General features: G+C 52.3%; 37 protein-coding genes and 5 pseudogenes (1 of these 42 running past the window's edge). 17 read left to right on the plus strand and 25 right to left on the minus strand.

All coding sequences use genetic code 11. From position 1 onward, the window contains the following. Nucleotides 1-77: 77 nt before the first annotated feature. Nucleotides 78-688, plus strand: a pseudogene (locus tag AC07U6_RS19215) (tyrosine-type recombinase/integrase); the annotation flags it as partial. 199 nt (nucleotides 689-887) lie between these two features. On the opposite strand, the gene AC07U6_RS19220 reads toward AC07U6_RS19215, so the two are convergent. From AC07U6_RS19220 to AC07U6_RS19285, 14 genes are all read right to left on the minus strand, one after another. Beyond that, nucleotides 888-2,357 (minus strand): protein kinase domain-containing protein, encoded by a 1,470-nt coding sequence (locus AC07U6_RS19220; protein ID WP_494761430.1) that lies wholly within the window; start codon nucleotides 2,355-2,357, stop codon nucleotides 888-890. Further along, nucleotides 2,354-2,896 (minus strand): hypothetical protein, encoded by a 543-nt coding sequence (locus tag AC07U6_RS19225; protein WP_494761431.1) that lies wholly within the window; start codon nucleotides 2,894-2,896, stop codon nucleotides 2,354-2,356. Before AC07U6_RS19225 ends, AC07U6_RS19220 begins: the two co-directional genes overlap by 4 nt. 7 nt (nucleotides 2,897-2,903) lie before the next feature. Further along, nucleotides 2,904-4,589, minus strand: a complete 1,686-nt coding sequence (locus tag AC07U6_RS19230; RefSeq protein ID WP_019106735.1) for a helicase HerA domain-containing protein — start codon at nucleotides 4,587-4,589, stop codon at nucleotides 2,904-2,906. Then, nucleotides 4,579-5,736: a hypothetical protein gene (locus tag AC07U6_RS19235; RefSeq protein ID WP_494761432.1), complete on the minus strand. Its 1,158-nt coding sequence runs from the start codon at nucleotides 5,734-5,736 to the stop codon at nucleotides 4,579-4,581. Before AC07U6_RS19235 ends, AC07U6_RS19230 begins: the two co-directional genes overlap by 11 nt. Before the next feature lie 2 nt (nucleotides 5,737-5,738). Then, entirely contained in the window at nucleotides 5,739-6,587 is an 849-nt protein-coding gene (locus AC07U6_RS19240) for a hypothetical protein (protein ID WP_494761433.1), read from the minus strand. Nucleotides 6,588-6,597: 10 nt separating this feature from the next. Next, a complete protein-coding gene (locus AC07U6_RS19245) occupies nucleotides 6,598-10,884 on the minus strand; it encodes a hypothetical protein (RefSeq protein ID WP_494761434.1) in 4,287 nt (1,428 codons plus the stop codon). Beyond that, nucleotides 10,881-12,167 (minus strand): hypothetical protein, encoded by a 1,287-nt coding sequence (locus AC07U6_RS19250; protein WP_494761435.1) that lies wholly within the window; start codon nucleotides 12,165-12,167, stop codon nucleotides 10,881-10,883. The genes AC07U6_RS19245 and AC07U6_RS19250 overlap by 4 nt, the downstream gene beginning before the upstream one ends. A gap of 17 nt (nucleotides 12,168-12,184) precedes the next feature. Continuing rightward, nucleotides 12,185-13,735 (minus strand): restriction endonuclease subunit S, encoded by a 1,551-nt coding sequence (locus tag AC07U6_RS19255; RefSeq protein ID WP_494761436.1) that lies wholly within the window; start codon nucleotides 13,733-13,735, stop codon nucleotides 12,185-12,187. After that, nucleotides 13,735-15,888 carry an HsdM family class I SAM-dependent methyltransferase gene (locus tag AC07U6_RS19260; protein ID WP_494761437.1) on the minus strand — a complete coding sequence of 718 codons (2,154 nt, stop codon included), beginning with the start codon at nucleotides 15,886-15,888 and terminating at the stop codon, nucleotides 13,735-13,737. Before AC07U6_RS19260 ends, AC07U6_RS19255 begins: the two co-directional genes overlap by 1 nt. A gap of 50 nt (nucleotides 15,889-15,938) precedes the next feature. Next, a complete protein-coding gene (locus tag AC07U6_RS19265; RefSeq protein ID WP_494761438.1) occupies nucleotides 15,939-16,325 on the minus strand; it encodes a hypothetical protein in 387 nt (128 codons plus the stop codon). After that, entirely contained in the window at nucleotides 16,322-17,665 is a 1,344-nt protein-coding gene (locus AC07U6_RS19270) for an McrC family protein (RefSeq protein WP_494761439.1), read from the minus strand. Before AC07U6_RS19270 ends, AC07U6_RS19265 begins: the two co-directional genes overlap by 4 nt. Continuing rightward, on the minus strand, nucleotides 17,658-19,733 hold the full coding sequence (locus tag AC07U6_RS19275) for an McrB family protein (RefSeq protein ID WP_494761440.1): 2,076 nt from the start codon (nucleotides 19,731-19,733) through the stop codon (nucleotides 17,658-17,660). The genes AC07U6_RS19270 and AC07U6_RS19275 overlap by 8 nt, the downstream gene beginning before the upstream one ends. 28 nt (nucleotides 19,734-19,761) lie before the next feature. Beyond that, nucleotides 19,762-19,905 carry a hypothetical protein gene (locus AC07U6_RS19280; RefSeq protein ID WP_494761441.1) on the minus strand — a complete coding sequence of 48 codons (144 nt, stop codon included), beginning with the start codon at nucleotides 19,903-19,905 and terminating at the stop codon, nucleotides 19,762-19,764. 216 nt (nucleotides 19,906-20,121) lie between these two features. Then, on the minus strand, nucleotides 20,122-20,475 hold the full coding sequence (locus AC07U6_RS19285; RefSeq protein ID WP_494764428.1) for a DUF1294 domain-containing protein: 354 nt from the start codon (nucleotides 20,473-20,475) through the stop codon (nucleotides 20,122-20,124). A 344-nt stretch (nucleotides 20,476-20,819) separates the two neighbouring features. On the opposite strand from AC07U6_RS19285, the pseudogene AC07U6_RS19290 reads away from it, so the two are divergent. From AC07U6_RS19290 to ampC, 8 genes and pseudogenes are all read left to right on the plus strand, one after another. Next, nucleotides 20,820-21,296, plus strand: a pseudogene (locus tag AC07U6_RS19290) (DUF4942 domain-containing protein); the annotation flags it as partial. 96 nt (nucleotides 21,297-21,392) lie between these two features. Continuing rightward, on the plus strand, nucleotides 21,393-21,641 hold the full coding sequence (locus AC07U6_RS19295; RefSeq protein ID WP_494761442.1) for a CopG family ribbon-helix-helix protein: 249 nt from the start codon (nucleotides 21,393-21,395) through the stop codon (nucleotides 21,639-21,641). A 3-nt stretch (nucleotides 21,642-21,644) separates the two neighbouring features. Beyond that, nucleotides 21,645-21,920: a type II toxin-antitoxin system RelE/ParE family toxin gene (locus AC07U6_RS19300; RefSeq protein WP_494761443.1), complete on the plus strand. Its 276-nt coding sequence runs from the start codon at nucleotides 21,645-21,647 to the stop codon at nucleotides 21,918-21,920. Nucleotides 21,921-22,473: 553 nt separating this feature from the next. Further along, nucleotides 22,474-24,834, plus strand: coding sequence for a type I restriction-modification system subunit M (locus tag AC07U6_RS19305; protein WP_494761444.1), 2,361 nt, complete (start codon nucleotides 22,474-22,476; stop codon nucleotides 24,832-24,834). Further along, entirely contained in the window at nucleotides 24,834-26,219 is a 1,386-nt protein-coding gene (locus tag AC07U6_RS19310) for a restriction endonuclease subunit S (RefSeq protein WP_494761445.1), read from the plus strand. Before AC07U6_RS19305 ends, AC07U6_RS19310 begins: the two co-directional genes overlap by 1 nt. Then, a complete protein-coding gene (locus AC07U6_RS19315) occupies nucleotides 26,216-29,464 on the plus strand; it encodes a type I restriction endonuclease subunit R (protein ID WP_494761446.1) in 3,249 nt (1,082 codons plus the stop codon). Before AC07U6_RS19310 ends, AC07U6_RS19315 begins: the two co-directional genes overlap by 4 nt. A gap of 106 nt (nucleotides 29,465-29,570) precedes the next feature. Further along, nucleotides 29,571-29,873: pseudogene (gene tssD, locus AC07U6_RS19320) on the plus strand (type VI secretion system tube protein TssD); the annotation flags it as partial. Nucleotides 29,874-30,229: 356 nt separating this feature from the next. Further along, nucleotides 30,230-31,375: a CMY2/MIR/ACT/EC family class C beta-lactamase gene (gene ampC / locus AC07U6_RS19325; protein ID WP_494761447.1), complete on the plus strand. Its 1,146-nt coding sequence runs from the start codon at nucleotides 30,230-30,232 to the stop codon at nucleotides 31,373-31,375. Nucleotides 31,376-31,609: 234 nt separating this feature from the next. Here the strand turns inward: ampC and AC07U6_RS19330 are convergent. From AC07U6_RS19330 to AC07U6_RS19365, 8 genes and pseudogenes are all read right to left on the minus strand, one after another. Then, nucleotides 31,610-31,705, minus strand: a pseudogene (locus AC07U6_RS19330) (hypothetical protein); the annotation flags it as partial. A 249-nt stretch (nucleotides 31,706-31,954) separates the two neighbouring features. Then, complete coding sequence (gene sorE / locus AC07U6_RS19335) at nucleotides 31,955-33,184, minus strand: L-sorbose 1-phosphate reductase (protein WP_494761448.1); 1,230 nt, start codon at nucleotides 33,182-33,184, stop codon at nucleotides 31,955-31,957. A 49-nt stretch (nucleotides 33,185-33,233) separates the two neighbouring features. After that, nucleotides 33,234-34,058, minus strand: coding sequence for a PTS system mannose/fructose/sorbose family transporter subunit IID (locus AC07U6_RS19340; protein WP_494761449.1), 825 nt, complete (start codon nucleotides 34,056-34,058; stop codon nucleotides 33,234-33,236). An 11-nt stretch (nucleotides 34,059-34,069) separates the two neighbouring features. Continuing rightward, nucleotides 34,070-34,867 (minus strand): PTS mannose/fructose/sorbose transporter subunit IIC, encoded by a 798-nt coding sequence (locus AC07U6_RS19345; protein ID WP_494761450.1) that lies wholly within the window; start codon nucleotides 34,865-34,867, stop codon nucleotides 34,070-34,072. A 65-nt stretch (nucleotides 34,868-34,932) separates the two neighbouring features. Continuing rightward, nucleotides 34,933-35,427, minus strand: a complete 495-nt coding sequence (locus tag AC07U6_RS19350; RefSeq protein ID WP_105593031.1) for a PTS sugar transporter subunit IIB — start codon at nucleotides 35,425-35,427, stop codon at nucleotides 34,933-34,935. Next, nucleotides 35,427-35,834 carry a mannose/fructose/sorbose PTS transporter subunit IIA gene (locus tag AC07U6_RS19355; protein WP_494761451.1) on the minus strand — a complete coding sequence of 136 codons (408 nt, stop codon included), beginning with the start codon at nucleotides 35,832-35,834 and terminating at the stop codon, nucleotides 35,427-35,429. Before AC07U6_RS19355 ends, AC07U6_RS19350 begins: the two co-directional genes overlap by 1 nt. Before the next feature lie 10 nt (nucleotides 35,835-35,844). Further along, nucleotides 35,845-36,648, minus strand: coding sequence for an SDR family oxidoreductase (locus AC07U6_RS19360; RefSeq protein WP_494761452.1), 804 nt, complete (start codon nucleotides 36,646-36,648; stop codon nucleotides 35,845-35,847). A 70-nt stretch (nucleotides 36,649-36,718) separates the two neighbouring features. Beyond that, complete coding sequence (locus AC07U6_RS19365) at nucleotides 36,719-37,666, minus strand: sugar-binding transcriptional regulator (protein ID WP_494764429.1); 948 nt, start codon at nucleotides 37,664-37,666, stop codon at nucleotides 36,719-36,721. A gap of 636 nt (nucleotides 37,667-38,302) precedes the next feature. On the opposite strand from AC07U6_RS19365, the gene AC07U6_RS19370 reads away from it, so the two are divergent. Beyond that, complete coding sequence (locus AC07U6_RS19370; RefSeq protein WP_494761453.1) at nucleotides 38,303-38,890, plus strand: LOG family protein; 588 nt, start codon at nucleotides 38,303-38,305, stop codon at nucleotides 38,888-38,890. Beyond that, a complete protein-coding gene (locus AC07U6_RS19375) occupies nucleotides 38,883-39,119 on the plus strand; it encodes an NUDIX hydrolase (protein ID WP_494761454.1) in 237 nt (78 codons plus the stop codon). The genes AC07U6_RS19370 and AC07U6_RS19375 overlap by 8 nt, the downstream gene beginning before the upstream one ends. 218 nt (nucleotides 39,120-39,337) lie before the next feature. Here the strand turns inward: AC07U6_RS19375 and AC07U6_RS19380 are convergent. Then, nucleotides 39,338-39,580 (minus strand): annotated as a pseudogene (locus AC07U6_RS19380) (sugar phosphate isomerase/epimerase); the annotation flags it as partial. Nucleotides 39,581-39,850: 270 nt separating this feature from the next. Here AC07U6_RS19380 and AC07U6_RS19385 point away from each other — a divergent pair. The 4 genes from AC07U6_RS19385 to AC07U6_RS19400 all read left to right on the plus strand — a co-directional run bounded on the left by AC07U6_RS19385 (nucleotide 39,851) and on the right by AC07U6_RS19400 (nucleotide 53,155). Then, nucleotides 39,851-40,135: a helix-turn-helix domain-containing protein gene (locus tag AC07U6_RS19385; RefSeq protein ID WP_494761455.1), complete on the plus strand. Its 285-nt coding sequence runs from the start codon at nucleotides 39,851-39,853 to the stop codon at nucleotides 40,133-40,135. 332 nt (nucleotides 40,136-40,467) lie between these two features. Further along, complete coding sequence (locus AC07U6_RS19390) at nucleotides 40,468-42,183, plus strand: ShlB/FhaC/HecB family hemolysin secretion/activation protein (RefSeq protein WP_494761456.1); 1,716 nt, start codon at nucleotides 40,468-40,470, stop codon at nucleotides 42,181-42,183. Between the two features lie 79 nt (nucleotides 42,184-42,262). Beyond that, on the plus strand, nucleotides 42,263-52,912 hold the full coding sequence (locus tag AC07U6_RS19395; protein WP_494764829.1) for a hemagglutinin repeat-containing protein: 10,650 nt from the start codon (nucleotides 42,263-42,265) through the stop codon (nucleotides 52,910-52,912). 3 nt (nucleotides 52,913-52,915) lie between these two features. Continuing rightward, nucleotides 52,916-53,155: a hypothetical protein gene (locus AC07U6_RS19400; protein ID WP_494764769.1), complete on the plus strand. Its 240-nt coding sequence runs from the start codon at nucleotides 52,916-52,918 to the stop codon at nucleotides 53,153-53,155. Between the two features lie 38 nt (nucleotides 53,156-53,193). On the opposite strand, the gene AC07U6_RS19405 is transcribed toward AC07U6_RS19400, so the two are convergent. Next, nucleotides 53,194-53,556 carry a SymE family type I addiction module toxin gene (locus AC07U6_RS19405; RefSeq protein WP_494764770.1) on the minus strand — a complete coding sequence of 121 codons (363 nt, stop codon included), beginning with the start codon at nucleotides 53,554-53,556 and terminating at the stop codon, nucleotides 53,194-53,196. A gap of 71 nt (nucleotides 53,557-53,627) precedes the next feature. Then, on the minus strand, nucleotides 53,628-53,990 hold the full coding sequence (locus AC07U6_RS19410) for a helix-turn-helix domain-containing protein (RefSeq protein WP_494764771.1): 363 nt from the start codon (nucleotides 53,988-53,990) through the stop codon (nucleotides 53,628-53,630). A gap of 137 nt (nucleotides 53,991-54,127) precedes the next feature. Between AC07U6_RS19410 and AC07U6_RS19415 the strand changes: the two genes are divergently transcribed. Both AC07U6_RS19415 and xerC read left to right on the plus strand, forming a co-directional pair. Further along, nucleotides 54,128-57,208: a CHC2 zinc finger domain-containing protein gene (locus tag AC07U6_RS19415; RefSeq protein WP_494764772.1), complete on the plus strand. Its 3,081-nt coding sequence runs from the start codon at nucleotides 54,128-54,130 to the stop codon at nucleotides 57,206-57,208. Nucleotides 57,209-57,252: 44 nt separating this feature from the next. Further along, nucleotides 57,253-57,671, plus strand: partial view of a site-specific tyrosine recombinase XerC gene (xerC, locus tag AC07U6_RS19420; RefSeq protein ID WP_494764773.1) — the 5' end (the start) only. It continues 637 nt past the right edge of the window; the window shows 419 of its 1,056 coding nt (coding positions 1-419); the start codon lies at nucleotides 57,253-57,255; its stop codon lies off the right edge, out of view.

A 57,671-nucleotide genomic window follows, 5' to 3' on the forward strand; every position in this document is an offset into this window, starting at 1 on the left:
ATCTCCTCAGGGGACATAGTCAGTATGTCGGAAGATCTCTAAAAGTGAATGGGCCGTTTTAGCGGGATACTTACAATACCGGCAGGCCGCTAACCCGCAGGGCAACGGAACTCACTCTGCTTATCTTTATTCGATCCAGTGAGCTGCGTTTTGCTCGTTGGTCAGAGATTGATTTTGAAACGTCAATGTGGACCATCCCGCCTGAGTGAGAGCCTATTCCTGATGTGAAACATTCTCAGCGAGGATCAAAGATGCATACACCGCATCTGGTGCCGCTTTCTAAACAAGCGCTTGCGATCCTTAAACAGATAAAACAGTTTTCTGGGGAGCACGAGCTGATTTTCATTGGCGATCACGATCCGCGTAAGCCGATGAGTGATAACACGGTGAATAGTGCGCTGCGGGTCATGGGTTATGACACTAAAGTCGAGGTGAGGTTTGCGGGCATGGTTTTCGCACGATGGCCTGTAGCTCGTTAATTGAATCTGGGTTGTGGTCAAAGGATGCGGTAGAGCGGCAGATGAGCCATATGGAACGCAATTCGGTACGGGCGGCGTATATCCATAAAGCGGAGCATCTGGATGAGCGCAAACTGATGCTGCAGTGGTGGGCTGATTTTTTGGATGCGAATACAATGGCTGCCATGAGCCCATTTGACTATGCAAAGATTAATAACCCTTCTCGATAAAATAGCTAACATTCCTGAATGTTAATTATTTACTAATTAAATACTTATAACTGAGAAGCCTCCGCCCTAATGGGGAGAGGCTTTTGTCTTAACTCAAGCAAGAAGGAAATCGTTATGTAAAACTTTATTTTTGTCTGGTATTTGAACGGAAGTGTTAATTATCCAAGATATCTTGTTCGCCTAATGGTCATCTTTTCAATCAAATAACCCCAAGCTTTGCATACAATTCTTTTTTCTCTTTCATGCTGTTATCCAATGGTGCAACTCGTAATGCTGCTTTCAAATAAGCTGCAGCACCAGAGTAATCACGCATTTGCTCGCAAACTAAAATGAGTTGGCTTAACACATGGAACTTCATTGGAGTTGTTTGGTTTACTTTCTCCAATAGTGCTCTTGCTTCAGGATATTTTGCTTCAAGGCCAAGGATAGATGATTCTAAATACATGGTAGTCGCGTTTTCTGCTTCAACTTGCTTTCGTTGCAACAGCCAGGATTTTGCTTGACTGATATTGCGCAACTGTAGGTTTGTCTTAACTATCAGCTCGAACAAAGCCGCAGGTTGAGTCAATTTACCCTCGAGCAAGATTGTTTTATTATCTTCTACGACTTTTTCAAAGTCGAATAAGCGATTGGCGCGGTACAAGGCAATAAGTTGCTGATGTAAAGCTTGTAGATCTTTACTGCGGCCATACTCCTGCGACGCTAACTGAGCAGCCTTTTGGTAAGATTGATTGGACATTGCTTCAAGTACCGCACTTGACCAGTCCTGATCAAGTTTAGTCTGAAAAACTGGAGCAATAGTACCAACTTTTAGTTGCTTAGTGGTAGCTGCATCAAATGCATGAATTAAGTCGGAAATAGTTGAAAAGCGATCCTCCGCTCGTTTTTGTAAGCAGGTAAGAACCACTTGCTCCAGGTCCGTATGAATAGAGCTATTAATCTCTGTTGGAAGCTTGAAAGGTGCGTGGCGCTGAACTTGTGCTGGCGTATCATGGGGCAGCTTTCCTGTCAGCAGCTGGTATAGCAAAACACCTAAGCTATAGATGTCGCCCAATAGTAGCTCTTCCAGACTACCTCTACGGCTATCGACGTTGGAGAACTCTGGGGCCGAATACAACACAGTCCCGCCATTTTCTCGGGTACGAACGTAAATTTCTTCTGGTAAAGCTGAGCTGCCAAAGTCCGTCAACTTCACCAGGTCCCGTTCGCCAACCAAAATGTTATGTGGCTTAATATCTCCATGGGATATTGGCATTGGTAGTTTGGACAAATAATGTACAGCACAGAGCACTTGACGATATATTCTAAATAAACGTTCATAGGTCTGGCCAAAATTACGCTGCCTGTCATCGAGCTTTTGCGCCAGGGTTTGGCTTGGGAAATATTCCATTTCAATATAGAACCATTCATTATCTATACGGCCCATATCAAAAATTTGCACAATATTTTCGTGCGGCTCGACGTCTAAAAGCTCTTTACCTTCGGCAAGCTGGCGGTCTTCCCGAGTAATATCCTTAGGGATTTTTACTGCGACAATTTTTCCATCTTGCAGGCGTTCCGCCCGCCATACCCAACCATGGCTGCCATCACCAAGGCATTCAAGTAACAGGTATTTGTCACCAAGGCGTTTATTCGTCCCTGGCAAAAAATGTGCTGATTTTATATTCACATCAACACCTCATAGTGAATTCTGTCCAAAACAATCATGCTCAGATTTTTGATAAATAAAAAGCGACTAAACACCACCTCAACATCAGGAGCGGCGCTTACTTGGGTACCAGTGGACGAAGTAAAACCCATGCGGCAAATGTCTTTCAGTTTTTGGGTATCAGGTGTACCTACTAAGCCTTGGCTCCAGGTACTGAGGACCAGGGTTTTGGGGCAATGATTCCAGCGCTGCGCTGCTTCCAGTAAGTTTTTTAATTTTTCTTCTAGCTTTTGCTGTCCCTTCGCTGAACCATCAAAGCGTTCAAATTCGATTAAACACACAGGCGATGCAGAAGATTTATGAAACCAGCCCGAGTCAGAGCGAATATCAGCACCAAATGTACCCGGAGCCGGGCATTCCACTACCGCCATAAATGACTGTTCATGTCCGAATGTATTCCAAACGCTACAGCCTAAGCTATGGACCAATACATCCTGGTCCAATAGCTTACCGCTTGCTAAAAGTGGAAACGTCTCATTTACCCAAGCTACTTCAGGCATAGGCACCTTAGCCATTGAAAGAGCCCCAAACACGCAATACCTCCGGTGATTCACCACCGTGAATTAATGCCTTACTACCAACTTTAACAAGCAGTGGTGCAGGGATTGAACGACCACACACCAGAGCTTCACCGGTTGATAAACTCGGAAGTTCCTCCAGGTCAGCTTTGCTCACCATATCTGATGCTTTAGCTATAAATCGTTGATCGTCTGGGTTCTTTAAGCGCATCGTAATTAGCGTATTGCACTGAGAGGTCACATCTGAATCTAATTTCGATGGACGCTGGCTCACAATGCCAAATCCAACACCAAATTTACGACCTTCACCGGCGATCTTTTTAATAATGCGGTGACTGACTGCATTGCCACCGGCCGGAGCAAAATTATGTCCTTCTTCGTAAATGATAAAGCATGGGCGCAGCGGGTCCGTTTTGCTCGAGGCCGCCTTTAATATTTCACTAGATAACAGTGCACAAATGACTTGCTTAGCGGTATCACTCAAACCTTGTAAGTCAACAACGACTAAACGCCCTTGTTGATTGCTCGGGCGTCCCACCATTTTGTAAATATCAGTTGGCTCAGCCATCGTTGCACTGTAAAAACTTTTGGCTTCATTAAGCACGCGTGAAAGCTTCATCGAGGCGACGGCGGCACTACGGCCTGATAACGCCTTCGCCTCAGCTTCAGAAAGGTCGTCCCACTCTTTTAACTCTTCAATGCCATCACCTAATAAGAAGCGCAGGCGGTTAATATCTCGTGGCTCGGTCTTATCTGCAGAGCGCCAATAACGAATTGCAACATCGAGTACCCGTTGCTGCGGTTCCGTTAAGCCAGGTAATATTTCAGCAATATCGTCCATTTCAAAATGGTCAAACTGAAGCGCTAATGGCGTATTCTTACTAGCGTATTTATGTTTAAAAGATTCGTGCTGCGGCGAGTAAACCTGAATACCTGCACCGGCGGCTTGCAGCTTTTCAAAGGTCTGTTTTATCAGTGGTAGTGCTTCTTGATCACGCTTATCGTCAGTGGCTTCTAAGAAGCTTGAGAATTGCAGATTACCGCCAGCGAGGGCTTTACCATATTCACCATGTGGGTCAAATACTACTACAGTACCGTTATTAACCGCGACTAAACGCTCAATAATGCGGCCAACAGTATAAGACTTACCTGAACCCGTCATTGCCAGAACAGCTAAATGCTCAGTGACCAACTTGTTCACGTCAATAAAAACAGGAACTGTATTCTCGCCTTTGTCGTAGCCTACTAGGTTGCCCAAGTGCAAACTGGAGTGTTCATTAAATTCGTAAAAATCACTCAAAAACTGGAAATCGACGGTTTCAACAGCGGTACCAGGGTTAAGTGGGCGACGTGGAATTTTGATTTGACGAGTAACAGGATCACGGTAACCAACCAGCTCGACCTGAGCAAACATATTCTCACCAGTTACATTCGCGCCGGGCAAAAGCTCAAGCTCAGTCACACCATCGCCAAAGCCGGCGTTGTAGAGCATATTGGTACGACTGATCTTGGTCACTCGCCCCAGTACGGCGACTTGCCCCTCATCTTTGCGTTCCTGGTGCATAATGCGTACAAACTCACCACGGCGTACTGAAAACGAGTCTTGCACAACCATAGTTAACTGGCTGGCATCACCAGTGTTACCGACTAATTTACCTAAAACTTTATAAGCCATTATTCAATCCCTCATCAAGGCCTGCCAACCACCCTGCCTCAATATCATTATTCTTTAGAGCCTGGTGTAAACCCTGGCGATAAAACGTAGCAAATTTAGGTAAAATGCCAAGCTGTTGATAGCCAAGTAATTGTGGCAACGGCATTGCATTACCTTTGTTTTGCATATCCAGCACTATCAGGCGAGAGGCAACTAAATCGAGATCAGCACTTTTCCATTCTGGTTCGTCACCCGCTAATTGCACCATTTTTATCTGCCCACCTCGGGCACTACGGAAGTGAAAACCAATTAACCCTTGCTTAGCTTCAATGTTGGGTTCAATGCGGTTTTCTTGCTCAGACAAACGAAATGCGATGGTGCGCGAATAGTTGCCTAAAATGCCATTGATAAATCGCAAATCCCCCACGCCCACCAAACTTTCATCCAGCCCTGCCAGATTTTGCATCAACTCTTTAGAAAACCCATCAGATGCTAAAATTTGTTTGCGGCCTTGTTCGGTACGTAAATCTTGTTTGGCGATACTTACAATTGCACTAAAGCGCTCAGCCAAAATGCTCGCAAGCACTACACCATTTTGATTCCAGGGAAAAATTTTAGAGCGATGGTTTTGCCAAAAAGTTTCTATCACTTGCCTGGTTTTTTCGTACTCTTGTTTATGACGGACATTGCGCTCCAGCGGAGCCATATCCCGTGCTAAAAACAACGGCGTATCCAGCAAAATTAAATCGCCAGGCTCATAACTTAAAAGTTTTTTCTCAACTAACTGATAAGAATGACGAATTTCAATTAAATCAAGTCGTTTACGCTGAGCTTCAAAATCAATATCATCCAGTTCTGATACCGAGTCGCTACCCACCGTGCTGACTTTATTTTCATCTATTAGCAAATCTGTGCGCACTGCCGCACTGGCATAAATAAAACCACCCAATACCTTGTCTAAGCAGGATTTTGTCGCAATACCAGCTACGCGTAAATTAACGATTGTGGGCTTCGGGACCGCCTTCACTAAACCAGCATCACGGAACAGCGGCGCCACTTGCTCAATATCACGGACCTGTTTAAGCAAGCGTCCTGCACTTCCCGGTAAGCGAAGCTGGCTATCAATGGCGAGAGATTGCGCTAAATTCATCGTTTTGTTCTTATTCATGCTTATAGCGCTCCTGTGTGTAGCTGCTCGCTAAGTAATGGAGCATAAGCCCAATATTGTGAGGCTTGTAGGCATGTTTTACCGGTGGCTGTTATGCCCGCGTTGTCGATGAAATCGTGCTGCCGCAACATCTCACCCCGCTTGACAATATCAAGACTGTTAACATCAAACATCAGCTTAACCGCATTATGCTCAGACAACGCTTGTAAGCTCATGCCACCTCCAGTGTAGAGTAATAGCAATACAACCAGATCGTGCTTATCTGGTGTGTAGTCGGCTGATGGCGCTTTAGGTTCGATTATTCGTTCAGCAATGCCTGCATGGTCCACAAACCAATTCAACCAGCTCACCAGGATCTCACTATGATCGAGTAAAGTCAGCGACCACAAAGGTAACGTGGTAAAGGCTAATAGCCCACTGTTGCTGTGTTTTCGTATGTAACGAGTATGTACCACATCACCGGCCTGGTGCTGGTGGCGATCTGCACTGCCAGTAAAGCCAGCAATAGCCTGGTCTGTTTCACTGGCTAGCAAAGCGGTTAGCCCAGGTTCCTGCACCCTCAAGACCGCTGGTACTAACTGCCAATCTAGTGGGGAGGACAAGTGCGCTAATAAGGTAAATTGTTCAGCTTTCAGGTTTATTACCAAAGCGGCACAACCTGCCTGCATAGCCCAGTGATACAGGCGTTGCATAGTATTAGCGTCAGTCAACTCTTGTGCTTGTACTAACAACAAACCGCTGGCTGGCGGCGAGCTAATCCAATCCTTCGTTAAGGGGATTGCCCCCGCAACAGTTTGCAAAAACCGACCTTTACGATTACTGGCCAGTGCCGAAGATAAATAAAGACTCATCGCGTCACCTCTATAAGCCAGTGGCAAAGGTAAGGCGCATTTTTACAATGCCTTTGTCTACAAGTCCTTTCTGTTGCTCAGGTGTTAACGCGGGTTCTTGATTTTGGCTCAAAGCCTGATAAATCGGTTGCCAATCCGCCAGTGTTAAGCCTGTATCTTTTAATATTTGCTCACCTTGACTCTGCCATTTGGCCCGGGTGCTTTCACACATCAGTTGAAGTTCACTGACACTCAAATTGCTCACGTCCCCCGGAGTCAACGCTGCTGGTTTCGCTTGCTTTTGAGAAGCCAATAGCGGTTTTAATAACGGTAGCCAGCTGTTTACCTGCTCGATGGAGTTGCGTCTTACTTGGTTTAGATGCTCTTCAGTTTTAAGTAGCTGGCCTTGAATCGGTGTAAGTTGACCGCGTGCCGGTTTTAAAAGCTCTTCTGGTAAATCATGTAACGATGAAAACTGCCCATTGCGCAAACTGTTTTGCATACTTTGACGCTTGCTCTCGGCATCGTTGGGGAGATCGGCAATAGCGTCTTCAATGAGCTGTAATTTCATTACCAGTTTTGGTAGCTCTGCAATGTCATCAGCGTACTCATACTCAGCCGTGGCGCTACTAAGCCATTTTTGCAGCTGTTGGGCGCGTTGGTTTTGCTCTGCGAGGTTATTAACCAGCTTCCCAAATCGTTCTTTGCAGTTGCGGTAGCTAGACAAAATATGTCCCTGGATCTCCGCTATCGGCAGCTGTTGATCGCTGTACAGGTTTAAACCCACTTCTTGCGCTAAGGCTGAAAGCTTGTCTTGCGCTTTACCTAAATCGAGTTTACGCAGGTAATGCAGTAAGGTATCGCTGTCTGCTTGCTGCTCTTTTTGGCCAGTGGCACTGCTGGTATCGTCTTTTAACGCGCCGTCTAAAATATGGCCTATGGTGCGCAGCGTGTTGGTGTACAGACGTTTCGGGAAATTCGTCAGTGGGGCACACTCTGTTTCAACATCTATGATTAAATCAGCGAGTCGGTTGTTGATACGCTCAGCGCTGCGCTCAACAAATTCGGCAAATAAACAGGCCTGTTCAATCCGTTGATAAAGCGAGGTCGTTTTGTCTTCTAAGCTAAGAATATGGGCATCTTTTAGCAAGGACTTGGAACTATTAAGCGGTTTAACCTTTGCTACTAGCTCCAGCACTTCAGCACGCTTGTGGATAAGCCCTGCCAGTACTTGCGTGTCATTGGCCTCGGCAATATCAGCCAGTTGTTCTTCTTGCTGTTTGAGCACGTTAAATAGTGATTGTGCTTTTTCCAACTGCTCTTTAGCTTCTACGGTGACAAAACCCAGCTTATTTGTACCCAGAGGCGCGAACATTTCATTAATGCGTGCATAACCATACACGCGGCTCATGACTTCCACATTGGCTGCGTAACTGCCCATATCGTTACCGCTGAACCAGTTTTGTGCTTCGCTAATGGCATTTTCTAAGCGGGAGCGCGGGTAGTGCTCCCAAATTGCCTGTTTTTCGGTTGGATTGGTTAAAGTGAGTAAGTTCAGCTCTCCACACCACCACATCCAGTCATTAAACACGCCTTTTGCGGTAATGCTCGTTTCAGCCACATAGGCGAAATAAAACTGCTGCTTAAAGCCTTCGAATTGCCACTTGTGCTTTTTATTAGGGTGAGCAATACGGGCTAAAAATAATGGGATCTGCGCCTGGCTTCGCTGCACATTATTAAGTTCAGTAAATAGTCCGGCATGTTCATCGGCCGTGTAGCCTTTGGCAATATAGCTGCCCGGCACTTTAAGTTTATCCAACAAGCTGCTCAGCTCATTCACTGGCACGCTGTGTTGCTGCTGTAAATCGAGAATGCCGTTTAACTCAGGGTGAGCAATGGCCAACTGATACCAGCCTTTAAACAAAAGGTCGCGGTCATTCGGTGATAACTTACCATCTACCTTTAACGGCCAGGCGATTAAACCGCGCTTCTGCAAGCGCTGGCGCCACTTGTGAATGGCATCCGTGGCAAAGGCAGTCAGGGCATGCAGCTTGTTTTTGAATTTCGCAGTAAAGCTGTCGGCAGTTAAATTCACGCCGTGCAACTGGCATGCTGACAGACTTAAGCCAATACGCTCTAACTGGTCTGCTTCGATTGGATTGACATAATGCAGCAGTATCGCATCACGTAACTCATTTCTTTCATCCAGTCGGCTGTATTGCTCCATGAGATGTGCAGATGCGGTTAACGCTAATACTGGCGTGCGACCATTTTGGTGGCTGTGGTTTGCCGCAAAGGTGTGAAGATTGTTCAGCTCAATGAGGTTACTGACCCAGGCAAACAAGGCTTTACCTTCTGGGTGAAGCTTAAATCCATCCAGGGTAAGTAAACCACCCTGGCGGCCACGTGGCTCGGTTAAAATGGCCAGAGGCGCATCGTCGCTGCCCGCTTTATTACTCAGCAAGCTTTCATCATAGCGCCAGTTGTTATCCAGCAAACGCACAAAGCCCGTTACACGGGCTAATGCCTTGATGAGCGGCTTCTGGCTACTTTGTTTGCTAAGTTCACTCATAGCCTGTTCATGAGCATCGCCCATGGCGGGATCTTTAAAAATCAGTGAGTTTTGCTGGGCGCTGCGATAGCGCAAATCCAGGCGCAGTAACATCGCCACACTGGGGCCAATATGTGTTGCTTCGCTGGCGTCCAGCTCGGTAGTTTCACCCACTAACTTGTGCCATAAGGCATCGGCAGCAAATTCAATCGCTGGGTGGTCATACAGCAAGCTGAGTAAGTATTTAAACTCACCTTTTGACAGAGGCAGTAATACCGCGCCTTTATCGCCGCTTGCGGCTTGCTCTTTAATCGAAAAAGTACGCAGGTTATCCAGCAAAGTATCTAAGTTCAGCGCTTGATCTACTGCAGGGTAGTACCATTCATCTTTATCGCGGCGGAATTTGGCTTGCTCCAAGGCTTGTCGGCACTGTAGGCGGTCAATGCTCAGCTTGCGGTAATGAGCAGCTATGGGTTCCAGATCTTCGTTTTTCAGCGCCAGCAATTCAGTGGCATGGTTCACTTCAGCTAAGCGCACGGGTAATTGGCCGTAGAGCAAACTACGGCATTCGGTCAATAGTGCCTGGTCGCGAGTTTGAATGCCTTCTATCGCACCTTTATCCAGCACATGCCTGGCCACGCGGCCAGAACCTGCCAGCACAGCTTCAAATAAATCGCCCACATCCTTGATACTGCGGCCTGCTTGTTGGTATTGACTCAGCACTGCATCCACATTAGCCATGACCACGTTAAACCAACCGAAGTTGGCACCACTCATGGTGTATGCAGCTTCCACTAAACCAGCAGGGTAATTAAAACCCAGCTTGCCGTCTTTTAAGAGGCTTGCCACATAGTCTGATACATCGGCAAAGGCATTATGCTCAAGTTCCACTAACTCAAAGCGGCGTGCGACCGATTGAATTTCGCGCAATTGCTGACCAAGCAGTGGTGAGCACAGTGCAACATAGCGCAACCATGGAAGTTTACGGCGAGGGTCTTCCTCTTTAATTGCTTTACCAATCAGGCGAATGGCCTGGCCATCGAGGCGTTTATCTTGTTCATCTTCCAGGCCAAAAGTGGCGGCTTCTGCAACGGTTTCCAGCTCATCCAGCACCACCAACATATACTGCACGTCAAAGCTCTTTAATACTTTATAGGCGGCTTGAACCAAACTTACTACCAGAGTTTGGTCAGTATAGAGGTCTTCTTCGCTGTGGTTGGCGTTCAGCTGTAAGGCATCTGCTAACAGTTCAGATTTAAAGCCAAATGGCATTAAGCGTTCATAGGCTTGTTTGGCAATTTCACTTTGAATCGATCCATCAAAGGTTTGAGTGGCCAATGGCAATAGCGCCTGATATAAACCAAAAGCAAACCAGTTATCCGAGTTTTGATAATCTGATGCCACTTGTGAATAGCGAATATAGAGCGCCAGGTATTTGTCTTGCGTGTCGCGATTAAACAGCTGCTTATCGTGTAATTGGCCTTGTTCGTCGCGGACAAACCAGCCTCTGGAGCAGTCGTTAATTTGTGCGACCAATTCATGACCTAAACGTGATTTACCCCGACCCCATTCGGCTTCGACGGCAAACACATGGGCAAAGCGATCATCGTCGTGATCCACCGTATGCAAAAAGGTTTGAAAGCGTTTAAAAAAGCGGCTCTGGCCCACTAACGGGTCGCGAGGTGGATAATCTGATACGCCCGTCGCCGCCCAGCGATGTTGTTTTGCCAGGCTATCAACCATCTGTTCGTTTAATTCAAAACTCATAACGACGATCCTTGAAGGTTTATTCTATTGGCGGCGCGTTTTTTATTGGCATAGCAGTTTTGCGCCAGTTGCTTAATGGCCCGTTGTAACGATTGGCTTTTGTAGCCAAATAGCGGTGCTAACGGCAGGCTATAACAGGCATCGCTGAAGCTTGTGTGAATTCGATATTGGCCAGACTCGCCACGACTCGCCTCGGTAAATTGCCAGATTTTTTGTGCTAACAGTTCGGCAATGAATGAGCTCAGGACGCGGTTTAGGCGGTTGATGCTTTCCGTGTTCGCATTGAGTGCCGGGTAGAGGGTGATATTGAGCTCACCGAGCAGAAGCACAAGAAACTCAGCCAAACTGCCCAGGCTCACCTCATCACCTTCAATGCCCTGTACTGCCATATTTATTTGACCGGGGGCAAAGGCATTTTGCCCGGCAGGTAAGGTGAGCAACAAGCCGCCACGCTGCTCGGCAGCCCAGGCATCTTGCACAAAGATAATAAGACTGAGTAAAAATAACCAGGGCTGTTGGGCGAATAGCTCGGTAAACGGCACGTTGTCATGACTTGAGCGGGACACCAATAACCATTCGGCATTGGGTTTAAGGTCATGTTCATCAAGCAAGGCATTAGGGAGTGCTAACAACCGCCCACTACACCAGTTATTTGTCAGTTGTTTTTCGGTGATATTCACCGCTTGTATAGGTGCCGGTGGTTCATTTTGTTCGCTCACGGTAAACAAGGTATGGCTGGTGCGCAAAATTCGACATAGAGCGGGAATGGCTGCGTTGTCGTTTAGGCTATGGCCGAGTAAATCGCGTTCGGTTTGCGCCAATGGGCCGGCAATGATTTGCGGCGTGGTGGCAGTGCTTTCCAGTTGGGCTAAGACCCATTCACTGGCATTGCCCAGTTGCTGAATGAGTTTAACCAATACCATTGTGTCATTCATCGCGCCTGCTTCCTGGCAGCGAGCGGCGGCTAAATTTATCCAGTGTTGGCGAACATCTGGGTTTAAGCCCAACAATGCTAATTGCCATTCACCTGACTGGCTTAAATCGTTGAAGGCATCAAGCAATGGTGCAGTGAGGCTATAGGCATTAACGATATCAGTTTCAGCATCGTTCTTTTTCGGCTGTAAGATTGGTTGTAGCAGTGACCTAAGGGCAGGCGCAGCCGCCAGTAACAATGCTGCTTTGTTGGCGTTCAAACCACCTTGTTGCCAAAGCTGCAGGCAGAGGTTAAGTGCCGCTTCGCTATTTACAGGGTCGTTATTTTGCCTGGTTGTACTGCTGTCCATGCCCCTTGTCACCATTTTTACTCTTCAGCCTCCGCTTGTGTCGCCTCTTCCAGCAAACTGTATAACTCATCCACATCGCTAAATAGCGGTGTGGCGCCTTCAATGGCATACCCCCCAGCGCTCATTTTACTTAAAATCGCCTGATCTAAGCTGTTGTCGCCATCTTCCAGGGCTTGTTGGGCTTGGATTAGTTGTTGCTCGGTCAATTGGCCTTCGATGAGGGCTTCGGCCAAGATTTTAGCAGTGTTTGCTAGTAATTTAGATAGATTTACAGCACTTATCTGCTCGAATAGTAGTTGCTGTATCTCGTTCTGAAATTCCTGTGATGCTTTCCAAATAGCAATTGAACTCAACTCTTCAATGTTTATATTCAACTGCACAGCACCATTTTCTAGCCTTCGAAATTGTTGTTGGCCTACCCAAGAATTCAAGTACCAACTCACATAGGCTGGTAAATATAACTTATTTGAGAGTGTGCATTTTATAATGAAAGAACCATACCAATATTTCGCATATTCGGAGGTTACGTGAGCTGCTAATCCTACAGAACCACTTCGGGTTATTAGGATGTCACCTTCTTCGATGCGATGATTATTATTCTCATTTTCTAGTGATCTATTTAGATAAACTACGTCGTCTTTATTAATTCTGTTAGGTGACAAAGCGTTTCCTCGAATGAAAGGTAATCCATCAGAGTTTACGTAATTTGCAGCAATAGATGCTCCATATTTAAATTTCGAGCAAATTTTACCAAAATTTTCAAAGCTATTGGTAAGTTGAGCATAAAGATCGAGGTGTTTGTTAGCATAGTAACGAGCATCTAATCTATTTTCTGTTAGGTATGATAGGGGCGCCTTTGAGTGTTTGGCTTCTCTGGTAACGGGCTTTGAGATAGGTATTTGGTTTTCGAGTAATGCTAATTTCACTTCCAGCTGCTTCGCCCAAGCACGTAATTTCTCGGCTTGGCGAACTTTATCGCCGATGTATTTTTGCACTTTATCATCAGGTCTAAACAACGGAATAGACTTAATGTGTTCATTAGAAAGATTTAATTGACCAGTAGATCCGGAAACCCCTGCTTCCAATAAGCGTTGACCATGGAAGCTATTTAAAAATGAGCAAATGTAGTGACTATCAGCCTTGTCAGGGCGAACAACAAAAAGATGGTCATTCGTATACACTTCTTCGCTATAGCAATAAATCGATGCCCGACCAATTGTTCCTGAGCCTGAACGTGTAATGACAATATCACCATATCCGAGCTTCTGTTTTTGAATTTGATCTTTTGTTGACGAGTTAATCCAAGCAATGTCATCAATCGAAACTAATATGTCATTAGTGTTTTTAGGTTTAATGCACTTTAAGCCATTTTCTGCATACTTAGGCGACTTTCCTTGCTGAATTGGTTTTGTGCATACCGCCTGCAGTGAGCAATTTTTCAAGCTAAGAATATGATTTTTTGCTTGCGTAATTTCTGGTCTGTAGGTTTGCGCAGTCAAGAAGTCCTGCAAGTCAGAAGTGCTAATGCGGTTTATATGAAATGTTTCGCGTAAGGTATCTACAGACATTACTCACCCCGCTTATAAGCCGAGACAATCTTATCCAGATCGTTGGTAACACCGGCGTTATAGTCTTCAATATTATTTTTCACCACGTAGCCCAGAGTTTCGGCCACCGCCATAAATACATCGGTTTGTGGCTCGGGTAAAAATTGCTCTGGCTGGTTGGGGTTAGCATGGCGTTTTTGTAAATACAAAATCGAGGTTTTGGCACCTGTACCAGAGAGCTTAAAGCAGTCGCTCGGCAATGAGATGACTGCTTTGACGATGGCTTTACCGCCAACAAACTCGCCGGTTTTTTCGTCTTTTCTACCCATAATGTACTCGCGGACGTAACGGTCGCCGGAGTTACATAAAATACCATCAGGCAGCACGATCATCAGTCTACCACCGGGTTTGAGCAGTTGCAGGCAGCGGTCGATAAACAGCACTGCTGGGTCGATGGTGGCACCAACTGGCTGCCAATTGCCTTTGCTGTCGGGTTTGCTGCCCAGCGCGAGCCCTGCGGTTGTAGGCTGCAGGCTGTAAAACGGCTTTTTATCAGTACCGCCAGTTTTGCGTAAATCGGTACGATAGCCCGCCCATTTAGGCTCGCCGTTGTCATCCAGCTCTAAATCACCAATATCCTGCCACTTCATTTTCACGTGGTCATACCAGGCGTTGTAGCCATCAACGACTTTTTGGGTTGGACGAAAACCACCGAGAACTTGCTCCATATTGGCTTCGTAATTAGCTTTTGAGCTTTGACCATTTTTGCCTTTATCAAATTTAGGCGTACCGAACGGCGGGTTGGTGCAAATGAGGTCAAAGCTATTGGGTTTCAGAGCATTAGTGGTGAGCGAGTTATCGGTATAAAAAATCTGCGCTTTAGGGGCGCCTTGCAATGCCATATTCACGCGAGCCAGCATCACCATACGCGGCGCGGCATCGGCCCCGGTAAAGGCATTGTTGCGCAAATGCTGTTTCAGAGCTCGTTTTTTATCGTCGGCCAGTACCAACTTAAAATCGATCCATTTATCAATCTGGCTTAACGCCACCGAGCCAAAACCAAAGGAGCCACAGGTTGGATCACAGAAACGAAAATCGCCATTGGTTAAGTGCGACCGCATTTCATCGTCATCGTCGATGTCATGCATAGCAATTTCTAGCATGGCCTGTTTTACTGGGTTAGGTGTTAAATAAACGCCAAGGCCACCTTTGGATTCAAAGTTGGCACGCAGGAAGACATCGAACACCCTGCCAAGTAAATCCCCCGACACATCACCCAAGGTACCGTGTTCTTTAACAGTTTTACCATCGTTGGTTTTTAACGGTCCTAAGTTTTGGATGGCTTCAAGTAAGTCCAGATAGTTTTTCGCCACCGACAGGCGCAAGTGAGTATCTTTACCAAAGATGGCATTACGTGAGCCATCATCTGAGATCACAACATAGTCTTCGTGGCTTTTAAATTCCTCAAAGGCGGCTTTGATTTGTTCAACGGCTTTATCGTTATGTTTGGCCACATATTGCCAATCATAGACGTCACGAAAACGCAGGGTATTACCCGCATCGTCTTTGAAGGTAAGATCTTCATCGTGATGTACGCGGAAGCTCTCTAAAAACAGTAGCTTGGCCACTTCTTCGATTATGTCGTTTTTGTCGTTTACCTTATCTTTAGTGACGCGATAAACATTTTCATGGAAGGCATCAAAACGCTGCATTAAGCGGGTATAGACACGCATTGACCAACGGAAGGTTCGGTCGCGCTCAATACGGTAAAAACTACGCAATTCTTCCAGACTTGGCAGGGTATCGACGCCATGGGTACCGTCGGAGCCATCTGTGCCAAACAAAGCTAAAATGCGTTGGTTAGTGCCATCGTCAACTACGGCAAATACCGGCCAGTCGCCTTCGATATCGCTTAACAGCTGATAGGCTAAATCATCAAACTTTGCGGGATCGGCGGCGTATTCCCAATGGCCTTCTTTCAGCGCAACCAGCATGACAGCTGGCGTTAAGTTACCTTCAACCTGGCCTTGAAGGAGTCCTGCTTTGGCGAATTCGTGTTCGGATAGCTCAACTATTGGTTGAGTAAACTCGGTATGCTGTTTGACCAGTTTACTGAACAGGACTTCTAGCTGTTGTTGCGGGTTTTGGTTTTTTGCTTTTGCTTCTTTTGCCATGATCTTTTCTTAATTCCTTTAATACAGCCAATTGTTACTACAAGTGCCGGCTAATTTATCAATACCAGCAAGGGGCCTTTAATCTCTAACTGCGCATGCTTCCGAGCTAGTTTGTGTATCTGCTGTTCACTGGTCGTAATACCTGCTGGGAGCTTTTTCAGTACTTGTGCCAGGGGCATGCGCCCACCAGCTTGTTGTAACAATGATACCAAATGTGCCGCAACATCAGGTGTAACCTGGTACGTTGCCGTTGTGGACTCTTTTAGATGATTACTTTGAGGCAATGAGGCAAGCCATAGCGAAACTTGAGACTGGCTAAAGCCAAGGGTTTGCCAGAGAGTTTGGTTCTCATTAAATACAAAGGCAGCGCTTCCGGGCGCTGCTGTTTGCTGAGTAATTAGTTGTTCCAGGCTTTGTCGCTGGTATTCATGGGTCATCTCATGCCTTCACTATAGGATACTGAAGCAGCCATCCGATCTGGGTTGGGTCTCATTGTACAGGACACATCACTTGCCCACATCATCCTCTCACCGCGCCTTGCCATTATCTGATAAGGCACAACCCATAATTTTAAGGTGTTCGAAAAAGCAAAGTGCTGCTGTATCGGTTGGTTAAAGTCATCGTGCGCAGGGTAGATCAGATACATTTCACCGGTCCCATTAAGATACTTTTGGCCGTAGGCAAACATTTGATAGAAGTCGGATTGCGCTAGTCCATACAGTGATTTTTTTTGATCGTTGCTGTTCACCAGCTTCCATTTTGTATCCATCACCATTTTGGTTTGAACTGGTTGGCGTGATTGAATCAACAAGTCTGGGCGAAGCTTAAAGCAGTCGTGAAGTCCATGCTTCACAAGAGAATAAGTGGAAACCTGTGGCTGAACTTTAAGGTGAGGAGGAAGCTCGTAGGGGAGGGTTTGTGCAACGAAAGACTCAAACACCGCTTCCATAGGGAACAAGAACGATATCGCTTTAGTATTTCCCTGCAAGGCACTCGGGCTCATTCCTCTCAGGATCAATTGCGCCCACGCCATTGGCTCGTTGTAATGAGCCATACCACGCTCGAGGCGTAAGCTGTTTATATCACTTTCAATATCCCGGCTAAGTGGAATACCGCCAAACGCAAAGCGCAGTTCGTAAAGCCAGCGTTGATTCTCTGATGAAAGCTTCAGGCCAGGTAGCTTATCCAGCGCGGAGTGTAAGAGCCGATTGGCTGCACAATCAGGCATATAGTCATCATAATCGACACAAAACTTATGGCGATTCACCGCGTTATGTCGCAGCTGTGCAGAAAGCATCAGCTTGCCTTTCATAAAAGCCAGATTACCTTGCTCGCTCACATAGTCGGAGCGTAAACCTTGTTTAAGCAATTGGCTGACGCTAAGCAAAAACTGACTGATAAAAATCTCAAGCAAAGGCATGCGCTGAGCCTGCAGAGTTGCCTGTTGGGTTTGAATATGTCGAAACCCAGGCAGATGGCTTAGCATCGTGATGAATGTTTCTCGCGCACTCGCAGCCGTGAGGTGTTTACCAACCTTGGGCAGTATCTCAAGTTGGAAACCGTGAGGTGTAGAAAGCATCCCCGCGTAGTTTTGCACCTGAAGCAATTTGAAACCTGAGCGTGAGGTGAGTTTGAGAAACTGGTTTCCTTGAATACTTGCCAGGCTAAGTGTTTCTAAATAATTGAAGACCTGTTGAGGCACCAGCTTTGCTCCAGCCGGGGCTGAATCTTTACTTCCTAACAAGTCATATTCAAAAACAGAGATCACTTCACCCATGGTTTACAGCCTGCTCATCAGGAGCGATCTGTTGGGGTTGATAAATAGCACGGTAAGCCTGTGGCCTGTTCCAGATCTCTTGATCGAATGTTTCGAGCTCGTAAGCTGTCGATTGCTGATCGTGACGTCGTAAAGCATGATTGTTACCAAAAAGCGTATCGAGATCGTCTGTTTTCTCAATTACGAACTGCAGGCTGTCGTCTTGCTTTTGGTTGTCTGCCAGCACCAGCCTGATTTTGTTCCAGTCGTCGAAAAAGTATTCCTGCAACAGCGGAATGATCTTTTTCTGGAATGCGATCTTCAATTGTTTAAACGCAGCTTCTTCATCACCGGCATCGAGTGCATTTTTTACTGGCATAAAGAACGCATGCCCCAGCGTATGTTCACGATCGTAAAGTGCTTCGATGCGGCTGTTGAGATTCTCTAACAACGACTCGAGTTCTATGCCTTTCACCTTACTTCCACTCAGCAAAGAGAGATCAGGCATCATCTCGATAAAGTCAAAGCGACGGCGCAAAGCCGTGTCCATCAGAGCTAAAGAACGGTCCGCTGTATTCATGGCTCCGATGATGTCGACATTGGCGGGTACGCTGAAGTGAGCACCGCTATAAGACAGTTGCAGGCTCATTGCATTGGACATACCCGCACGCTTGTCTACTTCAATGAGTGAGATTAGTTCACCAAAGATCTTGGATATGTTGCCGCGATTGATCTCATCAATGAAAATGGCGTAGCGATGCGCTGGATCGGCATTAGCACGTTGGCAAAGGCGCATAAAGATACCCGGCTCAATGGGATAAGAGATATTGCCACTCTCGTCAGTGCGAGCGCGGATACCTTCAATAAATTCTTCATAACCGTAAGATTGGTGGAAAGTAACCACTGCAAAACGCTGGATGGCTTCGGCAGATTTTGGACCACGTTTAAGTTCGGCGTAGAGCTCTACCAAATCCTCCACTTGCTCGAGCTGTGAATCAACCAGTAACCATTCGCTGTTATCTGTTTTGTTAAATACGGCAGGCACACGCCGATTCTTATAATCAACGGTTAACGATTCGGGAACTGTATAGGATTGCAAAGCCGCCCAGGCAGTATTCGATAGGTTGCCATTACGACCGTTTAATAATGCCTTACGTTGAAACCACGTATGTTCAATAATTTGGCGAACTTTTGCTCGTTTACCAAGATCGAGCAACACCAGAGTTATGACCTGCATCCAGTTCAACGATTCAAGGCGAGAATCCAGCCAGGCATCTCGATCGGCCGGTACAGCATGAGAGGTGTACTCTTTCATTTTTTGCTGCAACGTGAAGGTCTTGCCAGTACCCGGAGGGCCAAAGAAGATCACATTAGTTGGTGAATGTTGTAGGGTATTAATTTCGGTGAGTTCACTACTGGCTGTTGATGTTGTATCGGGCACTTTCTCCTGCTTTTGTTCGTTATCGCGTTGACGGAGCAATTCATAGAGATCCCAGATAGCCATATTTACGTAATATGGATCTGCATTCGGGGATTTAGAGTGGATGGCTTGCTTCAATTCATGGTTTTTCTGCAGCCAACTTCCATTCAGTTCCAGACCGAGGCTGAACTTCTTATTTAAGAAATCTGCCACTTTTGTAAACGCATTCTCATCCACGGCACTGGTGCAGCTCTCTGGTAAAAAAGCAGCAAAAACGCGGTTTCTCAAACTCCAGTACATACGCTTAAGTAGCCCGGTTTCTTTGGCCTTCTGCAGAGCACTGCCTACGTATTGATAGGTTGCTTCATCTGGTTGCTGACGAACGCGTTCGGTTAGTTCTCTAAGCAGTGGCAGACTTTGCTGATATTCCGCCAATGAAGGGACACCCTGACGAATGCTGGCAATGCCGTTATCACGTTCATACCAAAGCCGTTTGATCAAATCTTCCGTTCCAGGTACCGTGAATGTTGGGACTTGCTGTAGCAGCCCCGTGAATTCACGGTATCGCTGATTCCACCGGGAAGGTTCATAATTTTCATCTTCTGCCAGGGTATCAATCAATTCACTGAGCGTGAGCTTGCCTGCTTCGACACTATCTACAAGAGTCATCGTGACCTTTCCTCTGCGGTGACATTGCTTATTTTTTAACGAAGATGATGCGTTCTAATTGCATTGAGTTAAAGAAATCTAGGATAGGTTTTTGTTGCTCTGGCGAAAAGTCATAGGGCTTTTCTTGATCAAGAAGATGAACGCAGACTTTGGACTGCTGCTTACTGTCCATTGACCTCTCCTTTGTGTTTCTTTCTACATCAATGTTTTACCGTATCAGCCATGATTGTTCAAATTTCCCACATTTAAATTATGGGTTACAGATCTGCACGTCGCAGGTCTGTAACTCCGATGGTAAGAGTTACGCACTAGCCCCAGCTTTCTAAACAATGAAGGTAAAGTAATCGAGCCGGGAGTATTCCCAGGGTAACAGCCTGTTCATGGTCCATCAAAGCACTGCTTCGAGCCAGTGGGAATACATCCAATATAGCGCCACCAACACCGAGATATTTAGCATCACACTAATGATGAAGTAAGTTTTAAAAGGCTGTTTTTGCGTTTTATGGCGGAAGGCTTGCTGACCGACAATCGCTCCAAGCCATCCACCAACAAAACCAAATATCAGTAATGTGGACTCAGGTACCCTGCGCCAGACTTTGCGAGCCGCTATTTTATCAGCCCCATAAATCAACAGCGTCAACACGTTGGTGAGCAGGAACCACATGACAAGTGGACGAGGCATAAATACGCTGCCGATGGCCGCTAAGGCCAGGAGCAAGTAACAGAAGCGGTTGAGGTTCATACCAATAGCCACAGCATTTTCAGCGAAATTTGAAGCTGAACTATACCCGAGCTATGGGCTGGGAGAAATCAAATGGCAGCAGTCTGCCAGCCCTGGCTTTTAAGCTGCTCAATAGCCCAGGTCAACCGGAATAAATCTAATTGTGATGCCACGGGGCCTGTGCAAGAACGCAAGAAACAGTCGAGTCGTTCTTGCAATCTCGAAGCAGGCCCTTGCTGGCGGTCAGCTTCAGCAAGCTTTCAATATCAACAGCAACAGTTCGCGGGAAATGCCGTTGTTTCTGAGTCGTGGCAAGCCAGCGCAGAGAAAGGTGTGAGCGATCAGTGGTGATAAACCTAACCATCCTGCTGAGCGGCGACCTCCCTGCAATCAGCGAGGCGAATATCCTCAGTACTTTTGAGCAGTTACATCTCAATAAAATGGACGTTTTCGAACGTGGCATCATTAACGTCTTCAAAGGCCTGTCATGGGATTACAAAACCAATAGCCCTTGCAGCTTCGGTAAGAAGATCATCATTAACAATCGGGTGACGCATAACCGCTGGGGATTCAGTCTTAACTGGGGTTGGCGGCGGGATCAACTGGCGGACCTGGAGCGAATGCTGTTTCTGCTGGATGGCAAACCCATCCCTGACAACCGGGGTGATATCTCCACTCGGTTGATGGAGCATATCCGGGATAATCCGGCTAAGGACGTTTACGAAGATGAGTTCTTCAGCATTCGTTACTATCAAAAAGGCACGGCGCACTTGACCTTCAAGCGCCTGGAGTTGAATGACATCATTGCTAAACACTATCCGGGAATGCTGGCTTCAAGATGATGGGAGGATTGAAGTTGTCTTCGCCGCAGGTAGTTACGCGAACGCAAATATGCTATTTTAATAAGTGTTATTAACTTTTATTAAAAGGTGACGGTCATGAGACAACCCGCGAAACAGACGATCAGTGCTCAGATCCCTGCAGAGCTTGCTGCGGCGGTTGAAAACCTGGCTATTGAGCTGGACAGATCCAAAAGCTGGGTGATTAAGGAAGCGTTAACCGCCATGATTGAAGAGAGAGAGCGGCGGCATCAGCAGATTTTGAAAGGGCTTGCTGATGTCGATGCGGGAAGGGTGGTTAGCCATGCGGATGTGGTTGACTTCGCTAACAAACTGAAAAAATCGTAACCCATGGAAATACGTTGGACCCAAAAGGCCCAGGATGACCTGGAGCGTATTTATAGGTTCGCCTGTCAGTACAGTCGGCACCATGCTGACAACGTATTAGAACGTTTGATCATAGGAACCTCAGGGCTCGCCGACCATCCAGGAATCGGTGTGCCTCAGACAAGATATGAACCACGAGAAGTGAGGAAAATTTTGTTTGATGATTATGACGTTCACTATGAAATTCAGCGCGATACTATTTATATTGTTGACCTTTGGCATACCCGAGAGGATCGCTGAAGTTCGTCATCATCCAGGTAACGCTTGCCCCGATTCGAGTCCCAAAATCAACGATTTAATGTGTTGGTATCGATGTTGGTATATTATCTAAATTTTATTTTTTATTTCTTTTAAATCAAATAATTAATCATCATTTGCGAGTCCGGCCTTCTCATAGATTGAGTATGAAAATTAAAGCTACCCTTGAGGTGGTTTTTTTGTTTTTGGGATGCGGAGTCAGTACCAATTCATTTCTATTATTTTCTCAATATTTCAGCCGTATAGATAGATCTTACTGAACACAGTGTTTCTGCTGGTTTTGAAACAGAGAGGATGCTCGTTTACCCTTTCAGGCTAATTACATTTTCGTGCTGGTATGAATTGAATTCAGAGTTTTCGATAGCGCTGGCCTGCGAAGTCAGTTTTAGTAACCATTCAATCCCACTCTTCATTTCTTTGTCCCATATCGGTTGCGATAGTCCCTGTAGCAGGTATTATTTTGCGCACTGGATTCCAAAACTGAATTTTTGCCCGAGCATTTTGCTCCAGGGCTGCGATCTCTTCCGAGGGTTTCATGACTAACACTAACTTTTCTCAAACGGCTGCGTTTATCTGGTCGGTGGCTGATTTGCTGCGCGGAGATTTTAAACAGTCTCAGTACGGGCGCGTGATCCTGCCCTTTACGCTGCTGCGTCGTCTTGAGTGTGTGTTGGCGGAGACCAAAGACGCGGTGGTGGCGAAATATGATGAATTAAAAACCAGTCCACTGCCGGAAGATGCCAAAGAGAAGTTTCTGCTGCGCGCCAGCGGGCTTTCCTTCTTTAACACCTCGAAGATGGATCTGGGTAAGATGGGGCAGAACGACATCAAAGCCAACCTGGAAAGCTACGTACAGGCGTTCTCTCCGGACGCGCGTGAAATCTTCGAGCACTTCAAATTCAGTGAGTTTGTCGGCCTGCTGGAAGATGCCAACCTGCTGTTTAAAGTGGTGAAGAAATTCGCCACCACCGATTTGAGCCCGAAAGCGATTTCCAACTATGAAATGGGCCTGGTGTTTGAAGAGCTTATCCGTCGTTTTGCGGAAAGTTCTAACGAGACCGCCGGTGAGCACTTCACCCCACGCGATATCGTGCGTCTGACCACCTCACTGGTGTTTATGGAAGATGATGAAGCCCTGACGCAGGACGGTATCATCCGCACCATTTACGACCCGACGGCCGGGACCGGCGGCTTCCTCTCTTCAGGCATGGAATATGTGCACGAGCTGAACCCTAACGCTGTGATGCGTGCCTTTGGCCAGGAGCTGAACCCGGAATCCTACGCTATCTGTAAAGCCGACATGCTGATCAAAGGTCAGGACGTCAGCCGCATTAAGCTGGGTAACACCCTCTCTAACGACCAGCTGCCGCTGGACCAGTTTGACTACATGCTCTCTAACCCGCCGTTTGGTGTGGACTGGAAAAAGATTGAGGGCGAGATTAACGACGAACATACGCAGAAAGGCTTTAACGGTCGCTTTGGTCCGGGCCTGCCGCGTGTTTCCGACGGCTCGCTGCTGTTCCTGATGCATCTGATCAGCAAAATGCGCGACAACCACAATGTGGATGGCACCGTAAGCAACGGCGGGCGGATCGGGATTATCCTTAACGGCTCGCCACTGTTTACCGGGGGTGCGGGCAGCGGTGAGAGCGAAATCCGTCGCTACATTCTGGAAGCCGATTTGCTCGAAGGTATCGTCGCGCTCCCAACGGACATGTTCTACAACACCGGCATTGCCACCTACGTCTGGATCCTCTCCAACAAGAAAGCGCCTGAGCGTAAAGGCAAAGTACAGCTGATTGATGGCACCAACCTGTGCGGCAAAATGCGTAAATCGCTGGGTTCGAAGCGCAACCTGATGGGCGATGACGATATCAAACTGATCACGCAGACCTTCGGTGAGTTTGAGGTGGTGGATGCCACAACCCTGGAAGAACTGGGTCTGGAAAAAGCCACCGAGCAAAAATCCAGCCGTGGCCGTCAGCCTGCCACTGCCAAAACCGAAGCGCCGAAAACCTTCGCCAGCAAAATCTTTAACAGCACCGACTTTGGCTATCGCCGTCTGACCATCGAACGCCCGCTGCGTTTATCCGCTCAGGTCACGGATGAAGCGATTGCGACTCTGCGCTTTGCGCCGAAGCCGTTTAACGCGCCGATGGAACGCCTGTATGAAGAGTTCGCGGCCCAATGGCAGGAGGCCACCTACGGTGATTTCTCCCAGCTGGAAGCAGAAGCGCGCACCATCATCAAAGCCGAATTTGCTGAATTAAAAGAGAAACAAATTAAGGATCTGCTCGACAGCAAGCTGTGGCTGGCGCAGCGCGCCTTGATGGAAAAGGCACAGCAGATTCAGACGGCTCTGGGTACGCAGGCGGGTGGTAAAACGCGGGTGAGCAATGACTTCAATCAGTTCCAGCTGACCCTGAAAGGGGCAATCAAAACGGCTGGCGTGAAGCTGGACGCGAAAGAGAACAAGCAGTTTATCGACGCCATCACCACTAAAAACCCGGATGCCGAACCGGTGGTGAAGAAGGTGCTGAAAGAAGCCGCTCAGCCGCTGTACGGTGCATTTGAATACAAAGGCAAGGTCGTTGAGTTTGAGCAGGATGGTGAGCTGCGCGATAACGAAAACGTGCTGCTGAACCCGGCAGTCTCTACCAGCGATCTGATTGAAAACTACTTCAAAGCGGAAGTACTGCCACATGTGAATGACGCGTGGATCAACGCCGATAAGCGTGATGCCAAAGATAATGAGGTGGGGATTGTCGGCTACGAAATCCCGTTTAACCGCCACTTTTATGTCTATCAGCCACCGCGCCCGCTCGAAGAGATTGATGCCGATCTGGATGCGGTCAGCGCCGAGATTATGAAGCTGCTGCAGGAGGTACATTCCTGATGGCTAAGTATAAGGCGTATCCGGAGTATAAGGATTCTGGGGTTGAGTGGCTGGGGGCGATTCCAGATCATTGGACAACGTTAGCAATAAAACATGTAGTACAACTAAATCCTTCTAAGTCATGCATTAGCATAGAAAAAATGAAAGGGATGTGTAGCTTTATTCCGATGGAAAAGCTCAAATTCAATTCCTTATCTTTAGATGAAGTAAAAGATGTCTCCGATGTATATAATGGATATACATACTTTGAAAATGAAGACATCCTAATCGCAAAGGTTACGCCATGCTTCGAAAATAAAAACATGGTCGTTGCGCATGATTTGCATAATGGCATAGGCTTTGGCTCTTCTGAAATTTATGTTTTACGTTGTAATGATATTATAAACAATGATTTCTTATTTTATCGTCTTCAGGAAGATAACTTCATGTCCATAGCTGAAGGTGCTATGACCGGTGCTGGTGGATTGAAGAGGGTACCTTCAGAAGTCCTAAATAATTTTAAATTTGGGCTTCCAGGTAAAAAAGAGCAATCAATAATAGTAGATTTTCTCAAGCACGAAACCGCAAAAATCGATAAGCTGATCGAGAAGCAACAACAACTGATTGAACTGCTGAAAGAAAAACGTCAGGCAGTGATCAGTCATGCCGTCACCAAAGGGCTAAACCCTGATGTGCCGATGAAAGATTCTGGTGTTGAGTGGTTGGGGAATATCCCGGAGCATTGGGAACAGTCTCGTATTGGATGGGTATGCAATGTAGGTAATGGTTGTACTCCTAGTAGAGAAAATGCCCTGTTTTGGCAAAATGGCTCTTATCCATGGCTAAATAGCTCGAAAGTTAATGATGAAAGAATATTAACTGCAGAACAATTCGTTACTACCAAAGCTCTGTATGAATGTAGTTTGCCTATAGTAAAAAAAGGAAGTGTTATTATGGCTATTACAGGCGAAGGAAAAACTAGAGGTACATCTGCATTAATGATGATAAATGCAACCATTAACCAGCATGTTGCATATATAACGCCTAGGGCAAAAGATAAAATTTCGCCTGAATTTATCCATTTGTGGCTACAAAGCAAATATCAGCAAATACGCACTAGTTCTGAGGGATGGGGAAGCACAAAAGCGGCGATTACATGCTCTGATGTGAAATGCTATCCAATACCTGTGCCTCCACTAAAAGAACAGGCAGAAATAGTAAGGGCCATTGAAGAAAAGAAAACTATATTCACAAACCTTCTGTTGAGTTGTGAAAAGGAAATTGAAATTCTCCAGGAACGCCGCACCGCCCTAATCTCCGCTGCCGTCACGGGAAAAATCGACGTCCGCGATTGGGTTGCCCCTGACACGCAGAATGTTGAGGAGCCACAGGAGGCCACCGCATGAGCATGGACAGCACCAAAGAGCTGATTTTCCAGAATGAGATGATTGCTCAGATGGAGACAAAAGGCTGGATTTGTGGCAAAACCGATGGCTACGATCGCGAACGTGCGCTGTACTCGCAGGATGCACTAACCTTTGTGCAAACCACGCAGCCGCAGGAATGGGAGAAGTTTGCCAAAATTTATCCTACCGATACTGAGCGTCATTTCCTCGATGCGCTGGTGGCTCAGCTGAAAAAAGCGGATATCAACGCCACCGATATGCTGTCGCGCACTTACGGCACGCTTGGCGTGCTGCGTCATGGTATCAAAAGCCATAGCGCTCGTTTTTCCCTGTGCCAGTTTAAGCCGGAACATAACCTCAACCCGGAAACCCTTGCGCGCTACAAACAGAATATCTGCCGCATTGTGCCGGAGCTGGTTTACAGCCCGCATGCGTCGAACGCCGCATTTGAAGAAACGGGCGTTAAGGCGAAGAAATGGCGTATCGACCTGGCGTTGTTCGTTAATGGCCTGCCGATAGCAACGCTGGAGCTGAAGTCTGAATTTAAGCAGACAGTGCAAAATGCCATCACGCAGTATAAGAAAACGCGTTTACCGAAGGACCCTGGCACCAATAAACCGGAGCCGCTGCTGACCTTTAAACGTGGTGCGCTGGTGCACTTTGCCGTCAGCCAGTATGAAGTGTTTATGGCGACCAAACTGGATGGCGATAAAACCTTCTTCCTGCCGTTTAACAAAGGGACCCATGACGGCGGCGCGGGGAACGACATCCCGGAAGATGCCAACGACTACGCCACCAGCTATCTGTGGAATGAGGTGCTACTACCGGACAATCTGCTGAAAATTCTCGCGAGTTTCGTGCATCTTCAAATCGTAGAAAAAGAAAACGCCCTTGGTCTGAAGTACAAAAGCGAGAGCCTGATTTTCCCGCGCTATCACCAGTGGGACGTGGTGAACAAACTGATCACCGCCGCTACGGTGGAAGGAACCGGCAATAAATACCTGATTCAGCACAGTGCGGGGTCGGGAAAATCGAACTCCATCGCCTGGACGGCCCACCAGCTTTCCCGCCTGTACGATGAAAATGGCGAGAAGCAGTTCCACTCGGTGATTGTGGTGACGGATCGCATCGTGCTTGACGATCAGTTGCAGGACACCATCTATCAGTTTGAACATCAGGATGGCGTGGTCGGGCGGATCAATAACAAAGAAGGCGACGGCTCGAAATCGGAGAAGCTGGCCAGCGCGCTGGAAAATTCGCAGCCGATTATCATCGTCACCATTCAGACCTTCCCGTGTGTCCTGAAGGCGATTGAAAACAGCGTCAGCCTCAAACAGCGTAAATACGCGGTCATCGCCGATGAAGCGCACTCCTCACAGAGCGGCTCTACGGCGCGACAGCTGAAAGAAGTACTAATGCTCGAAGAAACGGATGATGATGTGGAAATGACTTCAGAAGATGTTCTGGGTGCCACCGTCGCCGCACGCAAAGGCAGCAGCAACCTCAACTTTTACGCCTTTACCGCCACGCCGAAGGATAAAACGCTGCAGCTGTTCGGCCGCCGTCCTGAACCGCTGGAACCGGCGTCAAAAACTAACAAACCGGAAGCGTTCCACGTTTACTCGATGCGTCAGGCCATCGAAGAAGGCTTTATTCTTGATGTGCTGAAGAACTACACCAACTACAAGGTGGCGTACAAGCTGCTGCAAAAGCTGGACGATCCTGACCGGGAAGTGGACAGTAAAAAAGCCAGGGTCAAGCTGAACCAGTGGGTTTCGCTGCACGATCACAATGTGTCGCAGAAAGTGAAGGTGATTGTTGAGCATTTCCGTAAGCATGTGACGCACTTGCTGGCTGGCCAGGCGAAAGCGATGGTGGTGACCAGTTCGCGTAAGGCCGCTGTGCGTTATAAGCTGGCATTCGATAAATATATTGCCGAGCACAAGTACGACAAGATCAGCGCGATGGTGGCGTTCTCAGGGGAAGTGGAATTCTTTGAAAGTGACCACAACAGCCTTGCGCTGCTTAACCAGAAGTTCACTGAGATCAATATGAACCCCGGGCTGAAAGGCCGGGATATGCGCAAAGCGTTTGATACCGACGACTATCAGGTGATGCTGGTGGCCAACAAATTCCAGACCGGTTTTGACCAACCCAAGCTGTGTGCCATGTATGTGGATAAAAAGCTGGCCGGTGTGGAATGCGTACAGACGCTGTCGCGCCTGAACCGTACCTATCCTGGGAAGGCGCAGTCCGGCACCTTTGTGCTCGATTTCTGGAACGAGCCTGACGAGATTTTGGCTGCTTTCCAACCCTACTATCAGACAGCGGAACTCACGGATGTCAGCGACCCGCAACTCGTCTTTGAGCTTTATGAAAAGCTGCGTACCAGCGGCATTTTCCTGTGGAACGAAGTGGAGCAGTTCTGCGAGGCGTTCTTCAGTAAACATAAATCCAACGCTGCGATTAGTAATATCTGTAAGCCAGCCGTTGAGCGCTGGAAACAACGTTATACTTCGGCGATTGACGCTTATGTGCAGGCAAAAGAGATATTCGAACGTACTAAAAAAACTGGCGATGTTGTGCTGATCACCAACTCGGAAAATACCTTTAAGGCCTGTAAACAGGAAAAAGACAGGCTGGATATCTTCAAAAAAGATCTCGGCAGTTTTGTTCGTTTCTACGAGTTTATGTCGCAGATTGTGGATTACGATGACAAGGATCTGGAAAAGCTCAGCCTGTTTGCTCGGCATTTGCGCCCGCTATTGCATGAACAGCGCATCGAAGAAGACGAGGTTGATTTAAGTAACGTGGAGATGAGCCACTACCGTTTATCCAGGCTTCACCAACAGCATCTCAAGCTGCAGGAAGATGCGGCGGACTACAAAATCACACCGGGTAATGATGTCGGAACGGCGAAGCCGAAAGACAAGAAAGAAGAGTTTCTATCCAGTATTCTGGCGCGGCTGAATGACCTGTTCATTACCGATAATCTTAGCGAAAAAGACATGATCAACTATGCCTTTACCGTGCGCGATAAGCTGTCGGAAAACGAAGCGGTGATGACGCAAATTGCTAACAATACGCGTGAACAGGCCATGCTGGGGGATTTTCCTAAAGCCATTGATGATGCAGTAATGGACAGCAATGATGCCCAAAAAGAGATGATGATGCAGTACCTGTCAAATCAGGAGCTGGCGAAAGGCTTTGCCCGAGTAGTGTTTGATATGTTGAAAGGGGCTTAATCCTGTTCAGTCCGCCATTATATTGGTGAGGCCGGACCTGACTGTAATAGCCTGTTATGTAATTCGTAATGCTGTGTTATTGGTTTATTGCGGAAAAAATCACAATCAAAAGGAGTTTGATAGTGCCAGTCCGTACCTGAACAAAGCGGTTGCTACGGGGCAGACACTGAAGTCTTCGGAGATCCGCTGGAACCGTAGCAATCATACAGGTCAGGAAGAATGCTATTTCATTATGACTATTGAGGGAGTTAAGATTACTGGAGTTAATCCAGGTATGCCAAATGCTAAAATGGCAGGTAATTCGCAAATCAATCATATGGAATCTATCGCTCTGATGTACGATAAAATTACATGGCGCTACGTGGATGGCAATGTTCAGTATACAGATGACGGGAATGTGAGAACGTAACCAATATCATTCAGGACATTCTGTATGGAAAGTATCGCGATTGTCCTGAGTAAAAAGCGATCTTCTTTGGGAGTCAGCAATAGTAATTTAGTCGTAGAATTTTATTTTTAATTTTATCGCGTATAAGTCATGTCGATACCATAAACATGTCATCCCAACATGTTTAAAAAATCGTGTTTTATCGACATATCGGCCAGATGTGTCGATGCCGTAAACATCTCCGGGCCATATGTTTAAGAAAAGCGGTTTTATCGGCATAGACTGAGAGGTAAAATGCATGCTTTACGGCGCTATCGGCAGCTGTTTTCAGCCACTTCTGTCGCAAAACACTCGCTCCATCATTAAGGAAGATCCCCATGCTAAAACCCCTCCTCACTACCACGCTGCTGCTCGCCGCATCCACTCCTGCCTTTGCCGCACCCACAACTGACGCACAGCTGACCGATGTGGTTAATCGCACTATCGCGCCGTTAATCAAAGAGCAGGCGATCCCGGGGATGGCGGTGGCGGTGATTTATCAGGGCAAACCCCATTACTTTACCTGGGGGCTGGCGGACGTGGCGGGGAAGAAGCCGGTCACGCAGGAAACCCTGTTTGAGCTGGGTTCGGTGAGCAAAACCTTTACCGGCGTGCTGGGCGGCGATGCGATTGCCCGTGGGGAAATCAGCCTCAGCGATCCGGCCAGCAAATACTGGCCTGCGCTCTCCGGCAAGCAGTGGCAGGGGATAACGCTGCTGCACCTGGCGACCTATACCGCCGGTGGCCTGCCGCTACAGGTGCCGGATAACGTCACCGATGCTGCCGCGCTGCAAAAATATTACCAGTCCTGGCAGGCGGAGTGGGCACCGGGGGAAAAGCGCCTGTATGCCAATGCCAGCATCGGCCTGTTTGGTGCGCTGGCGGTGAAGCCTTCGGGGATGACCTTTGAGCAGGCGATGAACCGCCGCGTACTGCAGCCGTTAGCGCTGAAGCACACCTGGTATCAGGTACCGGAAAGCGAGGCTAAAAACTATTCCTGGGGCTACCGCAACGGGAAAGCGGTGCACGTCTCTCCGGGCATGCTGGATGCGGAAGCCTACGGTGTGAAAACCTCGATTGAGGATATGGCCCGCTGGGTACAGGCCAATATGCAGCCGGAGAAGGTAACAGACGCGTCGCTGCGAAAAGGCATCGCGCTGGCGCAGTCGCGCTACTGGCAGGTCGGGGATATGTATCAGGGGCTGGGCTGGGAGATGTTGAACTGGCCGCTACAGGAAAAAAGCGTGGTGGATGGCAGCGATAATAAGGTCGCGCTGGCCCCGATGAAAGCTACGGAGATCGCGCCTCCCGCGCCGCGTCAGCAGGCGTCCTGGGTACATAAAACAGGGTCCACCGGCGGATTTGGCAGCTACGCGGCGTTTATCCCGCAGAAGGATATCGGCATTGTGATGCTGGCGAACAAAAGCTATCCCAACCCGCTCAGGGTAGAGGCGGCTTACCGCATTCTGGCGGCGCTGGAGTAACCTTTTTCAGCCTGGCTTAATGTTATTTAATGCGGTTGTCGCACTGGTGCGATCGGCCGCCGTGATGGTTATCAGGCACGCTCTAAATTACAGGCTCTCTGAGTTTCAATAAAAAGCCTGAGCCTGTGATTTAGATTCTCTGTTTTGACCTGATCTAATCGGGTGCCCGGCGAAAAAAGCCCAATATTGACCTCTTCGCGCAGGGCATCCGCTAACGCTTTTGCTAATGCTATCGCGATCTGGCGTGGCGTTAAACGGCATTTCCACCAGCTGCTTATCCAGCTGGAGCGTATCGTTATGTTCCGTCATCCCCGCAGCCTGCACCTCAGCGCTGCGGATTGCCCGGCCGCCGCAGAGGACGTGCTCCTTTTGGCTAATTGCTCGCTGTTTAAGGCGTTATGCCGTGCTGAGCAGAGAGAGAGGAAGATCTGATTCGTTTTTTAATCAGGGCGGAAGTCAGAAAGCAGGCGGGGGCACAACCCGCCAGCGCCAACTCCAGGCTGTGCAAACAACCCAGTACAAACATCCATTGATACAGTCAGCGAAGCACTCATCTAACCCAGCCCGAAGCTGCAAACATCACGCCACACGAATATCCTCAGCGTGCGCCAGTAAATACTCCTCCGCCTCCCCAGACCAGATCCCATGATGCCGTTCCAGAATCGCCGCCAGCTGCGGATCGGCGATCTTACCCAGCGGCGTCAGCGGCAGCGATTTACCGGTGTACACCAGTTTTTTCCCGCCGCCGACGGCAGGCAGATCCAGCGTGGTTTCCCCTGCCGCATTCAGCCCCAGAATATGGGTGACAATCTTCGCGGCGTTGACTTTTTTCGCCTGCATCAGCTCAACGGCGGCGCGCATATCGTCGGTGTTGCCGCCGGAAGTGCCAACGTAGTGGGTAAAGGCATAGTGTACGTCGTAGAAGTTCACCGGCGCGCTGAACGCTTTATCCTGCGGACCGGCGAAGAAGTTAACGCAGCCGTCCGGGGCGAGCAGCGAAGAGGAGAGGGTCAGCAAATGCTCCTTAGGCACGAAGACGAAAATATCGTCGAAGCCCTTGCCGTCGGTCAGCGCCATCAGCGTATCGTAGTCGGCTTCGTTGCCGTCGATATAGTGCAGTTCGGTCTGTGGTTCCGACTGATAGTGCTGTCGTGCATAGCTCATCTTCGGCTTGTTGGTATCGGTAACGACCAGCAGTGACGGGTTGATCGGTCCGTGAAGAGCATAGTCGATAGCCAGCAGACCCATCGGGCCGGTACCGCCGAGGATCAGCGTGCGGCCCTGCGGGCGAATGCCCATCACGTGGTTATAGGTGCCTTCCTGCAGGTGATAGTTGGCGTTAAACGCGCCGATCACACAGGAAAGCGGCTCGACCATCGATCCTTCAAACCAGGTATCGCCCTCCCAGGAGAGCAGACAATCCTGCTCCATCACCTCGTTGGGGATCACCACGTGAGTCGCGCCACCGCCGATCCACGGGAATGAGTAGCCCGGGCAGTCGGGGCGCTCCGGCAGTTGCAGGTTGGCCTGGATCACGTAGCGCTGCCCGGCGTGGAATTTATGCTGCCACTTCTTGCCGACCGCGAGGATCTCGCCGCAGAACTCGTGGCCGATAATGATTGGGTTGGTTGCCACGTCGTCCGGCACTTTTTTGTGGTCCGCGCCCAGATTGGCCTCCTTCCAGGAAGAGAGGCACAGGCTGTCGGTCACCACGCGTGCCAGAATTTCATCGTCCTGCATCTCCGGCAGCTCGAAGGTTTCCAGGCGCAGATCGCGTTTGCCGTACAGGCGTAAAGCTGTTGTTTTCATAAACCACCTCATTGTTTAGTGTGCCCCGCCAGCGATGCGGGGCGGAAAATCAGGACAGGAAGCCCAGCGCGTTGCCGATAATCCCTAAGCCAAACAGGGCGAAGATCAGCCACACCGGGTTAATTTTTTTGTTGAGAAGGCGCACCATCAGCAGCGTCAGGCCCAGCGCCAGCAGGCCGGGGCAGAGCTGATCGAGGATGTTCTGTACGGTGGTGGTCACCGTGGTGCCATCCGGGCCGGGCGTTTGTGAAACGATCACCGGCACGCTGATGCTGGTCCATTTGGTCACCAGTACCCCCATCACAAACAGGCCGAGAATTGATGCCCCCTCGGTCAGTTTTTGCAGCAGGTTACCGCCCATATCGCTGACGATATTGACCCCTTTGCGGAAGCCCCAGGTCAGGCCATACCACTTCAGCGCCAGGCGCACCGCATTGAAAATAAAGAAGAACAGCAGCGGGCCGAGGATATTGCCGGACAGCGCCAGCGAGGCACCCAACGCGGCGGTGATCGGGCGCAGCGTGCCCCAGACCAGCGGGTCGCCGACCCCGGCCAGCGGTCCCATCAATCCCACTTTGATACCGTTAATTGCACCGTCATCAATATCGGCACCGTTGGCGCGCGCTTCTTCCATCGCCACCGTCACGCCAATCACCGGCCCGCAGACCGCTGGCGTGGTGTTGAAGAACACCAGATGCCGCTTCAGCGCCGCCACCTGATCTTCCTTCAGCGGGTACAGTCGCTTGATGGCGGGAACCATGTCGTAGCAGAAGCCCAGCCCGTGAATACGTTCGAAGTTGAACGACGCCTGCTGCAGGTTAGAGCGCAGAAACATCTTAATCAGGTCGCCCTGGGTGATTTTTCTCTGTTCCATTGTGGTCACCATCAGTCATCAAGCTGGTCGAGGGAGGAGGAAGCGGTCGCGGAAGCCTGGGGTTCAGGCTTGCGCCACTGCGGGTTCAGCTGGATATAGATCAGCGCGATAATCACACCGACGCCGCCGAAGGCCAGCAGGCTGAAATTGAGGTAGCCACCCGCGAGGAAGCCGAGGAAGAAGAAGGGCATCAGGTACTTCACGCCCATCATGCGCAGCACCATGGCGTAGCCGACCACCACGATAAAGCCTCCGGCGATTTGCAGGCCGCGGGTGACGAATTCCGGGATGGCGTTCAGCATATTGCTGACCATATCCGCACTGACAAACATCGACACGATCAGCGCGGGGACCGCCACGCGCAGCGCCTGAACGCCCAGCGCGGAAACGTGCAGCAGATCGATGGTGCCAAACTTCGCTTCTTCTGCGGCTTTATCCGCCGCGTGCTGGAACACCACGGTAATGGTACGGGCGAGCACCGTCAGCACCTGGCCCGCTGCGGCGATCGGTAGCGCAATGGCAATACCGGTGGCGATGCTTTGGTGGCCGACAATTACCAGAATGGCGGAGATGATGCTGGCCAGCGCGGAGTCCGGCGACTGTGCCGCGCCAACGTTCATCCAGCCGAGGGCGATAAGCTCCAGCGTACCGCCGAGCATAATCCCGGTTTTTAAATCCCCGAGAATTAAGCCAATAACGGTACAGGCAATTAACGGGCGGTGTGTCTGGAATTCATCCAGCACGCTGCCCATTCCGGCAATACAGGAAAAAATAAAGATAGCAATGATTTGTAGGGTACTTATTTCCATCGTTTTCACCATTGAAATATGACGGTACCTGCCTGTGACGGCATAAATACAGGCGCTGTTGTTTTTTATTCTGTGGCAGCGTGTTCTTTAATCTTGTCGAGGATATTTACCGATGGATCGGAAGCCACCACGCGTAAATCCAGTTTTACGCCCAACTTATCCAGTTCGGTGAAAGCCTGAATATCCTGTTCATCCAGAGAAACCGCTTTGGTTAACTGTTTTTTCCCCGGTCGCCATGCCATGCCGCCAATATTCAGGGTGGCAATTTTTACGCCCTGTTTAACCATCGCCAGCGCATCCTGCGGATTAGTAAATAAATAGAAGACGGTTTCATTCTGATATTGTGGGTTGTGATAAACCGCGACGGCTTTTTCAATATTCACCACGTTAACTTTCATGCCAGGCGGTGCGGCCTGGCGCAGCAGCGTACGGCGGACTTCATCGTTAAACACGTCATCATTGCAGATAATAATGCGCTGGGCGTTAGCCACTTTGGACCAGACGGTGGTGACCTGGCCGTGGATCAGACGATCATCAATACGGGCGAGCGTAATGTTCATTACAAATCCTCCTCAACGGTTTCCGGTTGCTGCCAGACGACGCAGCACTGACTGGCTATCGTGGTCAGGTGTTCACACAGCGCATCAACGTTCAGTGCATCCTGGTTATCCACCACTTCCAACGCCAGCGGTAACGACAGGCCGCTGATGACCCTCAGTCGGGGATTGTGCATGGCCAGCGCCGCTGCCGCATTCCACGGGCTCCCACACTGTAAATCTACGGCTATCAGCCACTCCTGGTCATTGTGAGCACTAACTAACTTTTCTAGCTTAACGGTGATATCTCCGGCGTTTTCCCCCGGAACAAACTCCACTGCGGTGACATTCACTTCGCCATAAACCATCCGTACCGAATCCAGTACGGCGCAGGCAAACTGGCCGTGGGCACAGAAAATAACGTTGACCATTTTTCTCTCCTTAGCCGCGCGTTTTACCACCGGCGATGTTAGTGGTTACTCCGGTTATATAGCTTGCGCGCTCAGAAAGCAGGTAGCAGGTGAAGTCCGCGACTTCGCTCAGGCGACCTGAGCGGCCGATGGGGATGGCATGTTTGCTGTAGCCGTCGCGCAGCTGCTGTACGCTGATATTGCGTGTCCAGGCCAGTGCCTCTTCGTATTCCGGAGTGCGCAGCCCGGTTTTCTCCAGAATGCCCGGCGCAATGCCCACCACGCGAATGCCGTGTTTACCCAGCTCTTTCGCCCATGAACGGGTAAAGCTGTTTAGCGCCGCCTTGGTTGCCGCATAGCAGCTCTGGCCTTCCGAACCTTCCAGTCCGCTTTCCGACGAGACGTTAACAATCACCCCTTCGCGCTGTTTGACCATCTGTCGGGCAACGGCCTGCGACATTAAAAACACGCCTTTTTGATTGATATTGACCATTTTTTCAAAGGCCGCTTCATTCAGTTCATAATGGCCTGCCGGAGCTTTTTCATCGACTAACAGGCGAGGGAAATTCACACCGGCGTTATTGACCAGGCCATCAATGCGGCCAAATTTCTGAATAATATTACCCACACTTTGATTAACGTCTGCTGCGCTGGAAATATCGGTTGGCCAGAAATGATAATTCTCGGCATTATGATATTTATCACCGCCGTGGATATCGGTCATCTGAACATTGGCACCCTGCGCCAGTAATTCATCGACGATTGATAAACCAATTCCCGATGCGCCACCGGTGACAATAATTATTTTCCCTTCCAGGTTTAACCATGTATTCATTTTATGCCCCTCATTTTTTAGATAAAGGGATTCCCCACAGAAAAATCTGCGTGAAATCACGTTGTTATTTTTACTTCAGTAACGACTCGGCGGTTTCTTTATTCGTTATCAGGCCATTAATATATTTGCCATGCAGCGCCCCAAGGATGCCTGCGTATTTGGCTTCCCCCATCGCGATGCCGATGCGATAACGTGCCTGTTTAAGTTTGGCCATTTTTATCGACAGGGTTTTTTCACTCATATTGGTTTCAACCATCTCGCCGTCTATATCAAAAAAACGCGAACAGATATCACCGACCACACTGCGGGCGTTGAGATCGTCACTCTCTTCGCTGCCGTAAAACGCGTGCCAGTTTGCCCCATCGCGAATCGCCGGGGAGCCAATCCCGACCAGAGCGACATCCAGATTGTCCCAGTAGGAGGAGATGGTTTTAAAATGCTCGGACTGCATAATGCCGTTGCGAATCAGTGTGTTGTCCAGCAGCGCCGGGAAATCTGCCAGGTGAGACTCTGCTTTTAACTTCGCGGCGGCGTCGTAGGTCAGGGTGTTCACGTGATAGCGACTTTCCAGTTTGCCGGACGGGCCGCCGATAATCGGTACGCAAATCGTATGCCGCGACTGGCCGGCCTGCGGCAGGTTGTCAACCAGAGCACGTAAGGCCCGGCCCCATGAAAAACCGACGATATCGCCCGGTTCCAGCAGTCTGTCTATCAGCTGCGCGCCGTGCTGGCCCATAATATTCAGCTGATCGTCTTCCTGCTGGGATTCACAGGAGGCGACAACCACCTCTTTCAGGCCAAATCTCTGTTTGAGCTGCTGTTCCAGCCACAGATTTTCGTTGCAGTCGTAGTTGATGGCAATCGTCACGATGCCCTGATCCCGACCGCGTTTCAACAGGCGGCTAATCGTGGTGCGGTAGATCCCCAGTTCGCGGGCAATTTGTGCCTGCGTCATATCCTGCTCGTAATAGAGCTGGGCGATTTTTACAATCAGGCGGATATCGTCGCAGGTTTCCATCGTCATCCTCGGGTTTCTGCACATTTGTGCAAATCACGTTTTCGCTGTCCTGATCTGATATAACCCGATCAAAGAGTGACTTAAAAGTAATTTTCGCTTCTTTCAGCCCGGCTTTGTGGTGGATTGTATTGCACATTTGTCTATTGAAACGGGCTTTTGTGGCACGTTTGTGCAGTGGTGGCTAATCGATTGATTCTGTTATTTTTTGGCGGGCAAGTTTGCACCGGTCGGCGTCAGGCACTTTTGTGTAGAAAGGTGTAATGGATCACATTTAGTTCGGCAGGAAATGGTTTAATTCGCCTGCCAGACAGGAGAAATGGTGAAACTTTGCGGCGTACTCAGCGTACTCAGCGTACTCAGCAACGTTTAGCTATCTGGATGAACGGCATTCATGTGGGCATGCGCCGCATTGCGGGAGCCTGGCAATAAAAACCGCGAAAAAACGTCATCGATAGTATCTGCCCGTCCTTCACGAATGGTGGTCATACACGCCGTGTAGCCTCGACGATGTCCGCTGGATGCCCTGGGGAAAAGCCACGCTCCGTGACCATTTCTGGCGGCGATGACCGTTCCCGCGTACCTTATGGGCAAATGGCAGTTGCCCTATTTGAACAGAACGATTCCGAAGGAAAAAAGATGAATTCAATCGGCATTTTTTGCGGTTCAGCTGAAGGATGTTCCCCGGAGTATATGAATGCAGCGCGCGCCACGGGCCAGCTGCTGGCGCAAAAGGATATTGCCGTAGTTTACGGCGGTGGCCGGGTGGGTCTGATGGGCGCGGTCGCGGATTCTGCTCTGCAGCACGGCGGACGCGTGACCGGCGTGATCCCCCATGCGCTGTTTGAGCGAGAAATCGGCCACACCGGGCTGACCGAACTGGTGGTGGTGGAGAATATGCATCAGCGCAAGCACCGGATGGCGGAGCTGTCTTCCGGGTTTATCGCGCTGCCCGGTGGGGCCGGAACGATGGAAGAAATTTTTGAACAGTGGACGTGGGCGCAGCTCGGTATGCACCACAAGCCCTGCGCGTTTCTGGATGTAAACGGTTTCTACCAGCCGCTGAAAGCGATGATCGAGCGAATGGCCGTCGAAGGATTTATCAGGCAGAGCTACATCGATATGCTGCTGTTTACCGACAGCCTGGCTGAAATTATCGACTACTTTAACAACTACACGCCGCCGGCAACTAAGTGGGCTTCGCCAGTCGGGAGCCAGCATGGTTGATAAGAAGCAGATCCATATTGCCGCTGCGGTGATCGTCGATGATGCCGGGCGCCTGCTGCTGGTGGCTGATATTTTTCGTATTCAAAACGTGAGCGGAGAGCTACAGCCTGCGGCGGAGATTGAAGAAGTGAAGTGGGTGTCTGCGGCAGAGTTCGATAGCGTGATGCTGGCACCGCTGACCGCGAAGCAGATTATCCCGCAGGTGTTTCAGACATCTTATCATGCCTGAAGTCTAAAAGATCAGGGCGGATAGCGGGTGACAGGGGATCGGTCTGAAGGTTGGCAGGTGGTGTGAAAAAGGCGTGCAGACCGCACCGAATTTCCGATCTGTTGAGGGTAACGGCATCGCCGCAGCAATGTCGTTACCCATATCAATTATGCTTTGAAGCCTGAGCCTGAGCCTGAGCCTGAGCCTGAGCCTGAGCCTGAGCCTGAGGCGACGACGATTTAGCGGCTCAGCGTCGCGTTCAGCGCATCAATCGACGTCTGTAATCCCGCTTCCACGCTCATCGTCAGATCTTCCATCTCCAGCGACACATCGCCGTCGTAGCCGGTCATGCGCAGCACCGAGAAGAATTCCTTCCACCACAGCAGATCCTTGCCGCAGCCCACAGCCACATAGTTCCAGGTACGGGTTTTTGTGTTGGTTACCGGCCGGTACTCCATCAGGCCGTCAACGCCCGCCAGGCCGCTCATCATCACGATCTTTTTCACGCCCAGCTTGCCCGCCAGCTCAATGGCGCGATAGCTGCTTTGAGTGTGCTTCTCGCCCAGCTCGCCCGGGGCCAGCGGGTTGCCGGAACAGTTCAATTTCCTTACCACTCGTTCGCAGGTTGCGGTAATGCCCAGCGGTGAGGCTTACGCCGAGATTTGCGGAATGTTCGGACAGATGTGGCAGCACATTAGCAGCAGAAGCGTGTACGGGGAGGAAATCAGCAGGCGCTCCTCAGCGCACTGCTATTGCTGTGCCGCAGTATCTGGGTTGAAAATAAACAGGAAAAAGAAACCTCGGAATCCCTGCTGGGGCAGAGAATTAAAGATTATATAGACAGTCGCTATAAAAATGACATTGCGCTGAAATCGATGACTGCCGCGCTGAATATGAGCCCGTTTTATTTAGCGCACGTGTTCAAAGCCTATTCCGGCTATTCCCCCAAGCAGTATCAAACCCGACGCAGAATAGGCGAGGCGCAAACGCTGCTGCTCAGTACCGATTTAGGTGTAACGGAAGTTGCTAAACCGTAGGCTATGACAACGTGAATAACTTTCACCTTATCTTTCATGATCTTGTGGGGATACCGCCTGCGCGCTATAAAAAGTTCTGGCTGACGGGCCAGGTAAAATCCTGATCTTTATTAGCCATCTGAAATGCAGGTTAAATCATTCCTGAATTGAATGAGTATTCTGTCGATTTAATTTGCTTTCTGCCGTACGGCTCCAATAATATTGTCGCCCGACATATTACTTTACGTTTTGCAGTATTTTGAACAGGTACCTTAATGCGATCGCAGCCTGCTTTCTGGTTTGGAAAGCGAAAGGCGAGGTGCCAGCATGAATGACAACGCAAGGAGCAGGGAATGCGCCAGGATTGCGCTCAGGGTTTATTACGTCTTATTCGGTGGGGAGGGCTTGGCCTGTCCATCGCGATTACGCCGGTATTTGCTACACCCAACAGCCCCGCGCGGGAAGCCGCCTCGATAGATGCACAGGAACAGCTGCGCCAGCAGGAGCGCGAGCGCGTGCTGCGTGAGGAAAATACCCCGCACCCCGAAGCCCGGCTACGCAGCCCGGATGTGGCTCTGCCCGATTATCCGCAAAGTGAATCTCCCTGCTTTGTTATCAACAGCCTGCACCTGACCGGGGATTCCGCCGATCGTTTTAACTGGGCGCTGAATGCCGCAAAGGGAGCGAAAGGGCGCTGCCTCGGTAGTCAGGGCATCGTGCTGACGATAAATAAGGTACAGAACGCCATTCTGGCGGCGGGCTATGTCACCACGCGGGTGATGGCGCAGGAGCAGGATCTGACGACCGGCGTGCTGACCCTGACGCTGCAACCGGGGCGTATCGGCCAGATCCGCTTTGACGATACCGTTTCGTGGCGCGGTCGGCTGTGGAATGCTATTCCGGCTTCCCCCGGTGAGATCCTTAACCTGCGTGATATCGAACAGGGGCTGGAGAACTTTAAGCGCGTTCCCAGCGCTGCCGCCGATATTCAGATCGTTCCCGGTCAGCAGGATGCGACCAGCGATCTGCTGGTGAACTGGCAGGAAGGCCGCCCGGTACGTTTGAGCCTGGGGCTGGATGACAGCGGGTCGAAAAGCACCGGCCGTTACCTGGGATCGGCAACCCTGGCGGTGGACGCACCTTTTGCCCAGAACGATTTGTTCTACGCTAATGCGGGCAAAGACCTGTTTGAACACGGGCCGTTTGGCAACCATTCTCACGCCCTGAACTACTTTTTCCCGTTCGGCTACTGGGCACTGTCGGCCAACTACAACAACTATACCTACCACCAGAACATCCCCAACGCCAACGAGGTGCTGACCTACAGCGGCAAAAGTAATAACGCCCAGCTGACCCTGTCGCGGCTGATTTTTCGCAATCAGTCGCACAAAACCACGCTGAATCTGCGCGGCTGGCGTAAGCGCTCCACTAATGCGGTGGACGGCATCAATATGGATCAGCAGAGCCGCCGCACGGCGGGCTGGGAAGTGGGCGTTAATCAGCACAGCTACCTCGGTGACAGCACGCTGGATGCCAACATCAACTGGCACCGGGGCACGGGCGCATTTGGCGCGAAGCGTGCACCGGAAGAACTCACCCACAGCGGCAGCGCCCGCACCGGCACCCTGTTAGCGGATATCAGCCTTAACCAGCCCTTTGCACTCGCGGAACAACCGTGGCGCTTCTTCACCGCGATGCGCGGCCAGTGGAGCAGCAACGCACTGACGCCGCAGGAGCGTATGGCGATTGCCGGGCGCTATACGGTACGCGGCTTTGACGGCGAACAGATGCTCTCCGGCGAGAAGGGATTTCTGTGGCGCAACGAGCTGGCGTGGAATGTGCTGGCACAGGGGCAGGAGTTGTATCTGGCTGCGGACTACGGGCGCGTAAACGGGCCCGGCACCCGCTATCTGGTCGGGCATCAGCTGGCAGGCAGCGCCCTCGGCATACGCGGATCGCTGTGGCAGCGGTTCAGCTATGACCTGTTCGCTGGCGTGCCGCTGTATAAACCGGATAACTTTCATACTTCAGGCGCCACGGCGGGATTTAGCCTGAATCTGGAAATCTGACGCAGCTGAACATCCCTTATCACTGGCAGGAAACGCCACGACGGCACCAAACGGACTGACTTTTTCACGGACGAAAATCATGAACAAACATTGCTATCGCCTTATCTTCAGCCGCACCCACGGGGAACTGCGGGTGGTTTCCGAGCTGGCCCGCAGCTGCAGTACCGAACCGGGGCAGAGCCGGGGCAACGGCGCGCCACGGCTGTGGGTGACCGTTCGCCGCACTGTGTGGCTGCTGGGGCTGGCGATAGCGGCCGGACCTGCCATCGCGGGTGGGATCGTGGCCGACGGCAATGCGGCTTCCGGCCTGCGTCCGCAGGTGATTACCATCCAGAACGGACTGCCGCAGGTCAACATTACCGCGCCGAATCAGGCGGGCGTCTCGCACAACCAGTTCACGCAGTTCGATGTCGATCGCCACGGCGCGATCCTCAACAACTCATCGCTGATGACCTCCACACAACTGGCCGGGATGATCCAGGGCAACCCGAATCTGAAGCCGGGCAATGCGCCTGCACGTGTGATCCTCAACGAGGTGAACAGCAATAATCCCAGCCAGCTGCGTGGTTTTCTGGAGGTCGCGGGCGGGCGTGCTCAGGTCATTGTTGCCAACCCGTCGGGGATCGTATGCAGTGGCTGCGGCACCATTAATGCCGGGCGAATGACGCTGACCACCGGTAAACCGCAGCGGGATGCCAGTGGAGCGATTGCCGGCTATCAGGTCGAGCGCGGCACGATCCGCATTGAAGGCGGCGGCCTGAATGGCGATGCCCGTCACGACACCGGCTATGTTGATCTTCTTGCCCGCGCGGTTGAGGTCAATGCCGGCATCTGGGCCAGCGATGAACTGGCGGTGATTGCCGGCCGCAACCGCATCAGCGCCGACGGCAAGGTGGTGAAACCGCTCGCAGACAGCGCGAGTAAACCCAAAATGGCGATTGATATGGGCCAGATGGGCGGCATGTACAGTGGGCAGATCCGCATGATCGGTACCGAAACTGGTGTTGGCGTGCGGAATCAGGGCGGCCATTTGCAGGCGGGTAAGGCCCTGACCGTCAGCAGCGCCGGGCGTCTGGTATGGCAGGCTGGTAAACAGGAAGCGTTCACACAGGCCGCTGGCAACATCACGCTGACCGCGCAGGAAAGCATTGAGCATCACGGCAAACTGCACAGCGGCGGCACGCTGACCGTCGAAAGCCGTGGGGGCGATATCCGCCAGTCCGGTACGCTGGCCGCCGCCGGGGATGTGCACCTTAAAGCGGGCGGTAATATCACCAGCAGCGGGCATCTGCTGGCGGGAAGTAATATCAATAGTCAGCTGGTGCAGGCTGCCGATCTGACGCTAAACAGCCAGGGGGATATCCGCGCCAGCGGCAGCCTGCTGAGTAAAAAAGAGGTCAGTCTGAGTGCGCGGCAGATCGATATCAGCCAGAGCCAGCTCGCCGCCCGCCACGCAGCGATAACGGCGAAAAGCGGCAGCGTGGCGATCCGCCAGGCGAAGATTGACAGTGCCGGCCTGAATATCAAGGCAACGGGAGATGTCGAGGCGCAGCAGTCGCAGGTGAAAGCCGGGCAGTGGAACGTCAGCGCCAGCAGCCTGTTGAATCAGCAGGGTGCCTGGTCGCAGACAGGAAGTGCAGAAAGTCGCTTTACGCTTAACGGCACGCTGGATAACAGCAACGGCACTATCGAAGCGCAGCGGCTGGCTTTGACTAGCGGCAGTCTTATCAACCAGTCCGGGCGGCTGGTTTCCCTTGATGGCACCGCGCAACACTGGCAGATCGCCGGGGATCTCAATAACACTCGGGGTGAGCTGGGCAGCAATGGCGATCTGGCACTTGATGCCTCGCGCCTGATAAACCAGAACGGCACCCTCGTCAGCCAGTCGGCGCTTAACGTCAGCGCCGAGGGTGATATTGATAATGCCGCCGGTCAGCTGCTGGCGGGAAAACGGCTGACGCTGAATACCGCAGGCGCGATCGATAACCGTGGCGGCACCCTGAACGGCGGCGAGCTGAAGATGAAGATGCAGCAGCTGCACAATGCCCGGGGTAGCGCGATCAGCCAGGGCGATCTGACCCTGGCCTCACAGCAGGATCTCGATAACCAGCAGGGGATGATTGGCGCGGGCGGCAGACTGACCATCACCACGGACGGCAGTTGGCACAACCAGGCCGGTACGGCGCAGGGCGAAACCGAGCTGATCGTATCTGCGCAAAATATTGATAACACTGATGGCAGGCTGCTCTCCGGCCAGCGGCTGACGCTGAATGCCCGTGATGCGTTGGATAATCGCGACGGCGAAATCGGTGGCGAAACGCTCCGGCTGATTGCCGGGCGGCTCGACAACAGCAAAGGGCGGATTATCGGCCAGCACTCGCTGACGCTGGAGGCCCGCCAGGCGCTGCAAAACACCCTGGGCCTGCTGGCGGCAGGAAAACAGTTGAATCTGACGACCGCTGGCGAATTTTCTAACCAGCAGGGCACCGCTCAGGGCAACGGCATTGTAACGATTCAGGCGCAGTCGGTGGGCAACGCCGGCGGCAGGCTGCTCTCCGGACAGCATCTTTCCCTCCGCGCTAACGGACAGGTAGATAACCGCAAGGGGGAGGTTGGCGGCCAGTCGCTGGATCTGGCTGCTCAGCGATTTAGTAACGCAGAAGGCCGTATTGTCGCGCGGCAGGATCTTAAGCTGAACGCACAGCAGGCGCTGGATAACACCGGTGGACGGCTTGAGGCGGGTGAACGGCTGTCGGTCAGCAGTGGCGGAAAGTGGGATAACCGAGCGGGTATCGCGCAGGGCGGAACCGCCGTCACCGCATCAGCCACACAGCTTGATAATCGTGGCGGCAGATTGCAGTCCGGCGGCGATCTGCTGCTCAGCACCACCGGCGATGTGCTGAATCAGGTCGGACGGCTGACGGCGCAGCGGGCGCTGGACTGGCAGGGCGATACAGACAGCAGCTTTAATAATGACGGCGGTTCGCTGCAAAGCGGCGGCTCGCTTTTCCTGACCGGTGGCCAGCTCAGCAACCGCCTGCAGGGCGTGGTGTTAAGCCAGCAGGCGCTGTCGCTGGACCTGGCCGGCGAGTGGAATAATCAGGACGGCAGGCTGACCGGCAGCGGCGATACCGCGATCCGCGCCGCTGCGCTGAACAACGACAAAGGGGCGATTAATGCGCTCGGCAGCCTGGATATGCAGCTTAGCGGGCGGCTGGATAACGGCAGCGGTCGCATTTTCAGCCGACGGTCGCAGGTGCTTCAGGCGCGGGATATTTTCAATATTCAGGGCTGGATGGGTAGCCAGGCTGGCTGGCGTGCCGTCAGCGGCACCTTCGATAATCATCAGGGCAGCGTGCAGAGCCAGCAGGATGCCACGCTTACCGCAACCAGCCTGAATAACGAGCTGGGTACCATACAGTCCGCCGCCGGGCTGGCGCTGCATATCGTCCGGGATATCGTTAATCGTGCGGGTAAAATCAGCGCGACCGGGCAGCTGAGCGTGCAGGGCGAAAATGCCGCCGCGGCCGGTCGGCTGAATAACGCCGGGGGCCGGCTGCTGGCGGGTGAACGGCTGATCGTTTCCACGCGGGAAGTCGATAACCGGCAGAGCGGCCTGCTCTACAGCCAGAAGCAGATGACGCTGACGCTGGGCGAGGGGCTTGATAACCGTACGGGCCAACTGCAAAGCGGCGAAAGTCTGACGCTGGTGGCACAGTCCCTGCTGAACCGCGACGGAGCGATAGACAGTCAGCAGCAGCTGGCTCTGCGCATTTTCGGCGAGATCGCCAATGCTGCCGGAGCAATCCGCAGCAACGGCGATCAGCACATTACCGCAGGCCAGATTGATAACAGTAAAGGCGTATTCAGCAGCCGCGGCGGCATGGAAATGACCGCCGTGCGGCTGGAGAATACCGGTGGCACGGTGATTAGCCAGGGCCGCGGTATTTACCGCGTTGAAACGCTGAATAACCGCCAGGGTAAGATCCACAGCGGCAATGCGCTGACGCTAAGCGCCACGCAGGTCAGTAACCAGGCCGGGCAGCTGGTTTCCACCGGAGCGCTGGCCCTTCATGCCGCACAGCTGGATAACAGCGCAGCAGGGACGGTCAGCAGCCAGGATGCGCTGGCCGTGCAGGCGGAACGGCTGAACAACCGCGATGGCGGTCTGCTGCTGGGCAGCGGGCTGACGACGCTCACCGTGCAGGCACTGGATAACACCGCCGGCCGGCTGCAAAGCGCCGGGGCGATGACATTCAGCGGACTGAATACGCTGGATAATCGCCTGGGTCGTATTCTGGCTAACGGCGCACTCAGTTTTAATGCCGGTGCCGTGGCTTCTGCCCTTGCGCTGCTCAACCAGGGCGGCACCATCCAGAGCGGGGATACGCTCAGCCTCAATACCCGTACGTTGAACAATCAGGGCGGCATGCTGCAAAGCCAGCAGGCCCTGACGCTGGCGGTAAAAACGGACTATACCCACCGCGCGGGCGATACCCTGAACAGCAACACGGCGGTCACGCTTACCGTGGCCGGTGTGATGACCAACCTCACCGACTGGCTGCTGCCCGGCAGCCTGACCATTAACAGTACGCATCTGACCAACCGGGGATCGCTGGTGGGGAAAGTGCTGCGGCTGACAACCGGTATGCTGGTTAACGGCGGGCGTCTGGAAGCCGACCGGATGATGCTGAACGTTGACAGTCTGGATAACGCGGCTGCGGTGATGGGCGATGAGATAACGATCCATGGCCGGAGCGTCGATAACCACGGCGAGGCGGCGGTTGTCGCCGCCGTACAGGATCTGGATCTGCAGGCGACGCAGCGCATTACGAACCGCGACGGATCGCTGATCTACAGCGGGGATCGTCTGCATCTTGGCAGCGGCGATCTGATTGAGAACCGCGCCAGCTTTATCGAGGCCGATGGTGATATCACGGTAGAGGCCCGCCGGCTGGAGAATCTGCGCGAAGGGCTGGAAATTGAGCGCGACGCGGAGAAAAGCGAATACAAGTGGCATCGGTATAACTACTACTGGCGGTCGTATGGATCGGAAATCGGTACCGATAAAAACACCATGGCACCGACGACACAGCAGCTGACGTTCCGGAATGATGATGCGGCGCAAAATAACCGTTACGGTACGCTGTTAGAGATTGATGCGGCAGGAAAGCGGGCCAAAGTGAGGGTGAAGTTTGACCAGGGGGCCGTGGCCGAAATTTGGGTGAATTATCTCTCTCTGGTCCCCAATACCGACGGTAGCTATGCCATGACGTTTTATGAAACGCGAGGCTTCCGGCAAAACAGCGTGCCAACGCCTTATCACAACACATTCTGGCGTGAACACGATCGCGGGCGTCTTGAACAATGGGACCCTGAAAGGCATCTGGACATCTTTGATGCGCCGTTTGTAGACGATTACAACAACCTCCGCGAGCGTTCCGTTACCGGCACAGCATCGCGCGACAGGCTAATCTCGGAAGGCACTGGCGCACGTATCCTGGCGGGCGGCAGTATGGCACTGCATATCACTGACCAACTGCTGAACGATGCCAGCACCATTACCGCCAACGGTAATCTGTCGATAGGCGGCGCCGTGAAAAACACGGGTTATTCGGTTAACGAACGCCGCCAGGAATACATCGTTGACCACTACGATCGTAATACCAAACACTGGTATCCCACCTTCAACCTTGATGAAACCACGGCGCTCACCACCATTGACGGCATCATTACCGGCAACGGTAACGTCACCATCAGCGGTGCCAGCATCAGCAACACTACTGTCAATCAGGCGCAGATTAGCAGCGTGGAAGCCGCATTTAAGGCCGCAGAAGCCGAACGCGCCGAGTGGCAGCGCAATCCGTTGGCCTTTGAGGTTGAGGGAGCTGGCCGCCAGGAGGGGTCGATCCAGCTTGCACCGGGCAGCCAGCCATCGGCGATGGAAAACGGGACGATTGCGCTGCCGGAACGGCCGCTGCTGCCTGCTGAACTGGCGCTCACCGAAAAACAGCATCTGGGTGGCGTCGCGACCTCAATACCGAATAACGGGTTGTTCCGCCAGGATACTGCCGTTGGCTCTCCGTTCCTGATCGTCACGGACGAGCGTTTTACCAGCCGCAGCAAATTTATCAGCAGCGACTATATGCTGGAACGGGTGGGCTACGACCCGTCCCGGGTACAAAAGCGGCTGGGCGACGGCTTCTATGAGCAGCGTATGGTGCGAGAACAGGTGTTGAAGCTGACCGGTCGCACATCGGTACGGGGCGAAGACGCCATGGAGCAGTACCAGCAGCTGATGAATAACGGCGTGAAAGTGGCGGAGGCGTTTAATCTGGTACCGGGCGTGGCGCTGACGCCGGAGCAGATCTCGGCACTTCAGCAGGATATCGTCTGGCTGGTCAGTGAAACCGTACAGACCGCCAGCGGCCCGCAAACGGTATGGGTTCCGAAAGTGTACCTGGCGCAGAACACCCTGCGGCTGACCGGCGACGGCGCGCTTATTGCCGGAGGCAACCTGCAACTTTCCGCCGACAGCGTGCAGAACGCGGGCAACCTGTTCGCCGATCGGGCGCTCAGCGTTGATGCAACAGACTTTCGTCATCAGGGCGGAGAGATAAAAGCCGACAGCATCAATGTGCAGGCCGACAGTCTGTCGATAAGCACCAATCTGCAGGATGCGCTGCGCCAGGCAACGATGAGCGCCGGGGATATCTCTTTGAGCGGTAGCGACATCAGCCTGCAGGGCGCGAAGCTGGATGCCACGCAGAATCTCAGCCTTAGTGCGCGCAACAGTCTGGATATCTCGGCGGCGAAAAGCAGCCACACCGCCAGCCTGGAGGTGATCTCCGGGGCGATGGGCAACCGTAATACCGGCGTGACGGAAGAAGCCGGTAAGCGGATGGCGCAGGTGAGCGGTGAATGGCAGCAGGCGCTGGGCAGCCAGCTCAGTGCCGGGGGCAATCTCAGCCTTCAGGCCGGGCAGGATATTACCCTGCAGGGCAGCCAGGTTAAAGCCGGAGAGCAGCTTGGCCTGCAGGCGGGCGGCGATATCAAACTGCTGGCGGACAGCACCAGTAACAAAACGCAGCTGGAAGCCGGAGCGCGCACCACATCGGTCAGCAACAGTCGTGAAGAGGAACGCCTGCTGCTCAGTACGCTGAGCGGTGACAAAGGCGTGAGCCTGAATGCGGGTAACACACTGCTGGCCGCAGGCGCCCAGGTTGACAGCACGGCGGGCAGCATTGGATTAAGCGCAAACGATGTGACTATTAAAGAAGCGCATCAGCAGACGCAGGATCTGGACAGCGAACGACGGGGCGGTGGGAAATCCAAAAGCAGCCGCGTGGTGGACTATTCGCGCGATGAGGTCACGGGCAGCACCTTCAGCGGGCGTGATGGCGTCACCGTTATTGCGCGTGAGGGCGATATCACCGCCACCGGCAGTACGCTGCACAGTGAAAAAGGGGGCATTGCGCTACAGGCGAAGAACGATGTGCTGCTGAACAGCGCCACGGAGCAGCAGTCGGAATACATTGAATCGCACTCGCAGAAAAAAGGATTCCTGAAAAAATCCACCACCCATACGGTGCAGAACGATCGGGTGACCCGTGAGCAGGGCACCCTGCTGAGCGGCGATACGGTCAGTGTGGTCGCCGGAAAGGATGTAACGGTCAGCGGTTCGGCGATTGCCGCCGATCGGGACGTGACTCTGCAGGCTGGTAACAACGTGGATATCCGCGCCGCCACGGAAAGTGAATCCCACTACCTGCTGGAGGAGAAGAAAAAAAGCGGGCTGATGGGCAGCGGCGGCATTGGCTTCAGCATCGGCAAACAGTCCACACGCCATGAGATCGATGAACAGGGCACCCGCCAGAGCCAGAGCGTCAGCACGGTGGGCAGCAGCCAGGGCAACGTCAGCATTACGGCGGGCGATAAACTGCATATCGGCGGTGCCGATCTGGTGGCGGGGAAAGATCTGACCCTGAGCGGTGACAGCGTGCAGATCGATCCGGGCTACGATCAGCGCACTCGTAATGAGACGTTTGAAGCGAAGCAGAGCGGGCTGAGCGTAGCGCTGTCGGGAACGGCAGGCAGTGCGCTGAACACGGCGGTCAGCACCGCGAAACAGGCGAGGAGGGAGAGCGACGGAAGGCTCAGTGCGCTACAAAATACTCAGGCCGCACTCTCCGGCGTGCAGGCGGCACAGGCGCTGGAGCGGGACGGGCTGGTGACTGAAGCCGCGAATGCCAGCAACGCCGCAGCCGGTCTGCAATCGGGCGACAACGGGGCGGCGCAGGGTGCCACCAACACCGTAGGGATCAGCGCATCTTACGGCAGCCAGTCGTCGAAAAGTGAAACGCGCAGCGAAAGCCGCCAGTCGCAGGGCAGCACGCTGACTGCCGGACAGAACCTGTCGATCAACGCCACCGGGAAAAATAAAACCGGCGGAAGCGGCGATATCACCATCGGCGGCAGCGCGCTGAAGGCGGGCGGCGAGATGACGCTGGACGCCGCGCGTGATATTAACCTGCTGTCGGCGCAGAACACCGAACGCACCGAAGGTAAGAACAGCAGCCACGGCAGCAGCGTGGGGGCCGGCGTGGGCGTGGGGGCTGGCGGTACCGGCCTGAACGTTTCCGCCAGCGTAAATGCCGGTAAAGGTCATGAAAAAGGCCACGGCCTGACGCATACTGAAACCACACTGGATGCGGGCGGCGGCATCAGCCTGAGCAGCGGGCGCGACACCACGCTGAAGGGCGCACAGGTCAGCGGCGAGAAAATTACCGCCAACGTGGGTCGTGACCTGACGCTGCAAAGCGAGCAGGACAGCGATCGTTACGATGCGAAGCAACAGAACCTCAGCGGTGGTTTAAGCGTGCCGGTGGGGGCAGGTAGCGGCTCGGGTTACCTCACTGCCAGCCGGGACAAGCTGCACAGCAACTTTGACAGCGTGAACGAGCAGACCGGGCTGTTTGCCGGTGACGGCGGCTATGATATTACGGTCGGTAAGCACACGCAGCTTGACGGTGCGGTGATTGCCAGCACGGCGGATAAAGCAAAAAACAGCCTGGACACCGGTACGCTGGGCTGGAGCGATATCGACAACCGGGCGGACTTCAGCACGGAGCACAACGGCGGTTCGCTGAGTTCCGGTGGCCCGGTGGGCAAAGACCTGCTGACCAATATGGCCGGCGGAATGCTGTCCGGCGGGAACAACAGCGGCCATGCGGAAGGCACCACGCAGGCCGCGATCGGCGACGGTCAGCTGACTGTCCGCGACGGGGAGCATCAGCAGCAGGATATCGCGGAGCTGAACCGGGACGTGGAGCACGCTAACGACGGCAGCATCAGTGCGATCTTTAACAAAGAGAAAGAGCAGAAACGCCTGAAGGAAGCCCAGCTGATCGGCGAGCTGGGCATGCAGGCGATGGATATTGCGCGGACGCAGGGAGAGATAGCGGCACTGGAGGCGCAGAAAGATCCGGCGAAGCTGGCGGCAGCGCGGGCGGAGCTGGAGAGTAAACATAAGCCCGGCGACGGAAACATCACCGACGCAGCGGTGGCGCAGCAGGCGTATAACAATGCGCAGGCGGAGTGGGGCACCGGCAGTAACGTGCAGAAGGCGATGCAGGCGGTGACGGGAGCGCTGACGGCGCTGGCAGGGAATAACCTTGCGGGCGCGCTGGCGAGCGGTGCCTCGCCGTATCTGGCTACGGAAATCAAGAAGCTGACCACCGGGCCGGATGGTCAGGTGAACACAGCAGCCAACGCGATGGCACACGCGGTACTGGGTGCCGTTACCGCCGAACTGAATAACCAGTCAGCGCTGGCGGGTGGCGTGGGTGCAGGCGGCGGTGAGCTGACGGCCCGGTTCATTATGGAGAAGCTGTTCCCGGGTAAAAAGCCGTCGGAGCTGAGTGAAAGCGAGAAGCAGCAGGTCAGCGGCCTGAGCCAGCTTGCGGCGGGAATTGCAGGCGGAGTGGCATCAGGGGATATCGCCGGAGCGGTAACCGGTGGTCAGGCGGGTAAGAATGCGGTTGAGAATAACTTCCTGCTCTCGTTGCTGATGCCACCACCACCGGTTGCAGGGCAGACAACACCGCAGACGGAAGCAAATGCGGCCATCGCGCAGAAACTGGATGCAGCGGTGAAAGAGTTTGGTGAACAGCAGGTGAAACAGTGCCTGTCCGGTGGAGCCTGTCCGGGAGTGGTGGCAACTGCGCTGTTAGCCATCAGTGCGATGACGGATAACGGTGATGATAAGGCTGCCAGCGCGCCGAATGTTGGACAGAGTCTGACGGATAAAGAGAAGGCTGAACTGGGTGGAGCCGGTTCCGGAACCCCGGGTGGTTGGGGGCCTGAGGATGAGGAAGGTGCGCGGAATAAAGAGCATGCTCAGAACGATAACTTTGATCGTTTCAAAAAGGACGATCTCGTTTCTTCAGCCAATAAGCCAATTAATGAACAAGGTTTATCTGCGGCGGCGAGAGCGTGGGAAAAACATGCAGGTCGGTCCGGTGGCGTTTTTGAACCATTAAAAGGTAATCCAGTACAAAAAAGTGAAGCAGCGAATCAGTTTGTGAATGAAGTTTTAAATAACAAAGGCACTGTGAAAACGGACCTTTCCAGAGGCGGCGTAGAATACAGACTCCCTAATGGCAAAGGAATACGCTACAATTCAGATGGTTCATTTTCTGGTTTCTTAGATCCTAAAAAGCCGAGATAAAATATGAATGACAGTTTTGATATAACTTTCTTCAGCGATTCTAATTATGAAGAACTTACAGCAGAGATCTCTTACAAGGGGCAGATACTTTGCCAACTAAACAAAGATAAAGGTCCTGAAAATATTGAGATCGAGTTTTTCTCAGATGCCAGAATACTAGCTGAACAGAATGCAATGAAGTTTAGTCTGAATAGCTTTTTACAAATATTAGCAGAGGCAACTGAAGAACTGAAAGTATCCTAGTGAGCATAAAATCCCGCCCTTATCAGGCGGGATCTTCTCTATTTCAGCTCACGTGCATGATACCCGCTGTTGCGCGTAAACTTCGGCACGTCACAGGTGCTCTGTAGCGTCCCCGGAAACGCCCTAAGCCACTGCGCCACCTTCCTGCGGTTAATCGGCACAACGCTTAAGCCCTGGATGCAGCCCCACAGCTCGCGGGTGTTCTGAGTGGTGATCACGATGCAGTCCGGCATCACCCGGATCTTTATCGGCATCCCGTGCAAAAATCCCGCCTGTTCCAGCCACTCGCCGCGTAGAAACAGCCCGTGATGCAGGGCGCTGCTGTGAAACTCACAGCGGGTAAAAGCCGGTTGCTTTACTTCAGTTGTGCGGGGTTCTGACTTACAATCCCGTTTAGCCATGATCAACTCCTTACTAGTTGGTGGTGGTCAGCGGCGGGGGTGAGGTGCGAACTCATACCTGCCGCGTTCTGTTAACGCCTGCTATTAAATCCTATTGCCTGTTCAACCATCGACTTCTTGACAAAACTGTCCAGTACGGTGATCAGTGCCTGTTGATCCGAATCCGGTAACAGATCCGCCTTCTGCCACAGGGCATGCAGCATATGGTTGCGGATCTTCACCTCTTCCGAAACAGGCTTCCGGCCAACCAGTTCATCCAGCGTCACCTGTAAGACATCGGCAATCTTAATCACCGTATCCAGGTGAGGTGCTGTTGCGGCCTTCTCCCAGCGGTTATAGGCGCGGGGATCAACGCCTAACAGTTCTGCCAGACGTACCTGGCTGAGGTTGCGGGCTTCGCGCAACAGGCGAAGGCGCTCTGCAAATGCTGACATATCCATACCTGCACACAATGAATTAATGGCGCTCATTGTACGTCCTCCTTTTTAGCTGCCTGTTGCAAATCAAATAATATATAGATAATGTAATCTACACAAGTGTCTATTGACGTGATTTTGACAGGAGTTGTGATATGCCCCGCATCCCGCAGAAGGAACTGGATGAGCTAAAGCGCAGCGTGTCGTTAGCGGCTGTTGCTGAATCGCAGGGCCATCAGCTGCGTAAACAGGGGCGTGACCTGGTGCTGCTGTGTCCGTTCCATCAGGAGAAAACCCCCTCGCTGGTGATCAGCCCGGACAAAAACCTGTTCCACTGCTTCGGCTGTGGCGCGGCAGGGTCAGTGGTGGACTGGATGATGAAGACGGAAAACTTCTCCCTGCCGAAAGCGGTGCTGCGGCTGCGTGCGTTCGCTGGTTCTGCTGCTGCCTCTTCTTCAGCCGCCGCCGTTCCTGCTCCTTCGCCGCCGGTCCGTCAGACGCTTACCGACCTGGATGATGACGGCCAGGCGCTGCTGCATCAGGTGACGGACTGGTATCACCGCAACCTGCTGAACAGCCCGGACGCGCTGGTCTGGCTGGAAAAACGCGGGCTGAATCATCCCGAACTGGTCAGCCACTTTACGCTCGGCTTCGCCGGGGCGCACGGCGTGGCGGGGGCGCTGCCGTCACCGGATGCAAAAGAGGGAAAACGGCTCCGCGCCCGGCTGGTGCAGCTGGGCGTGCTGCGTGAATCCACACGGCAGGACCACTTCCGGGGCTGTCTGGTGGTGCCGGTTGTGGGCTGGTCAGAGAGTTACGATCCGGCATCACGTGGCCGGGTGTTGCAGCTGTACGGGCGGCGGACGCTGGTTGAAAGTCAGATTAAAAAAGGGTCGGCCAGACATCTTTACCTGCCGTCACCGCTGGCGGGGGTCTGGAATGAAGCGGCGCTGAAAGCCTCCTCCGATATCATCCTGTGCGAAGCGCTAATCGATGCGATGACCTTCTGGTGCGCGGGCTGGCGCAATGTTATCGCGGCATTCGGGGTGAACGGCTTTACCGGCGGGCATCTGGCGGCGTTGCAGTACCACGGGGTAAAGCGGGTGCTGATCGCCTTTGACCGGGACGAGGCCGGGGACCGGGGGGCAGAGGCTGTTGCCGGGGAGTTGCAGCAGGCGGGTATCGACGCCTGGCGGGTGCGCTTCCCGCAGGGGCTGGATGCGAACGCGTATGCGGTGAAGAGCGGTAACGCTGAATCTGCGCTGGGGCTGGCGCTGGAGCAGGCTGTGCGGATGGCGGTTCCGGTTCAGCCTGTTCCTTCCGGAGTGTCTGCCAGCGATGCCGGTGCTGCGCGGGAAGTTGTGCCCGGAAGCGGCACAACCCCTTCCTCTTTAGCCGCCTTACCGGCCCCACAGGCGGGGCATCAGCCAGCTGCAAGCGCCGTCCTCGCCTGCGAGGTGACGCCAGGCGGCGAGCTGTTGTTACGTTCCGGGCCACGCGTGTGGCGGGTGCGGGGCTGGCAGAAGAACGCGCTGCCGGAGGTGATGAAGGTAAACGTGCAGGTGCTGGATGAAAGTACCGGCGCGTTCCACGTGGACAGCTTCGATATGTATCACGCGAAGCAGCGGCAGGGGTATGTGAATACGGCGGCGTCAGAGCTGGAATGTGAGCTGTCGGTAATCAAGCGTGAATGTGGCCGGGTGTTACTGGCACTGGAGCAACAGCAGGACAGGCAGCGTCAGGTAGCCGAAACGGCACAGGCTTCCGGGGCGGTAACGGTATCGGGCGAGGATGAACAGGCCGCGCTTGAACTGCTGAAGTCACCGGAGCTGGCCGAACGGATAGTGAATGACCTTGCCGCCTGTGGCGTGGTGGGTGAAGCGACCAACCTGTTAACCGGTTATCTGGCGGCGACATCACGCAAGCTGGATAAGCCGTTAGCGGTGCTTATCCAGTCTTCCAGCGCTGCCGGGAAAAGCAGCCTGATGGATGCAGTGCTGGGGCTGATACCGGAGGAAGAGCGGGTGCAGTACTCGGCAATGACCGGGCAGAGCCTGTACTACCTGGGGGAAACCTCGCTGCAGCACAAGATACTGGCGATAGCGGAAGAGGAAGGAGTACGTCAGGCGGCGTATGCGCTGAAGCTGTTGCAGAGTGACGGTGAGCTGAAAATCGCCTCGACCGGCAAGGATGAATCCTCGGGTGAGCTGGTGACGCGGGAGTACCGGGTACAGGGGCCGGTGATGCTGATGCTGACCACCACGGCATCAGATGTGGATGAAGAGCTGCTGAACCGCTGCCTAGTGCTGACGGTAAACGAGAGCCGGGAGCAGACGCAGGCGATACACGCGCTTCAGCGGCACAATCAGACGCTGGCCGGGCTGCTGGCGGTGAGTGAAAAAGGTTACGTCACGAAACTGCACCAGAATGCGCAGCGGCTGCTGCGGCCGCTGAAGGTGGTGAACCCGTATGCGGAACGGCTGACGTTCCTGAGTGATAAAACGCGCACGCGGCGTGACCATATGAAGTACCTGACGTTAATCCAGGCGGTGGCGCTGCTGCACCAGTACCAGCGGGCGGTGAGGCGGGTACAGCATCGCGGGCAGTGGCTGGAGTATATCGAAGTTGAGAAGAGCGATATCGCGCTGGCCAATAAGCTGGCACATGAAGTGCTGGGGCGGACGCTGGACGAGATGCCGCCGCAGACACGGAAGTTACTGGTGCTGCTGAAGGAAATGGTCGCCGGGCTGGCCGCCTCGCAGAACTGCCAGCCGTGCGAGGTGCGCTTCACGCGGCGGGACGTGCGGACGGTGCTGGCCTGGGGTGATACGCAGCTGAAAATCCACCTGGCACGGCTGGCTGAAATGGAATACCTGGTGCTGTACCGGCACGGCTTAACCTATGAGTATACGCTGCTGTGGGACGGCGGCAGCGGTGAAGAAGCGCATCTGTGCGGCCTGCTGGACGTGGCCGAAGCAGAAGCCGCCGCGACGGATGACAAGGGCAGTGCGTTCCGGTCGGGGTCTGAGGCTGACCGGTCGGATATGACAGGCTCTCAGTCGGCCCCTGGTCGGGATGCGGTCGGTGGTTGGTCGGGCAGCATAAAAGTGGCCTCAGAACAGGCAGGAGAAGGCCGGAAGCCGGAACCAGTCGGGCTGAACGGAAACGCAGTAATAAAGGGAAAAAATAAAACTGTGCTGCCGCCTTCGCCCCCGTTATCCGGATCCTCTTCTTAGCTGTCTGCCGCAGACAGCACCAGCCCTGACAATGGAGTGTCATTATGGCCAACCGAAAACCCGGCTCAAACTGCCTTCTTACCGTCGATGATATCTACCGCCAGCCGGTTGGCCCGGCGACTCATCCGAAGAGCCTGTATAACCTGCTGCTGCGGTTCGTGAAGTGGCGCAGGGAGCGTAACTGGTCGGAAACGACGCTGAAGGTGCAGACGCACCACAGCTATCGCTTTATCTGCTGGGCGGCAGAGCGGGGTATCAGCTATGCAACAGAAGTGACCCGGCCCACACTGGAGAGTTACCAGCGTTATCTGTACGGCTACAGAAAGACCAACGGTGAGCCGCTCTCCAGCCGGACGCAGCGCACCACGTTACAGCCGCTTCAGGTGTGGTTCTCGTGGATGGCGAAACAGGGGGTTGTTCTGGCAAATCCCGCCGCAGACCTGGAGCTGCCGAGGCTGGAGAA

It is taken from the genome of Erwinia sp. GW821-FHT03D09 (assembly GCF_059420805.1).

What these genes read in the sequence shown, in the direction of transcription:
- AC07U6_RS19225 (WP_494761431.1), bottom strand. Translation starts at nt 2,896, where the DNA reads ATGCCTGAAGTAGCTTGGGTAAATGAGACGTTTCCACTTTTAGCAAGC.
- AC07U6_RS19230 (WP_019106735.1), bottom strand. Translation starts at nt 4,589, where the DNA reads ATGGCTTATAAAGTTTTAGGTAAATTAGTCGGTAACACTGGTGATGCC.
- AC07U6_RS19235 (WP_494761432.1), bottom strand. Translation starts at nt 5,736, where the DNA reads ATGAATAAGAACAAAACGATGAATTTAGCGCAATCTCTCGCCATTGAT.
- AC07U6_RS19240 (WP_494761433.1), bottom strand. Translation starts at nt 6,587, where the DNA reads ATGAGTCTTTATTTATCTTCGGCACTGGCCAGTAATCGTAAAGGTCGG.
- AC07U6_RS19245 (WP_494761434.1), bottom strand. Translation starts at nt 10,884, where the DNA reads ATGAGTTTTGAATTAAACGAACAGATGGTTGATAGCCTGGCAAAACAA.
- AC07U6_RS19250 (WP_494761435.1), bottom strand. Translation starts at nt 12,167, where the DNA reads ATGGACAGCAGTACAACCAGGCAAAATAACGACCCTGTAAATAGCGAA.
- AC07U6_RS19255 (WP_494761436.1), bottom strand. Translation starts at nt 13,735, where the DNA reads ATGTCTGTAGATACCTTACGCGAAACATTTCATATAAACCGCATTAGC.
- AC07U6_RS19260 (WP_494761437.1), bottom strand. Translation starts at nt 15,888, where the DNA reads ATGGCAAAAGAAGCAAAAGCAAAAAACCAAAACCCGCAACAACAGCTA.
- AC07U6_RS19265 (WP_494761438.1), bottom strand. Translation starts at nt 16,325, where the DNA reads ATGACCCATGAATACCAGCGACAAAGCCTGGAACAACTAATTACTCAG.
- AC07U6_RS19270 (WP_494761439.1), bottom strand. Translation starts at nt 17,665, where the DNA reads ATGGGTGAAGTGATCTCTGTTTTTGAATATGACTTGTTAGGAAGTAAA.
- AC07U6_RS19275 (WP_494761440.1), bottom strand. Translation starts at nt 19,733, where the DNA reads ATGACTCTTGTAGATAGTGTCGAAGCAGGCAAGCTCACGCTCAGTGAA.
- AC07U6_RS19280 (WP_494761441.1), bottom strand. Translation starts at nt 19,905, where the DNA reads ATGGACAGTAAGCAGCAGTCCAAAGTCTGCGTTCATCTTCTTGATCAA.
- AC07U6_RS19285 (WP_494764428.1), bottom strand. Translation starts at nt 20,475, where the DNA reads ATGAACCTCAACCGCTTCTGTTACTTGCTCCTGGCCTTAGCGGCCATC.
- AC07U6_RS19295 (WP_494761442.1), top strand. Translation starts at nt 21,393, where the DNA reads ATGAGACAACCCGCGAAACAGACGATCAGTGCTCAGATCCCTGCAGAG.
- AC07U6_RS19300 (WP_494761443.1), top strand. Translation starts at nt 21,645, where the DNA reads ATGGAAATACGTTGGACCCAAAAGGCCCAGGATGACCTGGAGCGTATT.
- AC07U6_RS19305 (WP_494761444.1), top strand. Translation starts at nt 22,474, where the DNA reads ATGACTAACACTAACTTTTCTCAAACGGCTGCGTTTATCTGGTCGGTG.
- AC07U6_RS19310 (WP_494761445.1), top strand. Translation starts at nt 24,834, where the DNA reads ATGGCTAAGTATAAGGCGTATCCGGAGTATAAGGATTCTGGGGTTGAG.
- AC07U6_RS19315 (WP_494761446.1), top strand. Translation starts at nt 26,216, where the DNA reads ATGAGCATGGACAGCACCAAAGAGCTGATTTTCCAGAATGAGATGATT.
- ampC (WP_494761447.1), top strand. Translation starts at nt 30,230, where the DNA reads ATGCTAAAACCCCTCCTCACTACCACGCTGCTGCTCGCCGCATCCACT.
- sorE (WP_494761448.1), bottom strand. Translation starts at nt 33,184, where the DNA reads ATGAAAACAACAGCTTTACGCCTGTACGGCAAACGCGATCTGCGCCTG.
- AC07U6_RS19340 (WP_494761449.1), bottom strand. Translation starts at nt 34,058, where the DNA reads ATGGAACAGAGAAAAATCACCCAGGGCGACCTGATTAAGATGTTTCTG.
- AC07U6_RS19345 (WP_494761450.1), bottom strand. Translation starts at nt 34,867, where the DNA reads ATGGAAATAAGTACCCTACAAATCATTGCTATCTTTATTTTTTCCTGT.
- AC07U6_RS19350 (WP_105593031.1), bottom strand. Translation starts at nt 35,427, where the DNA reads ATGAACATTACGCTCGCCCGTATTGATGATCGTCTGATCCACGGCCAG.
- AC07U6_RS19355 (WP_494761451.1), bottom strand. Translation starts at nt 35,834, where the DNA reads ATGGTCAACGTTATTTTCTGTGCCCACGGCCAGTTTGCCTGCGCCGTA.
- AC07U6_RS19360 (WP_494761452.1), bottom strand. Translation starts at nt 36,648, where the DNA reads ATGAATACATGGTTAAACCTGGAAGGGAAAATAATTATTGTCACCGGT.
- AC07U6_RS19365 (WP_494764429.1), bottom strand. Translation starts at nt 37,666, where the DNA reads ATGGAAACCTGCGACGATATCCGCCTGATTGTAAAAATCGCCCAGCTC.
- AC07U6_RS19370 (WP_494761453.1), top strand. Translation starts at nt 38,303, where the DNA reads ATGAATTCAATCGGCATTTTTTGCGGTTCAGCTGAAGGATGTTCCCCG.
- AC07U6_RS19375 (WP_494761454.1), top strand. Translation starts at nt 38,883, where the DNA reads ATGGTTGATAAGAAGCAGATCCATATTGCCGCTGCGGTGATCGTCGAT.
- AC07U6_RS19390 (WP_494761456.1), top strand. Translation starts at nt 40,468, where the DNA reads ATGCGCCAGGATTGCGCTCAGGGTTTATTACGTCTTATTCGGTGGGGA.
- AC07U6_RS19395 (WP_494764829.1), top strand. Translation starts at nt 42,263, where the DNA reads ATGAACAAACATTGCTATCGCCTTATCTTCAGCCGCACCCACGGGGAA.
- AC07U6_RS19400 (WP_494764769.1), top strand. Translation starts at nt 52,916, where the DNA reads ATGAATGACAGTTTTGATATAACTTTCTTCAGCGATTCTAATTATGAA.
- AC07U6_RS19405 (WP_494764770.1), bottom strand. Translation starts at nt 53,556, where the DNA reads ATGGCTAAACGGGATTGTAAGTCAGAACCCCGCACAACTGAAGTAAAG.
- AC07U6_RS19410 (WP_494764771.1), bottom strand. Translation starts at nt 53,990, where the DNA reads ATGTCAGCATTTGCAGAGCGCCTTCGCCTGTTGCGCGAAGCCCGCAAC.
- AC07U6_RS19415 (WP_494764772.1), top strand. Translation starts at nt 54,128, where the DNA reads ATGCCCCGCATCCCGCAGAAGGAACTGGATGAGCTAAAGCGCAGCGTG.